We start from the raw sequence: 57,671 nt of genomic DNA on the forward strand, positions 1-57,671 counted from the left end.
CAGTGCAGAATTACCTGAAGCCGGTTCAGTAGTCGACATCGGATAACGACCCTGACGTGCCCCTCTGGCTGTTCTTACTAGGGTGGGAAATCGAGGCGCAGCTCCGAGGCAAATGCAAGTCGTACAGCATCTCACTACTGAATGCTGCCGCGAGCCCGGCGGGGCTTTCAGCTATTCGCCGCTGTGATGCCTGATTTCGACGGTAATCACGGTCCAGGCGTAGTCGCTTCATTACGAGGAGTCGTTTGGCTTGGTGCCAGTGATGACCCACACGTCGCGATACACATTCCTTGCCTTCACCAGCCGGAACCCGCAAGACTTGAGGGCGTGAACCATGTCGGCCCAGGTTGCTAAGGGGAAGGTAAATCCGACGAACTGTGCGATCAGGCGAGCCAAGGGCCGAGTTCCGTCCTTGCTGAGATACCGATCCACGAGGACGAGGAGCCCATTTTCCGGAAGACGGTCGTACGAGTTCTCTAACAGCCGCTTCGAGACCGCGCCGATATCACAGAACATGATGACGTCGAAGCCGGCAGGCAGCTGTTGGCGAATGTCTCCTACTCGCGTACTGATGCGCCTGGACAGTCTCGCACGCCGGATATTTGCGGCAGCAATCTGGCAGACCGGAGCGATATCAAGAACACAGGCACGCAAATGCGGGTTTTTCTCAGCGAGTGCGATCGACATAACCCCCGAGCCTCCGCCTACGTCGAGCACTGCCCGGCGCCTCGACAGATCCAAGTAGCCTGCCAGGGCCTCTGCGTCATAGCGGTGATAATGAAACAACATCTGCGTGAAGTCTTCGGCCTGTCGCCGGTCCTCTTTCATGACTTCGATGTAGCTGGGCTCGTCCAGCCCCTTTATTGACTTGCAACTTCTGCCGGAAGTGAGCGCCTTTTCCAGCACGGCCAGCGCCTCATAGGCCTCTACGCATTCCCTGGAGTACTGGCGGGTCCAGTAAATCGAACGCTCCTCAATGAAGTACTTCTTTGCGAAAGACGTGTTCCAGTACACATCGTTGGTCTTGTGCAAAAGGCCGAGAGCTACCATTGAATTCAAGAAGGCGCGGTGGTAGACGTTGTGCAGGTTAAGAGCACGCGCGATGGCGCTGGCTTTCATGTGCTTCCTTCCGAGCAGTCGAAACAGTTGCAATCTCTCTGCAGCGACGACCAGGCGGGAAATAATGAACGCCGTTTCTATGCCAATACCCGCGAGGACTTTCTTAGGGAATTTGTCCAGTGTTGGCTCATCCATCTGAGAGCCTCCGTTTCGGCTCCAGCAAGGATGAGCGCGGCGTCCCGAATGTGCTGTGAGGAGGGTCACGATAATGGTTTGATGATTGTCCGACCCTGAAGTCGACCCGTAGATGTTCTAATCAGAATGTTGTTGAAGGTTCATTTCCGGGCCGCTGAATGTTGAACCGCGAGTGCTGAAGGCGTGCGCCGGGCTCCAAAGCACTTTCCCCTTTTGGGCTCCTTCCGTCCGCCGAACGCACGGGCAATTTTCACAATCGAATATAAGCTTCACTTCCGATTCAAGCTGTTATTGTCAATGTCGATGTTGAATTAGGAAGTGCGCATGGCTACCCAGAGCAGTAGCTCAGGTATTGGAGCATCATCTAAGGCGCGCGCCAAGATTCTGATGATGCCTCACCTGGAGCCCTATTGCACTTCGCCCAAGCCGCCTGCCGGTCTCTGGATTTCGCGCTGGCGCAGAAACTCGCGCCGGCCATTTGCATGCATAGCAACTCGCCGGCTCAAGCAGCGAGCTCGCGCGCTCTGGAAGACGGCGCTGATCACCATGATTTTCTGGCTAGCGCTCTCCTGGCTGGCGGTACGAGTACTGTTGGGCGGTTTGTAACAGGGCAGGGCTCGCAATCGAGTGTAACCTCCTGATGATGTCCTGACTTCCGGCGGTGGACTCACCCACCGCCGCTTTTTGTTTGAGCTCACTTTGCCGCTGCCTCGCCCCCAACGGGATCCCTCTAGTAGCCGCAATCCTGTTGAAACTCTCATCATCTGAGCTCCAAACTGCTGCCTTATCTTGTCAAGAACTTCATCAGTCCCCATGTCCTAGATCACCGAGCTGATGAACAATTCATCACCCTGAAAAGTGAGCATTATCACAGCCCTGCCTCTCCATCTCATAGAAACTCCTACTCGAGAGCGCACTGTGCACCGGTCCGAACTCCAGGCCCCATCAGCATGAGTCAGGCGCCGGCGGCCCAGGCCATCTTGATTTGGCCCGTCATACCAGAAGGAGAGCATTCCTATGAAATTCGCAAAGCTCACGATCGCGATTCTGGCGATCGCGTTGGCCCTGTTCCTCATCTTGCCCAACCTGTCTTGGGCGGAAGATGGCGCCGCCGTATACAAGGCGAAATGTGCTGCCTGCCATGGCCCAGCCGGGGAAGGTAAAGTCGGACCGGCAATAAAAGGCACTAAACTCACCGACCAACAAATCGTGGACCTGCTCACAAAGGGGGAAGCAGGCAAGAAGGCCCCCCATGCCAAAGCAGTTAATGGCCTTACCGAAGATCAGGCGAAAGCGGCTGCCAGCTTCGTTAAGGACCTGAAGTAACCACCGCAACCGGCCCTCGGCCGGCTGCGGTTGGAACCGGGGTATGCAGTGATGATCACCGCCGATTTGCGCGCGGTTCATCCAGCTAGCCTGGCAGTCTCGCCGACCTTCGACGGTCTCCGGGCTCTGGTTCTTGGGACAAAAGTATTTATCGCCGGGCCTCGACCCTTCCCCCGGAGGCCCGGGGATTTTCCTTACTGCACTTTGGTTCTCCCACTGAGTGGTTTTACCTCTTCCACGATTGCGGCTTTCGAATCCGCTTCTACGCGCGCCGTGCGTCGCGTTCCCGTTTTTTTGGAGAGATCTGTATGAGCAAGGCACTTCTTTATGACGCCACCCTGTGTATCGGGTGCAAACAGTGCGAGGCCGCCTGCGCTGAGCACAACAAGCTGCGCTACGACGACGGTGTCGCCTCAGAAGCCCGCCAGTCCGAGCACAAATTCACAGTGGTGCTCACAAAGAATGACAAATTTATGCGCCGCCTGTGCATGAATTGTCAGGATCCGGCTTGCGCCTCCGTTTGTCCCGTTGGCGCTTTGCGCAAGACCTCCGGTGGTCCAGTGACCTACGAAGCCAGCCGCTGCATGGGATGCCGCTATTGCATGGTCGCCTGCCCCTTCGGCGTTCCTAAGTACGAGTGGAATTCCATCAATCCCAAGGTTCAGAAGTGCACCATGTGCAGTGATCGCGTCCTGGCTGGACTGCAGACCAGCTGCGCCGAAGCCTGTCCGACGGGGGCCACCAAATTCGGCGACCGCGAACAACTCATCGCCGAGGCCCGCAAACGGATCCAGGACAACCCCGGCAATTACCTCAACCACATCTATGGGCTGGACGAAGTCGGCGGTACCTCGGTTCTTCTACTTTCCAGTGTGCCTTTCGAGGAATTCGGCTATCGGACCGATTTCCCGCGTGATCCGCTGCCACTTCGCACTTACCAGGTGCTCTCCCGCATTCCCGACTTCGTACCGTTGGGCGGCATTTTGCTTGGTGGCGTCTGGTGGATCACGCATCGTCGCGAAGAAGTAGCCGCCGCCGAAAGGCAAGACCGTGAGAAGCCATCATCCGCTCGAAAGGAGAGCGCTCAGTGAAGTTCAAGATTACCTTTTGGAAAATCGTATTCGTTGCGCTCATGCTGGCGGGCGCCTATGCCACTCTCATCCGCTTCACTCGCGGACTAGGCCCGTCAACCAATCTCAGTGACCAGTTTCCCTGGGGCATATGGATTGGCTTCGACGTCCTCTGTGGCGTGATGCTGGCCGCCGGCGGTTTCACCTTAACCGCCGCCGTGCATATCCTTCACATCAAGCGTCTTCATCCCATCGTCCGGCCCACAATTCTTACCGCATTCCTCGGATATGTTCTCGTCTGCGTAGCGCTGCTGTTTGATCTGGGCCGCCCCTACAACATCTGGCATCCGCTCATCATGCGCAACCCCCACTCCGTGATGTTCGAGGTCGCCTACTGCGTCATGCTGTACACCACGGTTCTCACACTCGAATTCTCACCCATCGTCCTCGAGCGCCTGGGGTGGCAGAAGCCGCTCAAGATTATTCGCACAGCCCTGATCCCACTGGTGATCTTTGGCGTCATCCTCTCGACGTTGCACCAGTCATCACTCGGCACCCTCTACCTCATCATGCCCACTAAGCTTCATCTTTTCTGGTACAGCCCGCTGCTGCCCGTCTTCTTCTTCCTCTCCGCGATCGCGGTCGGGCTAGCCATGACCATCTTCGAATCCTCCATGAGCTCGAAACATTTCGGTCGTGAGCTGGAACTGCCCATCCTGCAGGAATTGGGACGCGTGCTCCTGGTGGTGCTAACTGTATACGGCATCCTGCGCTTCGAGGATCTGCTCCATCGCGGCGTTCTCAAACTGCTTTTGACCTCCGGTTATGAACGCAATCTCTTCCTGCTGGAAATCGGCCTCAGCGTGGTCGTTCCTGTCATCCTGCTTGTCTTTAAGAACATCCGCAACTCCGCAGGTGGGCTTTACTTGACCGCCGTTCTTGTTGTCCTCGGATTCATTACCAACCGCCTCAATGTCAGCATCACCGGCATGGAAACTGCCGCCGGCTTGCATTACATCCCCAAGTGGACGGAGGTGGCTATCACTGGCGCCATCATTGCCGCAGGATTTTTTCTGTTTGCGATGGCCGTGAAGTACTTACCCATCTTCTCCGAGCACCAGACTGCGGAAAGGCCGTCCGAAGTGCCGGTGCTGGTGAAAGCAACGGTCTTGAGCCATGCCGGAGACTGATCAACTCGATGCTGCCGAATCATATGCTGCGCCATCGCACCTCTGGCGTTTCCGTCGCCTGAGCCGCAGCCTCAGCACTAAGCTGATTGTCCTGTTGCTCGCGGCCATGATCGTCACCTTCGCTCTCCTCGGCTACGTCAACATCCGCCTCCACCGCCGTCATCTGGAAAGCGCTACTCTCGCCGCTGCTGAACGCATGAGCGACACAATGAAGCGCAGCGCCTCCTATCACATGATGCGCAACGACCGCCAGGCATTGTACGAGCTCATCAATACGATCGCGCGCGAGCCTGGAATCCTTCGCATTCGCATCATCAATGAAACCGGCAACATCAGTTTTTCCAGCGATACCAGCGAAGTTGGGAACCGGGTCAATACCCAGGCCGAAGCCTGCACCGGTTGCCATGCCCAGGCGCAGCCACTCACACGTCTGAATCGGCCTGATCGTTTTCGCATCTACCGCGCCGATGGTTCCAGGATTCTTGGAATCATCACCCCGATTGAAAACGCTCCCGCGTGTAGCAACGCCCAATGCCACGCCCATCCCGAGAGCCAGAAGATTCTGGGAGTGCTCGACACCAACCTGTCGCTCGCGCGCGCGGACTCTGCTCTCGCCGAAAGCACACGCCAGATGCTCGCTTACACGGCATTCGCCGTGCTATTCATCGCAGCCCTTACCGCTTTATTCGTGTGGCGCGTACTTGCTCGGCCAGTAAAAGCCCTGACCTCCGGTACGGAGAAGCTGGCCGAGGGTGAACTGGGATACCAAATCGCTATCGATTCCTCTGACGAACTGGGGGATCTGGCCCGCTCGTTCAACGACATGAGCCTACAACTGCGTTCCGCCCACGAAGAGATTACCTCCTGGGCACGCACTCTGGAAGAGCGTGTCGCTGACAAAACCCGCGAGCTCAAGAATGCCCACGAGCAGATCCTGCACGCGGAGAAAATGGCGTCTCTCGGCAAGATGGCTGCCGTTCTGGCGCACGAGATCAACAATCCCCTCTCCGGCATTCTCACCTACGCCAAGCTGCTCCGGCGCTGGATCGACCGCGTCCAAATTGAAGAGAGCCGCCACAAAGAAATCCAAGAATGCCTTAGCCTGATCGAGAGCGAAAGTCGCCGCTGCGGAGACTTGGTGAAGAATCTGCTTACCTTTTCCCGCACCGCGCCGCTTAACATCGCGCAGGGCAATCTGAATTCCGTTGTCGAGCGCGCCCTGAAACTGGTTCAGCATCAGCTCGACATGGCGGGCATTCAACTTCAGACCGATCTGGCTGAAGATCTTCCTACAATCGCTTGCGATCAGGCGCAGATCGAGCAGGTCCTCCTGGCTTTGATCATGAACGCGCACGACGCCATGCCGCGGGGCGGCAATCTGTGGGTGCGCACCCGCTACTTGCCGCAAAGCCAGCAGGTGGAGATTCAGGTGCGTGACGATGGCGTTGGAATTCCCAAGGATTTGCTTCCGCAACTCTTCGAACCGTTTTTCACCACTAAGGAAACTGGTAAGAGCGTAGGTCTCGGGCTCGCTATCAGTCACAGCATTATCGAGCGCCATCATGGTGTGATCGAAGTGGAGTCCGAACCCGGGAAAGGAACTACTTTCTACATTTTCATGCCGGCAGATGCCAAAGCTGCATCGCCTAGCTCTGCCCTGGCAGCCACATCGAGGTAACTGCAATGGAAGGCAAAGGGAAAATTCTGATCGTTGACGACGAACTCAGCGTACGTGACTCGCTTAACAAATGGTTCCGCGAAGAAGGCTACGAAGTCGGAACCGCCGAGAACGCCAGCGAAGCTCTCTCCCGCATGGCGGAACAATCCTGGGACGTATCGCTGGTGGACATCAAAATGCGCGGCACCGACGGCATCGAGCTGCAGCGCCGCATGCACGAAATCGATCCCGAACTGATCTGCATCATCATGACCGGCTACGCTTCCGTCGAAACTGCGGTCGCCGCTCTTAAGAATGGCGCTTATGATTACGTCACTAAACCGCTCGATCCGGACGAGATCGCTCACACCGTAGCCAAAGCTCTCTCCCACCGTCGCACCCAGGAGGAGAATGTTCGCTTGCGGGAGGTAGTCGCTGAAACCGCCATTCCTTCTGACCTGGTTGGACAGAGCGCGGCCATGAAGCGCGTATTCGAGGCCATTGAGACTGTGGCGCCCACCGACGTCACCGTGCTCATTAACGGCGAAAGCGGCACGGGCAAGGAACTGGTTGCTCGAGCCATCCATGCTGCCAGCCCGCGCCGCTTTCACCCGCTCGTCGTGCTCCACTGCGGTGCGCTGACAGAAACTCTGCTGGAAAGCGAGCTGTTTGGGCATGAGAAAGGAGCCTTCACCGGCGCCCAGTATCGCAAGAAAGGCAAGTTTGAGATCGCCGAGGGCGGTACGATTTTTCTCGACGAAATCGGCGACATCAGCTTAAAAACCCAAACTGATCTCCTGCGCGTACTGCAGGAACGCGAGATCGTACGGGTGGGGGGGAATCAGCCCATCCATGTCGATTTCCGCTGTGTTGCCGCAACTAACAAGAAGCTTGAAGACCTGATCGACGAAGGAAAATTCCGGCCCGACCTCTTCTATCGCTTGAACGTGTTTCGCATCGAGCTGCCTCCGCTTCGTGATCGTAAGGAAGATATTCCGCTGCTGGTAAATCACTTCACCAAGAAGTTCTCATTACAGATGAACAAACGAATCAACCGCGTAGCACCCCCGGCGATGGATCTGCTGCAGCAATACGAATGGCCCGGCAACGTCCGTGAACTCGAAAATGCGGTTGAACGCGCTATGGTCGTTGCGCAGGAGCCCGAACTACGCGAGCAGGACTTCATCCTCCATTCCAAAACCGCACCCGAGCCCCCGGAGGCGAAGACGTTGGAGGCTATGGAGCGGATCCACATATTGCGTGTTTTGGAAGAGTGCGGCTGGAACCAGACGCGCACTGCCGAAGTGCTCAACATCGACCGCGTTACCTTGCACAACAAACTCAAGAAGTATGGATGGAGCCGCGGTGCTCTCGTTGAAAAATAAATGAAGCGCTTGCAACTGCTCGCGGTAGGCGAACTCGAGGGGCGCGTGCTGGAAGGCTTAGCTGTCCAGCTCGCCCACCATTTCGCCACTCCTTGTCAGGTGCTGACCACTACCTTGGATCCGAAATTTGCCTTTCATTCCGAGCGCGGCCAGTATCACTCCAGCGAGATTCTCGCTTGCGTTCAGCATCACGTGAACAGCAACACTTGGCGTTTGCTCGCCGTTACCGACGTTGACCTCTACATCCCCATCCTCACCTTCGTTTTCGGTGAGGCACAGATGGGCGGCTTTTGTGCTCTCATTTCCACTCACCGGCTGCGCCAGGAGTTCTACGGCCTTCCTCCCGACCTCGATCTTCTGCATACCCGCATGCTGAAGGAGGCGGTCCACGAATTGGGCCACACCTTGGAATTGACCCATTGCGACGATTACCGCTGCGCGATGGCCGGTTCACATGCGGTGGAATGGATCGATTTGAAAGAGAACTCGTTTTGCCGATCCTGCGCCAACCGCGTGCTGGAACTCGTGGGGCACGGTCCCCGATAGCTCAACGCCGAAATGCGATCCCGACGATGGTAGGCATAATGCAAGAATTCTTACTGCCTTCGTTCCCCAGTAAAGAGGCCGAAAATGAAAATGTTCTTCAGATTTCAACTATTTTTGATTTTGCTCTGGGCAGTTCAGTTTTTGCCAGCTCAAGAACGTCCTTTCATTCAGCCAAACACCATATACGTAGGTGCAGACGGTAAGTATGAGACGCCGCCGGATACTATCGTGTTGCAGTTCAATATTTCCGCTCAGGAAAAGTCTTCACGTGATGCCTATGACAGGGCTGCGAAGGCGGCTGAACAAGTTCGCGAAATCCTGCGCTCCAACGGAATCGATCCCCGGCAAGCCGAGGTTGGCTATTTCTCCCTGATGCCTGTGTACGACTATCAGTCACCCAAGCGCAAGCTCGAAGGTTATCGCGCCAGTTCCAATGTAACGCTCAAACTTCGCGACTTCAGTAAGCTTCCCGCAATCGAAGACAAGCTGGCGGATATGGATGTAACTGGAAATCAATCCATCAATTACACCCTGGAAGACATGGAAGCAGCGAAGGCAAAAGCCTCCGAGGATGCCTTCCATAAAGCGCGTGCGCAGGCCGCAGCCATCGCACAGGCTAGCAACCGATCTCTGGGTGAATTGGTTTTTGCCTCCGTCAACATCGCGGAGCCCATTCGGCCTATGCCTATAATGGCGCGGGCGGAAGCCATGGCTCCGGCGCCTCCTCCAACAGCAGAATTTTCTCCTCAAAAGATCACGATCACGGCACACGTGAATGCGCTGTTTGCACTGAAGTAGGAGGATCGAATAGTCGCGGAGCCAAATCTTAAGCTTTCAGGTTAGCTGTGGCCCTTTCGCGGCGAGTCTGGCGCGTTAGCCCTCTAAGCCTTCGCAAAGATTCGTCCCAGGAAGCCCTTCTTTTTCACAGGCGCAAAGTGCAACGCCTGCAGCAATGATTCGATTTCCTGCTCGGAGAGCGGCGGCGTGTCCTTCCGCAGTCGAATCATCTCCTGAAAAGAAGTGAAGCGGTCGATGCAATAGAAGCAGTCGCGGATGTGCTCCTCCGCCAACTCCCGTTCCCGCCAGGAGACCTGGCCATTGATGAGGTTGTTGAACGTTTTGAGTGGAAGGCAATGTTCAGTTCGGGTCTTTTCCGCCGCCTCAATAAGCACGCGTGCAGACACGTTAAACGCCTGCGCCGTGGCGCCAGGGAGCACTTGCCCCAGTTTTTGCTGCGCCATTTCCTTCACCGCATTCGCGGTAGCCTCTGCGTTCATCATGATCGGTGCGATCTGCGGGGCTGTGTACCCTTTTACGAAGAGCCATAGGATTTCCTGCTCGACCACGTTGAGCTTGCGCATGATCTCGCGCATCTGATCGAGCGAAATCTCCGGAGCCGGAATCCGCGAATTGGCGCGGCCATAGGCGAAAACCAACTGGCGGAACTCCATCATGAACTCGCGTTCATTCTGAAATTTAAAGCTCCGGAACCAGGCATTTCCGTCCTTCTGTGCGCTCTCGAAGACGCCTTGGATATGGCTACCGATCTCGGGAGAGAGCGAAGGAAAGTAGTGGCTTAGCAGCAAGCGCGAAATTGGCGCATAGTCTCGGACGAACTCATGCCAACCCGTACGCTGCCCGTCGGCGCACTCCTCCACCATCAGAAAAATTGTTCGGATTGCCATACCGGATGCGTCGTGGCGACTGCCGTTCCAGTCTAGCAGAAGGAATACCTGCGCAGGGTAAGTTGCGACCTACTTACTCATGACGCTTCTATCTGCTTGCAGATCGTTCGCATCGCAGACGCAGCGAAGATCATCTTTCAGCGGTGTAGCTTGGCCTCGTCCAGCGTCAGGGCCCGCTGCAACACCATCTGCACGCTGGTTCCTTCTGGCAACAGGATATCGTTGCCTCTGGTCAACATTGCGATTGCCAATCCGGTTGCTGCCCCGGCAGCCCCGCCAATCCCCACGCCCTTTCCCGTGCCGCCGCTCGCGAGACCACCGATGACCGCGCCAGTCGCTGCGGTCTGGGCAACCTGCGCGGCGTCCTTCCCCTTTGAGGAATTCTGCTGAATGGTGCCCTCTTCTCCCTTTACGTGTTGGTTTTCCGCTCCCGGCACATTTTCCACTGCTCCCGGCAACATCGTGGTATAGCCGCTGGGAAATACCAGGCTGGTGAAATGCATCAATACTTCTGCGCGTCCTTTAACGCGGCCCGGCCTCTTCACCTCCGTGATCCGACCCTGAACGTAAGTCCCGGCAGGAATGATCACGCGGTCATTCCCCGTAATAGGGAAAGTTGTCTCAGCATAAACCGCATCGCCCACCTTGACGCTCTTTGTGGAGATTCCCTGCTTCAAATGCAGGGGGATTTGCGTGCCTGCAGGAAGGGTGACCTTGCCCTCGCTGAAAATCGGCGAAAGATTGGTTCCGTGCGCGAATGGGTCTGTGTTGGACAGCGGCTCTTGCGCCATAGCCGCGCACACCAGAACGGAAAGTAGTGACACCAACTTTAGAGCACGCATAGCGCTGGTCTCCTCCAGGCTAACTGGTGGCCAAGTATAGCTCCGAATCTACGCGTTTCTTGCTTTAGGTAACTAGATTCCGCGTCTGTTGCAAAGGGTTGTCCCGAAACGATCAACCAGCTAGGCAACATCGCTGATTTTGTCATCACGAGCAGGCTTCAGCCTGCCAGAGATCTGCAGTTCCGCTGAATGCATTGGGGTGCCCCAAGTTCGCGCCGTGATCTTCGGCGCTAATCTGGGATGACCAAATGTTGATTGCCGACTGCTAATTGCGGCTTAGTAAATCAGATACTTCTTCTTCAATTTCACAAACTCATCCAGTTCATCTCGCCAGCCTTCCGTGATAATCCGTGGATCCTCATTCGCCAGCAGCGCGTTAAATGCCGACTGATTGCCCAACAGCTCGATCATCCGATCCAGTTGGAACTGAGACGGATAAAGCTTGCGCAAGGCCGACGCTAGCTCAATCCCCAATTCCGTCGGATCAAAGAAATTCCGATCCACCACTACAATGTTCACCCCGCCGCACAATTGGTTGGCGTAATTGCTGGATATCGGCGTAAAGCTCACCGGCACGAAACGCACCCCCTGGATCATGCGGCCATTGAGATACGCAGCCAGTTCGGTTGGCTTGATCCAGGGTGCTCCAACCACCTCAAAGGGAGTGCCCGTCCCTCGGCCGACGGATATGTTGGTCCCCTCAACCAAACCCACCCCAGGATAGAGCGTGGCTTCAGTCAGGCTGCGCATATTCGGCGAGAGATTCACCCAAGACAAGCCTGTGGAATCGAACCAGTCTCCCCGCATCCATCCGTTCATGGGAACGATCCTCAGCCGAGCTCCGATGCTTCGTTCCGAATTGAAAAGCTTGGCCAGTTCCCCGACCGTCATCCCATGGCGCACAGGCAAAGGGTGATAGTCCACAAAGGCGCCGCGCTGCAGAGTGGAGATCGGCCCTTGTACAAATGCCCCAGTGATTGGATTGGGACGATCGAGCACGATCAGATCAATTCCCGCTTTGGCCACACCCTCCAGGAAATAACCCAGCGTGGTCTCATAGGTATAAAAGCGCACGCCGACATCCTGAATATCGTAGATAACCGCATCCAGATTCTTCAGTACCGCAGGATCGGGGCGTCGTTTAGCGTCGCTGTCCCCATAAACGCTATACACCGTAATCCCGGTAGCACTGTCGCGTGTATTGCCGATTTGCGCGGTATCCAATCCTCCTGTGACGCCGTGTTCAGGGCTGAAAATCGCGACCAGTTCCACTCCCGGAGCATGCGCGAGCACATCGATCGTTCGCCGCCCGCTGGAATCGACGCCGGTCTGGTTCGTGACGAGACCGATCCGGGTTTTGTGGCTGTCTTTCGATTGCAGCTCTTGGAAGTTGTGCGATTCCAGAACATCAATGCCGGTCTTGACCATTCCATTGCGAAACATCACGCGGTGGGCTGCGCTCAAGGTCTCGTTGTATCCAGTAATCTGCCGCAGCCGCACTTGTTCGCTTTCTGACGGTGTCAGTTTCAGCGCCGTCGCCACCGCAGTCGCCACCCGCGACCGTAAGGAGACGATGGAGTTTTGTCCCCGTGGGTGCACCGAGTTCGCCAGAATGATGATGTAGGTGTTGGTTGATGGGTCAATCCAGAGCGAAGTTCCGGTGAATCCGGTATGACCAAATGATCCTACTGGCAAAAACTCACCACGGGTGGTGGAAAAAGGCGAATCGATGTCCCAACCCAATCCTCGCAACGAGCTCGCTGTCGGCGGTTGCTGAGGTGTGCTCATCTTTTCGACGCTGAGAGCGGAAAGGATGGGAGCTCCGCCGTCCAGAAGCGCCTGCGCATAGCGCGCGACGTCATCGGCCGTCGAAAACAATCCAGCATGTCCGGCTACTCCGCCCATCCTGCGCGCGGTAGGGTCGTGCACCACCCCACGCAGCATGACTCCGCGTTCATCATATTCCGTGGCTGCAATTATCGGCCGCCATGCCGCAGGTGGTGTGAAATCGGTGTGCTCCAGACCCAGCGGTTTAAAGATGTTCGTGGTCGCATAGGCATCCAGGGAAAAGCCCGACACCCGGCGAACTATCTCTCCCAACACGATGTAGTTGATGTCGCTGTAAAGGAACCGCGAGCCCGGCGGATAGACTGGGGTCTCTTCCATCGCCATGCGGACGGCAGTGTCATATCCCTCCCAGTGCTGCTTCAGGTCAAGATCTTCGGCCAGCCCGGAGAAATGCGTCAGCAATTGGCGCACCGTGATGTCCTGTTTCCCGTTCATCCCAAACTCAGGAATGTATCGCGTGACCGGATCATTCAGTCGAATCTGCCCCTTCTCCAGCAGTTGCATGCTGGCAGTGGCAGTGACCATGCATTTGGTGAGGGAGGCAACGTCAAAGATCGTGTCGGCGGTCATGGGCTCGCGCGTGGGTTCCAGACTGCGAAACCCGAACGCCTTCCGGTAAATCACGCTGTGATCATGGCCAATCAGGACCACTGCGCCGGGAGGCTTTTGTTCTGCAATCGCCTTCTCCAAGATTTCGTCAACTGCGGCAAGACTTGGCTGCTGCGCAAGGAGTGGACAACTCAGGACCAGCAGGATCTGCGAGAGGAGCAGTCTGATGGAGAAAGAACGAAACTTCGACAACTTCCGGAATGGGCGCATTCTGGACTCGGATGGCAAGTGCAACGCGAATGTACAAGAGGCAGAGGGCACCCGCAAGACGCGAAGGTTTAGCCCCTGTTGTCATGCTGATGACCCAGGATGGGCGGAAGAACGCGCGAGCTAACAAAAAAGGCAGGTGCTTTCACACCTGCCTCCTCAAATCGAACTCAGAATCCCGCTTCTAGAACTCGAAACGGATTCCAAATTGCGAGCGGAACGGCGCGCTGAAGCCAGGTCCAAAAGAGCCGCCTCCCGTGCCGTACACCCCACCGTTCAGAGCGCAATACGGTCCGCTGATCGGTCCACTGAGCGGTTGCAGGAAGTTGGGTTGGCTGGCATCGTTAGCCACCGAATTACACTTGTTGAAACGGTTAAACAGGTTGTGGAACTCCCAGAAGGGGCGAATTGCCAGCCAGTCCGTGGGATGGAACCGCTTGGCAATGCTGAGGTCCATTTGCACGAAGGCGTCCCCGCGCAGGGAGTTGGGTTTGACCTGCGTACATCCCGGAGCGGAGGTAATGGGTGCATTGTTGGGGTTGGACCCTACACAAACCCGATCTACGTACGGCCGCCCATCGCCATCGATGTCAACACCAGGGTAAAAGTCGATCGGACGCGCCGATGACGCTTGGAACAGTGGCGCCAGTTCGATCCCCCACTTCGGCATGAAGATGCCGCTGATCACAAACCGATGCCGCTCGTCGAAGTCCGTGGGTCCCCAATTGTTGGAGCGGAACTGGAAGGCTCGATCCGACGTCAGGTAGGAACCTCCATACGACGACACTGGAATTCCGCCCCAGGAACGCGACCAGGACAGAACGTAGCTGGCCTGAAACCCGATATTGTGCGACATGCGCTTCTTGAATACGAAGTTGATGCCGTCATAGAGCGAGCGGTTATTGCTGGCAGCAGTACGCAAATCGGCAAGCCGGCCTGCGCCAATTCCCGCCGCCGCAAACGCCGCATCCAGCAAGCGAGTACCAGCTCCATTGACGCAGCGCGGATCTGACGTGGAACCCCCGAAGGCTGGGTTGCATATCGACCCGATCCGGGGATTGTCGTCCAACATGCGGAATTCATGCGTTCCTAGCACGTGGGTGTAATCGACGGACAAAGCGTACTCGGGATTCAGTTCGATCGCGCTGCCGATCGACATCTGCTGCGACCAGGGATCGGTCAGTTTAGGATCGTCCAAGCGGCCGCGCGCGCCGAAAGCCAGATCGGTGGCAGCAGCAGCAGGCGCCGGCAGTGGGTCGATGCCATAGCGGAAAGTTGCCAGATCACCGGCGGGAGACGGAGGACCGCTGCTATTCGACAAGTCGATCAGACCGCTCTGGTATAGCGTAGTGTTCGACTGCTGAATGGACCACAACGTCAGGTTTTGGAACACCTGATCGCGTGCGATGCCATAACCGCCGCGGATCACGATTTTACCCGCCCCCGTAGGATCCCAGGCAAAACCGATTCGTGGTTGGAATTCCTTATAGGAAGCGGTGGTTCGCGTCAAATCATCGGTGCTGCCGGCGAGATACTTCGCTCGCGCCAAGCCCTCGGCAGCGGCGGGGCTGGTCGGATTGGCGGCAATTAGTTGCCGCAGAATCGTAACTACACGGTTCGTCTGCAAGGGGTCAGTGCGCAACTGGGGTGGAAGAACGAACAAATTCGCATCCCAACGCAGGCCGAGGTTTAATGTTAAGTGGGAAGTAACCTTGAAATCGTCCTGAAAATACAGCCCCAGGGCGTGAGGATTTTGAGGATTGTCAGTACGGCCGTTGCCGGCGCTATATATCAGTTCTTGCACTGCACCTGGCGTTGACAATCCTTGAGGATAGTCCGCGGCTTTAGCGCCAAAAATAGTCGTCGGATCATCAAAGAAGATAAGTTGGTATCCAAGACCGGAGAAGAAATAGCCACCCATCTTGGCAATGTAAATCCAGTTCGCGCCCACTTTCAGGTTGTGACGTCCTTTCACCCAGCTGAAGTCGTCGCGGAACTGGTATTTGCGGATCAGGGTTTGTTGCGGAACGTTTATATTATTGCCCAACTCCGCACTTGGGAACGTCAGCAACGGGTTAACCGCGGTTCCGCCCCCGGCTACCGGCAATGTGAAGGTGCGGCCGGGAGTGGCATTGATCTCATTCACGAAATCCTGGAACTGAAAGGCAGCGACGTTCACCTTGTTATTCGAGAGCGCATAGCTGTCCTGCAGCACCATGGAATGGAACTGGTTGGTATTGGCAGTCGCTTCTGAAAGATCTGCAATTGGAGTCCCCGCCGTTGTCGGTTGGTCATTCAGCGTGTTCCACCGCTCGCGGCCGTAGCGCGCAAAAATGCTATGGCGCTCATTGAATCGATAGTCGAGCTTGATCGTCGCAAGCTGATCAAAAAATGGCGTGTCGATCTTGGTGGCGGGAGATGCCTGGGGCAGAAGCTCCAGGTTGGCCACCGCCGTGGGGTCGGGATTGATGGCCGCCAGCTCGCGCTTGTACTCGTAAGCTCCAAAGAAGAAAAACTTGTCCTTAATAATCGGTCCGCCCACCGATCCGCCGAAGTGATAGCGATGGTAAACAGGCTTGGACAGTTCCACATCGTCGGGTGTGAACAGCTTGCCGTCGGGGCCGGCCGTGCGGTCGAATTCTGACTTTGCGTTAAAGGTGCTAAGTTGAAACTCGCCAAAAGCTGTCCCGTGCAGTTTGTTGGTGCCCGACTTGGTCACCACGTTCACGACACCCGCCACCGCGCGTCCGGATTCAGCGGTGTACCGGTTAGTGACGACGTTGAACTCCTGGATGCCTTCTAAGGTGTAATTCTGTACGATGCCGCCGATAACCGTATCTTTGTTGTCTCCCCCATCAACGTTGTAATCAAAAGCGCGACCGTCGCTTCCGCCAGCGCTCACCGTGCCTGAGCGGCTCTTCGTGGGATCAAAATTGGGTGCGGGTTTCACCCCAGGGACCAGGGCCATCAGGGAAGCGAAATTGCGATCTCGCACCGGAAGATCTCTGACTTCCTGCGGGGAAACCGAGCCCCCGATGTCAGATCTACTAGTCTCAATCAGAGGGGCTTCGCCGCTGACCTCCACCACCTCGGTAGAGGTACCGGTGCGCAACGTAAAGTTCAGGGTTAGCGCTTGACCTACAATGATTTCAATATTCTTCTGCTCGAGCGTGGCAAATCCCTTGGCTTCGGTCTTAAGGTTGTAATGTCCGGGAGGCAACGCCACCAAGCCATAGTTCCCGGTGGAATTAGTTTGCGTGGAGCGCGTAAAGCCGGTTTCGACCTCTGTCGCACTGACTGTAGCCCCGGTCACCACCGCTCCGGAGGGGTCGACCAAAGTTCCATTGATCTGACCGGTAGTCACTTGCGCAAAGGCACTCGATGCAATGAGCAGCGCTGGAAGGAAAAGCAGGCGGATATACTTTTTCATGCCACGACCTCCTGTTGGGGAAAACCTGTCCAGATGAAGCAGCGCCGGGAGGCAACGGGCGAACACCTATTATTTCGGGAGCAAGGGCTCAATTTCTCCGCAGGACTCGTCCCACCACCCGAAACTGCGAGTTATTTACTTTGTTACTGCCCGTTTATCCCCGATTATCGGCAATTCACAATCCAAAAATGCACACTCGTAACGGATTGAAAACAATCACGCTACCCAAAGTGGAACAGTGGATATCCAGCAAATGGAATTGTTCGGAACCCTCGGTTACGGGTTTTCATATGATCGTTGAATCCGAATCCAAGGCGAGAGAGTGACTCTTAAGTGATTGCCTTTCGCACGTGGGTGCTGTCTGCTATAGAGAGTTCTGGAGGAAAGCGAGGCTCAACGCCCCTGACCACGTCAAACACCACGACTGCGTTTCAACGCTCACTGAAATCGCAGCGCTCCAATTTCTCGCCAGCCTTCGAAGTGCTCGAGCAAGCCATCGCCGACGGTGCCTTTCCCGGCGCCTCGTTTGCCGTGACGCACCGCGCTCAATTCGTGGCGATGGATGGCGTAGGACGATTCACCTATCAGCCGGAATCTCCGCCGGTGAAGCCGGAAACCATATGGGACTTGGCCTCCGTCACCAAAGCGGTCGCAACTACCAGCGCCGCCATGCTTTTTTTCCAGCGAAGTCTTTTGGATCTTGATCTTCCACTTGTGGAGATCGCTCGCAACTTCGATACCGGCGACCCTCGCCGACGGCAGGTCACGATACGAATGCTGCTTACTCATAACTCCGGTCTTCCCGCTTACGAGCGCCTCTTTAAGACGGCCCACAGACGCGAGGAGCTGATCAAGGCCGCCTTCACTCTTCCCCTGGTCACGGATCCTGGAACCCGCACCGAGTACAGCGACATCGGGTTCATCATTCTTGGTGTGTTGCTGGAACAGATAACGGGCGAACCGCTGGATCGATTCTGTCGCCGCGAGATATTCGATCTGCTGGGAATGAAGCAGACGACGTTCAATCCGCCCACGGAGTGGCGGACCCAGATTCCCCCCACTTACGACGATCGTGAGTTTCGCCATGGCATCGTGCAAGGCGAGGTGCAAGACGAAAATGCCTGGGTCATGGGAGGAGTCGCTGGGCATGCCGGTTTATTCTCTAGTGCTGGTGATCTCGCCCTTTTTGCGAACTGCATCCTGCAGGGAGGGGCACCGATCCTCGAGCGGCACACCGTGGATCTGTTCTGCCAACGGCAACTGGGGAGTGCCCGAGCTCTCGGCTGGGACACGCCCACCCCACCTTCCCAGGCCGGCCGATACTTCTCTCCCAACTCAATCGGCCATCTTGGCTATGCTGGCAGCTCGTTGTGGATCGATCGCGACCGCCAGCTGGCCGTGGTTCTTCTCACCAACCGTACTTGGCCGGACCGTAGCTTACAAAAGATCAAATACGTCCGGCCCATATTCCACGATGCCATTGTGCGCTCGCTGGGAATTGACGTGCCAACCGATCACAGTTGAGTATAAAGACTATCTCCTCCGAAACGTAAATGAAGCCAAAGCGCATTTCCTCAGCTGTAGATCTGGCCCGGCTCGAGACCGAACGCCCCAATAAGGCATCCTCGGACCTCGACACCAGGTCGGCACTCGAAATCGCTGGGATCATCAATGCCGAAGACAAGAAGGTGGCGGTCGCCGTGGGCAGCGCCCTGCCGCAAATTGCCCGAGCAATCGAAACGGTCCGCGACGCGCTGCGCAGCGGGGGCCGGCTGATTTACGTTGGGGCAGGCACCAGTGGCCGCATCGCCGCCCTGGATGCGGTGGAGTGTCCGCCTACCTTCAACGTTAGCCCGAAGGTAGTGCAATACGTAATCGCAGGAGGAGTCCGCGCCTTAGGCTCTGAAGCTGAGGCGAGTGAAGACTCTCGGGAGGCGGGACGGCGGGACTTAGGGAGGTTAAGCCCGACTTCGAAGGATGTTGTGATCGGCATTGCCGCTAGCGGCCGCACACCGTACACTCTGGCCGCCATCGAATACGCTCGCCGGAAGGACGCGAAAACGGCGGCAATTGTCTGTAACCCCGGCACGCCCCTCGAAGCCGCTGCCGAGGTCCCCATTGTTATCGAAGTGGGCCCTGAAGTGGTTTCCGGCTCCACCCGCATGAAGGCGGGCACCGCTCAAAAGCTGGTGTGCAACATGATCACCACCGGTGCCATGGTCGGTCTGGGCTATGTCTACGGCAATTTGATGGTCAATGTGCGGCTGAAGAACAAGAAGCTGCTCGAGCGCGGCATCTCCATCCTTCAGCAAGCCGCCGGCATCCAACGCGATATCGCCATTCGCACCTTACGTGCTTCTGGACGAAGCCTTCCGGTTGCTCTGGTGATGCTGAAGGCAGGGATTTCGAAACAGCAAGCTCAGCAGCGGCTGAAAGCTACACGCGGCAACGTCCGCCAGGCGATTGATGCGGTGTAGAAAGCAGGCAGCAGATGTCAGAAGCACGCGCCCAGCGTCGCCGAGCAGCACCGCAATCTAGTCTTACACACCTTCGTGATCATCCATCCAGCCCGGCGGCTCGACTTACAATCTCGGTTCCGTACAATAACTCAGAGGTTGGAATGGACAAGTTTGTCATCCGGGGTGGCAACCCTCTCCTGGGAACGATTCGCATCAGTGGCGCCAAAAACGCAGCTCTGCCTGCTATGGCAGCCGCCATTCTGACCGAAGAACCGGTGATCCTGGAAAACATTCCCCAGGTCCGCGATATCGAAACCGAACGCAACCTTCTCACCAGCATGGGCGCGGAGGTGGAACTCGGTTACGGACGCGCTTACCACCGTACCACCATTTGTTGCAAGAATCTGAGCTCCCCGGAAGTCAGATACGAACTGGTGAAGACCATGCGGGCCTCTACCCTGGTCTTGGGTCCTCTGGTAGCTCGCATGGGAATTGCACGAGTCTCGATGCCCGGCGGCTGCGCCATTGGTGCGCGACCGATTGATCTGCACATCAAAGGCCTCGAGCGACTGGGAGCCTCCATTACCCAGGAGCACGGCTACGTTGAAGCTCGCGCTGACCGTCTCCGCGGTGGCCACATCGTCTTCGACCGGATTACCGTCACCGGCACCGAGGACTTGCTGATGGCAGCCAGCCTGGCCGAGGGTCCCACTCTGTTAGAGAACTGCGCCCGCGAACCCGAAGTCAAAGACCTTGCTGATCTTCTCATCAAAATGGGGGCTCAGATAGAAGGCGCAGGTACTTCGACCATTCATGTGCAAGGAGTCGAAAGGTTACACGGCGCGCGTCACCGTATCATTCCTGACCGCATTGAAGCCGGAACCTTTGTGGTTGCCGGCGCGCTGACCGGGGGTGATCTGAACATCGCCAACTGCGATCCCGCTCACCTTACGGCTCTGCTGAACAAGCTGGAAGAAGTTGGAGTGAAGGTCTGGCGGGGGGCGGAATCGGTACGCGTAATGGGAAACGGCGAATTGAAGGCTGCGGATATGAGTACCGAAGAATACCCGGGCTTCCCTACTGACATGCAGGCGCAATATATGACTCTGGCGACCCAGGCGAATGGCACGTCAATCATCACCGAAAATATTTTCGAGAACCGCTTCATGCATGCGCAGGAATTGACCCGCATGGGAGCGAACATCAAGATCGAGGGCAGACGCGCCATCGTGCGGGGCAAAACTCCCTTGAGCGCTGCCGCGGTGCTGGCATCGGACCTGCGTGCATCGGCCTCCCTGGTATTGGCAGCGCTGTTGGCCGATGGTGAGACCATCATCGACCGCGTCTATCACATCGATCGCGGCTATGAGCGCATTGAAGAAAAACTGCGCGGGGTTGGGGCCGAAATAAAGCGCATCAAAGAGTTATTTCCCAAGAGACCGGCGATGCCAGTCGAGCAACTGACTTAATCACCTAACTGGTTGGAATCATTTCCCCGCCCCTGCCAGCGTGATCGCCAACCCCGTAGTCAGCAGAAAATCGTTACCCTTTGTACCTGGTAGCGGGTTACTCACATAGCGGTCGCTGGCCGTGATCTGCCAGGCAAAGATGCGGCTGATCTTAGTCGTGAATCCGGCATCGAAGGCAAACCGATAATCACCTGTCGATCCGCTCAAGTACGGAAGGATGTAAGCCTTCTCGTTAAAGCTGGTGCGCTCGGAAAGCTTCTGCGTCCACTCCTGGCCGATGCTCGCGGTAGCGTAGTTATTGGAAACCCCCGTCCCGTACTTCTCATGCGTCCACGCCATTCCGCCCAGGATGTCAAAGGTCGTCTTCGGCTTGGCAATCAGATGGTAGCCGAGACCGCCGCCGATAATCGATCGAATGTCCAGCTTCTGCAGATCGTTGGACTCGAAGTCTCCACTGACATAACCGAACACTTTCTTGGTGACATTCCGTTCGTAGCGGATCCCCCCGCGGATCGTGTTGGCGCTGACCGTGTCCGTAATGTCATCCTTGTTATAAACCGATGCCTCATACAGGCTGATTTTGTCATTGCCAGTCTTACGATCCATATTGGCGCCGATGGCGAGGTTGGTGGTGGCGCTGTTGCCACGCGCCAGCGCCAGCCCAAAATTGGCTCCGCCTACCCACCCTTCCATCAACCCCGGATGCAGCGATTTTTCGTAAGCCTGCTGCTCGGATTCCGATCGCAGCGCCTTCAAGTTAACAGCAGGAACCCGAAGCTCACGATTGTCGCTGGTGTTTACTACGATCTCCGAATCCTGCCGGCTTAGGCTCGATACACTTAGCTTCTGCTGATCTGAAGTCTGGACATAAACCGGCTTTTCTGCCGTTACCTTGCTGATCGCGTCCCACTTGATCGTCACGGCGTCGGCAAAATCCGTCTTGAGCGTAAGCTTGTTGTCGTCCAGCTTGACGATGCTCCCTGTTAGCCGGTCTCCATTCTTCAGGACCACCTGGTCTGCACCAGCCTTACAGGACAGCAGCACGAGTGCGAAGAGCAGCAAAGACTTGCGGTTCATAGAGATTCTCCGTTGTCCGGGTTGAACAGCCCGGAAATACTAAGGCACCAGTAAACACATCAGAAGAGAAAGATCGAAATCACGCCTGGATTTCCCCAGGATCACAAAGTCAAATCATTTTTGAAGCGCGAGAAATTTTCTGGGACGAGCCGTTCGCTCATCGGTATGCTCTCATAGAAAGAGGGTCTGGAAATCCACTCAGCGGGCATGGTTTTCCCGCCTCCAATGCGCCGGCCAGAAGCCCTTGCCTATAATCAGGGAACTAACTTCCATCTGGATTTCGTTTCAAGGAGCCTGCTCATGTCGATGTTTCGTGGTTTGCCGTGCGTCATTCTGCTGTCGATCTCATGCACCATGCTGGGCCAAAGCGCCGCTTCGGGTTTTCCCCCTCCGCCTGCGCTGAACCATTTCGACGCTGGGGTTGTCGATCGGGCACTCGATCCGTGCAACGACTTTTACAAATTTGCCTGCTCGAAATGGCTGGCAGCGAATCCGATTCCACCAGACCAGGCGGTCTGGGGAACAGGCTCCAATCTGCAACTGTGGAACGAAACCATGCTGCGAGAAACGATGATTCAGGCGTCTGATCCAAAAGCCTCGCGCGATGCCACCCAGCAGAAGATTGGTGACTATTGGGCAGCCTGCATGGATGAGAGCGGGATTGAAAGCAAGGGTCTGAAAGCGATTCAGCCCGACCTGGATCGCATCAAGGCTCTAAAGAGCAAGGCAGAGCTGCCCGAACTTATTGCCCGAATTCACCAGAGCGTTCCCGCGGCTTGGAATGGCGACGAAAATCAGACCGCGGTAGCCGCTTTCGGCGTCGGCCCGCAGCAGGACTTCAAGAATGCCGCGTTGGTCGTGACCAGCATGGACCAAGGCGGCATGGGCATGCCAGGCCGCGATTTCTATCTCGACAACAATCCCAAGCTCAAGGAGACCCGGGGGAAATATAAGGAACATGTGCGCAAGATGTTCCTTCTCACAGGCGAGAGCGAGGCCCAGGCCACCGCAGATGCCGCTGTGGTGCTCAAGATGGAAACCGCCTTCGCACAGGCAGCCATGGACCCGGTCAAGCGCCGTGATCCTGAGAACATTTATAACGTGATGACGCTTACACAAGTGCAGGCCCTGACTCCTTCCTTTGACTGGAACCGCTACCTTAAAACCGTCGCTGCGCCCACTCCCCAGCACTACATCGTGACTGAGCCGAAGTTCTTTCAAGCCTTGGAGCAAGCAATCAAGGATGAGCCGCTCGAGCACTGGAAAACCTACCTCCTGTGGTGGACTCTTCACGGCAATGCTCCTTACCTGAATAAAGCCTTCGTGCAGGAGAATTTCGATTTTTATGGCCGCACCCTCACCGGGGCGCAGCAGCAACGCCCACGCTGGCGCCGCTGCGTTGCTTTCGCCGATCGTGATCTCGGCGAGGCGCTGGGCAAAGCCTATGTGGCCGAGGCTTTCCCGCCGGAAAGCAAGGAGCGCGTCGATGAAATGGTAAGCAGCATCGAACAGGCACTGGCTCGCGACATTGACTCTCTCAACTGGATGAGCCCCGAGACCAGGAAGCAGGCGCATATCAAGTTGGCTGCCATCGAGAACAAGATCGGATATCCCAAGGTATGGCGTGATTACTCCAGCGTGACGATTGTGCGCGACAACTTCCCCGAAAATATTCACCAGGCAACGGCGTTCGAGTTCCGGCGCCAGCTGAACAAGATCGGCAAGCCGGTGGATCGCGGCGAATGGGGTATGACGCCACCCACCATCAACGCTTACTATGATCCCCAGTTGAACACGATCAACTTCCCTGCTGGCATACTTCAGCCGCCCTACTTCGACCCCAAGGCAGATGACGCGGCCAATTACGGTGCCATTGGCGTGATCATCGGCCACGAAATTACTCACGGCTTCGACGACCAAGGCCGCAAATTTGACGCCAAAGGTGATTTACGCGACTGGTGGACGCCGGAAGATGCAAAGAAATACGACGAGCGCGGGAAATGCATCTCGGACGAGTACACGGGAGAAATTCCCGGCCTGGGCGTCAAGCAAAATGGACTGCTTACACAAGGAGAGGACACCGCCGACAATGGCGGAATTCGTATTGCTCTGATGGCTCTGGAAGAGAAATACAGAAAAGCCGGCAAATCGTTGGACGAGCCCGGTCCTGACGGATGGACAGCGCGCCAGCGCTTTTTCCTGGGTCATGCTTACTCGTGGTGTGATGCCTGGCGTCCGGAGGTCGCCCGCACCATTGTGACCACGAATCCGCACTCGATGCCTGAATTGCGGGTGAACAATGTGGAATCGAACATGCCAGAATTCTCCCAGGCCTTTAGCTGCAAGCAGGGCGTGAAAATGGTGCGCGCCAACGCGTGCCGTGTGTGGTAGCACTAACCATCGGCAGAAGTTGCGTTCTGCTCGTGAGATTGGGTGCTCCAGACCGCCCAGCACGGCAAAAACTAGACGGGATGCCCCACCCTTCCGCTCCCTTTTGGCGGAGGGTGGGATCCCAAAATGTCCTTACCGCCTTCCGCCTCGATTGCCACCGCGTCCACCGCGGCCGTCGCCGCGGCCATGACCGCCACCGCCATGACGGCGACCACCACGATCACCGCCACGATCACCACCACGCTCGCCACCGCGATCATGATGGCGCTCTCCCCGCTCTGTATACCCGGCGCGCACCGGCTCGTCAGCCTCGTTCCCAGGCTCGACACTGCCGCCTTCGAAGGTCATAGGCGTTGCAGCCTCGCCGCCCTCCATCTTGGCACGCTGCTCACGCAAGATGGCCTTGCGCGAGAGCCGGATTCGGTTTCCCTCAATAGAGAGCACCTTCACCAGGATTTGATCGCCTTCCTTTAGCTCGTCGCGAATGTCCTTAATGCGGTGCTCAGCCACTTCGCTGATGTGCAGCAAGCCATCGGTTCCCGGAAGAATTTCCACGAAGGCGCCAAAGTCAGCCAGTCGCTGCACCGTCCCCAGATAAGTTTTGCCAATCTCCGCCGTCGCAGTGATGTCGCCGATCATCTGCAAGGCTTTCTTGGCTGACTCCTGGTCGTTGGAGGCGATGTTGACTCGACCAGAATCTTCCACATCAATCTTTACGCCCGTCTCTTCGATGATGCCGCGAATCACCTTGCCTCCCGGCCCGATCAGGTCTTTGATCTTGTCGGTCGGGATCTGCAGGCTGTAGAAGCGTGGCGCGAATTCCGAAATCGTCGAGCGCGGTTCGCTGAGCACCTCATTCATCTTGCCGAGGATGAACATGCGCCCTTGCTTGGCCTGAGCCATAGCCTCTCTCATGATCCCGGCTGTAATGCCCGTAACCTTGATGTCCATCTGCAGAGCCGTTATACCGGTATCCGTCCCTGCGACCTTGAAATCCATGTCGCCATAGTGATCCTCAGCTCCGGCGATATCGGTCAGGATCGCGTACTTCTCGTCTTCCTTCACCAGGCCCATGGCAACCCCAGCGATTGGCGATTTCAGCGGAACTCCCGCATCCATCATCGCCAGCGATGCTCCGCATACCGTGGCCATCGACGATGATCCGTTGGATTCCAGGATGTCCGATACCACGCGCATGGCGTAGGGCCAGTCCGCTTCCGGCGGCAGCACGCCGCTGATGGCGCGCTCCGCCAATGCACCGTGGCCGACCTCCCGGCGTCCCGGGCCGCGCAGAAATGCAACTTCTCCTACTGAGAAGGGCGGGAAGTTGTAATGCAGCATGAATCGTTTCTTGGCTTCGCCTTCGAACTGCTCCACCCGCTGCATGTCTTCACCCGTTCCCAGCGTGGTGGTCACCAGCGCCTGCGTCTCGCCACGCGTGAAGATGGCCGAGCCGTGGGCCCGCGGCAGAACTCCCACTTCAATCCAGATCGGCCGGATCTGATCAAACTCCCTGCCGTCAGGACGGCGCCGTTGGCCGATCACCTGGTCACGGAAAATCCGCTCCCGCAACAATTCGAAATAATGCGAAAGCTTGACCAGCTCTTCTTCGTTTTCCTCAGGGATCTCAGCCTTCAGTTCGTTCTTGATTTCCTTGACTTTGGTGTAGCTTTCCAGCTTGGGATACTTCTCCGTGTTCAGAGCATCCGTAAGACGATCACCCACCTTCGCCTTCAGGCGGTTGTAGTAGGTTTCATCGAACTCGACCGGTTCCACCTGGCGTTTCTTCTTGCCGCCTTTTTCCGCCAGCTCCGTAATCGCAGAACAGATTTTTTTGATCTCGGCATGTGCGAACTCAATCGCATCCACGATCGTGTCTTCCTGTATTTCACTTGCCCCGGCCTCAATCATGACGATGCCGTCCTTGGTGCCGGCGACCGCCAGACGCAACAATCCATCGCGCTGCTCGTCATAACTGGGATTCACGACAAACTTGCCGTCGATCAAACCTACCCGCACTGCCCCGATCGGCCCGAGGAACGGAATGTCGGATAGCGCCAGCGCGCAGGAAGCGCCATTGATAGCCAGCATGTCGGGATCATTTTGTGTGTCTGCAGACAACACCAGGGCTATGACCTGGGTCTCGCATCGGAAGCCCTCAGGAAATAGCGGTCGGATGGGCCGGTCGATGAGACGGCTAGTGAGAATCTCGCGCTCGCTGGGACGTCCTTCGCGCTTAATGAATCCCCCGGGAATGCGTCCTCCGGCGTAGGTGTATTCACGGTAATCCACCGTTAGGGGGAAAAAGTCGATGCCTTCGCGAGGTTCAAGATTGGCTACCGCGGTGGCGAGGACGACATTGTCGCCAGTGCGGGCTACTACCGATCCACCGGCCTGTTTTGCTAATTTCCCGGTTTCAAAATTGAGAGTTTTTCCGCCAGAGAGTTCTACGCTTACTTCTTGCTTCATCTGTATCCTTCTTCTCAGTTGTGCACGTGAGGAAACCCCGTCCAGCAGCCTGAATTCGTGTGGAAAGGGGATCCGAAGACAAGGGGAACGTGTTCAGCCGGGGACGGCAGAAGAGGCTCTCCGATCTTCCGCTAACTATGGCGGAAGATCGGCAAACGCACCTATTCCGAGCGCAGCCCTGCGGACGCAATCTGGCTTGGCAGCTATTTGCGGATGCCGAGTTTCTGAATAACGTCTTTGTACCGCTCGGAGTCGTACTGCTTGAGGTAGTCGAGCAAACGGCGACGCTTGCTAACCAACATCAACAGACCCCGCCGCGAGGCGTGGTCCTTGGCGTGTGTCTTGAAGTGGTCGGTAAGCTCGCTGATCCTCTCGCTGAGGATGGCGATTTGAACTTCAGGACTCCCCGTGTCGGTCGCGTGGGTGCGGTACTGCTCGATGATGCCCTTTTTCTGCTCTCTGGCTAACACTGAACTTCGTGCACTCCTGCTTTTCTTCAGTCTCCTTGTTACTTTGGCAGAGTAACATGCGCCTGTCTGCTGTGTAAAGCCAAGCGGAACAAGGGCTTTCGTTGCTGATCTCACCGTCGAACCAACCTTGCCCGATGCATTAGAATCTCAGTGTTCGGGGGGAATTGAATTCCGCGAGGGCGGACCTCCGCGCAGCCGCCGGCGGGGACAAAGGATGCGAACTTGAGGTGCGAGCACTGCGGCACAGATAATGCCAAGCGTAACAAGTATTGCAGAAACTGTGGGGGCCGGATCAGGCCTTTAGAGGTTTCATCGAGTGAACCACTTGATTGTTGGCAACCCTCGCCAGATGAGACCCCCGGGGTACGGATCGAAGAAGCTCATGAGCCGCCTTCTGATTCCCCCCTTGTACCAGCTGCGGTCACGAGTGGGTCCTTAGATGCCCTTGTGGGTGGGCCAATTGAGGACTTTGCCGCCGCTGTGCGTCAGTGGGAGACAAGCGCCCATCAATTCCGCGCGGAAGATGACAAGCCTACTAACGGAAACCGCCTCGAACACCTGGAAACACGAGAACTAACCGAAGAAACTCCACCCTCACCGGTTCTGACCTCCGCGAGTTTGGCAGATGCGAAGATTCCCCAAACGTCCGAGACTTCATCTCCGGGCCGGCAATCTGAAAATCGCTTCTCCCGAGAGCAACAATCTCCTGCGACCGTCGTACGAGCCAGCTCTGCGCAGGTTAACTACAGCCTTAACGGCCTTTCTGCAGTCCCAGCATCTCAGGAACGACCCACAATGCGCAGTTCCAGCGCGACGGGCGGAGCAGTCCCCCCAATCAGCGGTCCCTCATTCCTGGGTTTGAGCGAAGAGCAAGAGGATCCTGACCGCTACGATTACCTGCTTGAAGACGATGGTGATCGCCATATCGGCCGTTGGCTGCTGCTCCTGCTATTGGTTGCCGGACTCGCCGCTGGTTACTGGAAGCGCGACGAAATTCGGGACATCGCCAATTCACCCGATGTCGCACCCATCGTGGCAAAGATCCGCGCCGCGGTTTCTCTGGATAGCTGGATCGCGAGTTCCAAGACATCGAGTGCCCAGCAGCAGACATCCTCTTCGGAGCAACGGCCAGTCAACCTGCCAGCTTCCACACAGGACACTGCAGCTCGCACGCCTGACAATCCCACAACCGAGCATGCTGCATCGGACGAAGCTTCACTCCATAAAAGGGAAACAAGCGAGCCCTCGCGTGCGGTTTCAACTGCGGCGCCTGCCTCAACAGACGCCGGGCAAGCCGAAAATCCGAAGGCGGTTCCTGGCACGGAGAAACACGCCCTGGCAGCTAAGGAAGGCAACCGCGCCGGTGCAACTCCTGCAGCAGAGCTGGCCCCAGCAGAAAAGCCAACACCTCAAAGTCCGGCTTCCCAGAAGGCCGAGGAGACATCTGGCAAGCGAGCTTCTGCCGTCATTGATACTCCTCCGGATAGCGTGCAACCACGAAATGCCGCACGTCAGGATCCTTTACTTGTTGCGGGCGAAGAGTATCTTTACGGTCGAGGCGGGCGGCATAACTGCCAGAAGGCTCTCTCCTCATTCCGTGCCTCCGCGGAACAGGGAAACCCCGAAGCCATGAGCCACCTAGGCGCCATGTACGCTACGGGCCATTGCGTGACACGCGATCGTGTTCTGGCTTATCAGTATTTCGCCAGGGCCGAAGAGGCAGGCAGCACCAATCCCTGGATTAGCCGCAACCTGATAATGCTCTGGCGGGAAATGGGCAGCGACGAGCGCCACCTGATCACCAGCGCCAGAGGACGCTAACTCCCGGTGTAAATCATCCGGAAGGAAACCCTCTGAGCAGGGCTTAGTGAATTCGAGTGTCATGCTGAGCGACGCGCCGTTGTTGCTTTTCGACCCGCGTTTTTCGCGGGTCGGAGGCGCGGAGTCGAAGGATCTTGCCTTTTTGCTCACCTCACCAGGGCGCTGCATGAGCTCAACCCAGCATCTCTGAGCCGAGCGCTGACCAAAGGCAGCGACACCCTTATCACCAGTTTTGTTCCCATATCTTTTTCTCGCGCGCTGAAAAAATTCCCCGCGCCGCTGTGTGCCAGATCACAACCCCCGGTGTCTATTCGGGCAGCGCATGCGCCAAACCTGATCGCGGGTCCTCGGTGGCCTGAGAAGGAGGGCGTGTGTTCGAAGATTCCCTGTTCGCCTCAAAACCTGTCCGCAGCTGGCAACGCCGCTGGGCGGCGCTGGCTTCCTTTGTGATGCAGAGCCTCTGTGTTGGCATTCTGCTTTGCATCCCGCTGTTCTTTACCGACGCGCTGCCGGTTCGGCGCTGGATTTATGGCCCGCTTCCCGCTCCTCCGGCTCCGGCGGCCGAAGCGCCACCCACAACCCAGCGTTCCACTCGGGCTGCCGCCAGCGAAGTCGTCGGCGTCCACTTGATCCAACCCCCGGCAATTCCTCGCGGCGTAAAGAAGATTGAGGATGACGGGGCACCTCCCGCCATCTGGAGCAGTGCAGGTCCTGGCGTTGCCGGCAGTACGGGAACTGGCAATGATGATTTCATGAGCACCCTACTGGATCAGGTCCGGCCAACTGCGCCCTTGCCCAAGGCAACTCTCCCAAGGGGTCCGGCGAAAATCTCCACCGGGGTTGCCGAAGGACTCCTGATCTCCAAGGTGATTCCTGTCTATCCGGCCCTGGCGCGCTTAGCCGGCATTCAAGGGCAGGTCGTACTGCAGGCGGTGATCGGCAAGGATGGAACCATTCAAAACCTTCACGTGCTGCGTGGACATCCGCTACTGGTCGAATCGGCCATGGACGCGGTAAAGAAGTGGCGCTACCGGCCATATTTGCTGAACAGCGGGCCGGTAGAGGTGGAAACCCAGATTACGGTCAATTTCTCGCTCACCGGTAGAGCCATCGATGGCCAATGACGGCTAGGCTGGGAACCCGCCCGATCCTTGCGGACGACACTCCTTCCTGTGACGCAACTCACAGACTGCCCGTACATCCCCGGCCAGAATCCGACAGCGTGCAGGATTGAGGCCGGAGCTTATTCCCGGCCGTTTCCGCTGCGCATTCATATTCTGGTAGCGGCATTAAGTCGTCCTCCGGCCTTATAAATTTCTCCGGTTTCAGCGGCCTGGACCGGCTGAACCGCGCTCAGGGAGTAGCTATGGATTCAGAAAGCATCACCCTAACTGACAATCGTAACGGGAAGTCCTACACCTTTCCGCTGTTCAACGGCAATCTCCGCGCCACTGACCTTCGCCAGATCAAGCTGCAGCCCGACGACTTCGGCATGATGACCTACGATCCTGCCTACATGAACACCGCCGCCTGCCAGAGCCGTATCACCTTTTTGGATGGCGACCGGGGCATCCTCCTATATCGTGGCTACCCGATTGAAGAGCTGGCGGAAAACTGTTCCTTCCTGGAGGTCGCCTACCTGTTGCTAAACGGCGACCTGCCCAACGAGGCCGAACTGAAGGAATGGACCACTGAGATCAATCACCACATGCTCATTCACGAGAACGTGAAAAAGTTCATGGATGGCTTCCATCACGACGCCCATCCCATGGGCATGCTGATTTCCACCGTGGCTGCGCTCTCGACCTTCTACCCGGCGTCACGCAACATACGTGACCCGCTGGTTCGCAAGCTTCAGATCACGCGCCTGATTGCCAAAATGCCCACCATCGCTGCGTACGCCTATCGTCACCGCAACGGGCTGCCGTATGTTTATCCCGAGGTTGGCCTGACGTACGCCGAGAACTTCATGAACATGCTGTGGAAACGCACTGAGCCTCGCTATCTTTCCAACCCCGTAATGGCGCGGGCTATGGAGGTCCTATTCATCCTGCATGCCGACCACGAGCAGAACTGCTCCACCAGCACGATGCGCGCCGTCGGCAGCTCGCAAGCCGATCCCTATGTATCCCTCGCAGCTGCAGCCGCAGCCCTTTCCGGACCCCTCCACGGCGGCGCCAATGAGGAAGTGCTCACGATGCTGGCGCAGATCGGTTCCGTCGATCGCGTCCCCGATTACATCAAGCAGATCAAGGAAGGCCGTGGCAAACTCATGGGGTTCGGACATCGCGTCTACAAGAATTACGATCCCCGTGCCCGCATTATCAAGCGAACCGCGGAAGAAGTGTTCAAGGTCACCGGCCGCAATCCCAAGCTCGACATCGCACTCGAGCTGGAGCGGATTGCACTTGAAGACGAATACTTCATCAAACGCAAACTCTATCCCAACGTGGACTTCTACTCGGGCATCATCTACCAGGCGATGGGATTCAGCCCCGAGATGTTCACCGTGCTGTTCGCCCTGCCGCGCACCGTGGGTTGGCTGGCACAATGGCAGGAGATGCTGGAGGATCCGGAACAGAAGATCGCGCGTCCGCGCCAGGTGTACACAGGACATGCGCTGCGCCACCTGGAGACCCACGATGAGAAAAGCGCACTGGTAGCGGATTAGCTGCTCTCAGCACATTGCCTGTTCTCAGGAAGTGAATAAAGCAGACTGCCCCATTCTCGGCCAGCATTGACCGCGAATGGGGCCTGCTTTTTTCCAGTGTAAGTTAGTCTGCTATCCGGCAGCTTTTCTTTAGGTAGGCAGCGAGGTGGATCGTCATCACGAGCGGGCCCTAATGAGCCTGCTTTTGGCTCATTGGGGTAGAGGTGCGGCCGCCAGGGATCTGCAGTTCCCCAGAGTCGACGTCGGAGGGGAGCCATCGCCCGTTCAGACTCAATGCCGAATGCTGTTTGCTGTTCTACGCGACCCCGTCGAACTCCGGTGTGAGGATGCCATTTTCAGTCCGGCCTGGTTCTGCCTTGGATCGAGTCAACCCGTACTCCAGGCCGCGATCAAACGCTTTGTCGTTGAGCTCTTTGAATGATGACGGAACCGAATCCGCGATAGCACTGCGCAGGGAGTCGGGGGAGAGCAATCCGGTAACTGCCGCGAAAAAGCCTACCATCACCGAATTCAGTACCATCTTCTTGCCCAGTTCTTCCGCCAGGCGAGTTGCAGGACAACCAAACACCTTGGTTCCAGCTGGAAGATCTGCCACTCGCACCAGATCCTGTTCGATGATGAGCGTGCCGTTGGGCTTTAGCTCAGGCACAAATTTCGAGTAGGCCTCCTGCGACATCACTATCAGTATGTCCGGCCGCGTGACATATGGATACAGCACCGGAGAATCGGACAAGATCACCTGCGCGCTGCAGGCGCCACCGCGGGCCTCGGGACCAAAGCTCTGAGTCATGGTCGCGAATCCGCCTGCATAGATGGAAGCTGCCCGGCCAATGACAATGGCGGTAAGAATCACCCCCTGCCCTCCAAACCCGGCTACGCGAACCTCGGTCAAATGCTGCATGCCGCCTCCGTGCCTTGCTCGACGTAACGCTCGCCCAAAGACTCGCTCATCCGGTCGTGCATTAAGACCCGGTAATCGGGACGAGTGCGATCGACAAATTTGCCCACAATGATCTCGCCCTGCTTGCTGATGCCAACTTCGCTGGTCGGCGCTCCATTGCGAATCTTGCTTTTCTCTTTGTAGAACTTCATGGTGTCAAGGCCGTCGCCCATCTTGTTGCGCCGCTGATACAGAGTGGGGCACGGCGAGAGGATCTCGATAAAACAAAAACCCGGTTTCTGGAAGATTTCTGCGATCGCTCGCGACAACTGGCGCACGTGATAGGTGGTCCAGCGTGCAACATAGACCGCCCCCGCTGCCTCTACCAAATGCGGCAAATTGAAAGAAGGATCAAATGTGCCATATGGGTTGGTCGAGGTGATGACATCATCGGGAGTCGTGGGCGCGGTTTGGCCTCCTGTCATCGCATAGATCAGGTTGTTCACACAGATAATCTTGAGATCCACATTGCGGCGGGCGGCGTGAATCAGATGATTCCCTCCGATGGCCGTAAGATCGCCGTCGCCGGAATAGACCACCACATTGAGTTTTGGGTTCGCCAGCTTCAGTCCTGTGGCAAATGGAATGGCGCGTCCGTGAGTGGTATGGAACGAATCCAACCGGACATACCCGGCAACGCGCCCTGAACAACCTATACCGCTCACGATCGCCAGATTATCCAGGTCCACCTTGGCATCGAGCAGCGCCCGGGTAAAACAATTGACAGTCGTCCCGATTCCGCAGCCGGGACACCATATGTGCGGCATGCGGTCGGAACGCAGAAACGGCTCAACAGGATTGATAATCGCCATCAGGCTCATTTCACTGCCTCCACGATCGCTTGCAGGATGGCCTCAGGGTTGTGCACGCTGCCGCCGGCATGGCTCACTGCAATTGTTTTGGCAGCGCCGCCTACAGCGCGCTCGACCTCTTGAACAATCTGGCCCAGATTGATCTCCGGCACTACAAACGCCTTCACTCGGCTGGCCAATTCGCGAATGCGCGCCGCCGGAAATGGCCAGACGGTAATCAGCCGCAGTTTTCCTACTCGAATTCCCTTTTTCCGGGCCAGGTCGACCGCACGTTGTGCCACCCGTGAGGTGATCCCATAAGAGACCACCACCACATCGGCCTCACCGAGGTTGGCTTCTTCAGTCAGGGTGATCCGGTCCACCGCATTTTCTATTTTTTGCTTCAGGCGGCGTACTAGCCGGTCTTGCACCTGCGGCGTCATCGCCGGATATCCGCGCTCGTCGTGCGTGAGTCCGGTGACGTGAAACCGATATCCCTCGCCGGCGTGCACAATCTCCGGAACGCCATCCTCGTCCGGTTGATACGGCTGATATTGATTAGGCGGTTTGCTAGTATGCCGCCGCGGCTCGACTTCGATTTCACCGGCCTGCGGGATCACCACCTTTTCAGTCATGTGGCCCACGACTTCATCCATCATGATCATGACCGGCACGCGGTATTTCTCCGCTAGATTGAAGGCCTTTATGGTGAGATCAAAGCATTCCTGGGGCGAATTAGGGCAGACCGCAATCATTCCGTAGTCGCCGTGCGAGCCCCAGCGTGCCTGCATCATGTCAGCCTGCGCCGGAAGGGTCGGCAACCCGGTGGACGGCCCTCCCCGTTGCACATTCACAAACACGCAGGGCGTCTCGGTCATGGCGGCATAGCCGATGTGCTCCATCATCAGCGAGAAGCCTGGGCCTGAGGTCACCGTAAAGGCCTTGGCGCCGCCCCAAACTGCCCCCTGGATGGCAATCGATGCCGCAAGCTCATCTTCCATCTGGATGAAAGTTCCGCCTACGGTGGGAATGCGCGAGGCAAAGCGTTCCACAACCTCCGTGGAAGGTGTAATGGGATAGCCCGCGGCAAAACGAGCCCCTGCTGCCAGCGCGCCCTCGCAGCAGGCGTGATCTCCATCGATAAAGTGGACTCCAGTGAGGACTCCACGCGGATCAGCGTTCATGAACCTGCCTCCGAGTTGTCCGGGGATTTAATCCGGTATCCGAAAATCGCGAAATCAGGGCAGTACATGCCACACAAATCGCAGCCGCTGCATTTCTCTGGAGTAGCAAGATAAGGGGGGTGGTATCCCTTGGAATTAAAAGCTGTAGAGAGCGCCAGCACTTTCGTCGGACAGAACTCCACACAGAAACCGCAGGCCTTGCAACGCTCGACGTGAATTTCAACGCTACCTTTAGCCATTTCGTCCTCAAAGCGGTGGACTCGGCAAAGGCCGCTATCCGCTCGCCATCTGAACCTGCTTCCACTGCGCCCCCCAGAATCGGCTCCCTCATCGCAGGAACAAACCATCGTTCTTTGCGTGAGCCCCCCGGCGAAAGACGCTTTCGTTAGAGAAAACGTGCGAGATACGGGACAAACCCGTCGCCACCACACTGTGGCATTGTGCCGGGCGATGTCCTAGCCGGGTATGACACGCGTCACAAATAGTTGTGAGGAGCGGGCGGCGTACAACCACCGTGATGCCGGTTTAGAGTCCCATCACATTCTTCTGCAGCTTCTGGTAACCGTGCTCTTCCGCCCACAAAGAAAGCGGGATGGCAGCCAATTCGTCCACCTGAGGAATCGCCAGCCCATTCTTGGTGAGATCAATGGTGTTGAGATAGGTGTGGCAGGTGTCACAGGAGTCCACCCGGATGTAGTTGAACTGCTCAGCCTGATAAACAGGCAGAGACTGATGGTTCTCCTCACCGCAAGCCGGACACTTCGTCCGCAAATAATGCCACTCGCTGGCGCAAAGCGAACACAGCAACGAGCGGCGGCCTCCATCCCCTTCCGGACGGAGCACAGCTAGCGACGGATTCCCTCCGCAAGCCGGACAGGACGACCTGCCATCCGACTCGGGAATGCTTGCGTCCTTCAGAACGTATTCTGCGTAGGGCTGCGCCAGGACGAGAACGAAAAACGAGTCCGCACTGACCTCCATTTCTCCTGCCTGGAACGCCACAATTAGCGCTTTCCAGCGCTGTTCACCACCCTGAGTGAGATCGCGGGCTCGTGAAGCAAGGGCCGCCGGACCCGATTTTTCGATCAGCTTCAGCAAACCGGGAAAGTGTGGCAAAAGGAGGGCGGGCTTCAGGTCCTGCAGAGAGAATCTCTGAGCGCCATCCCGTAACGCGGAATTAGCACAGAGCTTCTCATACACAGTCTTCTGGAAACGGGCGACACCGGCGTAGAAGCGCAACACCTCGGCGGCGAAAGGATACTTGGCCGCCAGCTCCTCCGCGCGGCGTGCGCGCGCTTCCCAAGAAGCTCGCTTAGCTTGCACCACCATAAGATCCTGCTATAACTCCAGTGTGCTCCCGGGGTTCAGTTCTTCCGGTTCCCAGGTGCGGCGAAAAAGGCGCGCCCCATTCGAACCATTCAGCGTAACGGCGCCAGCGGACACCAGCAACATCGCACCTTCGCGGAGTCCGACCACCGGAGTTTCATTTTCCTCCAGATACTGCCGCAGGCGCTCCTCCCGGGTCTCGCCCATGTGCCTGGAATTGGGCTCTGGATCAAGATAATGCGGATTGATCTGGAATGGTACGAGACCTAACGCGTTTAAGCTGGGCGGCTGCACAATCGGCATATCGTTCGTGGTCTTGATAGTTGGACAGGCAACGTTTGAACCAGCACTCGATCCCATGTAGAGCATGCCGTTCTGGACACGTTCGCGAATCCTCCCTAGCAAATCGAAATCGTAAAGACATTTCAGCAGCCGAAAGGTGTTGCCCCCACCGACGAATATCGCCTCTCCTCCCTGAATTGCCTGCTTCGGATCCGTCGTGTGGATGGAATCCAGGGCATATCCCATCGCTTCGAATCTGTGCCGTGCCGTGGCTGCATACCCATCCCGGTCATGGAGCGCGTAGGGCACAAACAATACCCGTCCCACGCTGCCCAGGAAGCTGCGGATCTCCGCCTCCGCGTAGTCTAGATACCCTCCGCCGTACAGGGTTGAGGTGCTGAGCAGCAACGCCCTCTTGGCCAGAGTCTGCATGGCTCACTTTCACCTCGACACCATAGTTCTACCAGCACCCAGGCTTAGGGCCAAGCAAATGTCACGCCAGATCGAATAGCAAAACCTCTGCCGGGTCGCCTTGGATTCTTCCCACGATCTCGATTTTTGATTCGTCAGAGACTGAGGCGCCATCGCCCTGCTCGAGGGCCAGGCCATTCAATTCCACGCTGCCACGGGCCACCTGGATCCAGGCCCCCCGCCCCGGTGCCAGGCTCTGACTCACAGTTGCTCCGTTGTTGAGCAGTGTCGCGTACACTCGAGCATCCTGATGGATCGCCACCGACCCATCCTTCCCGTCGGGAGAAGCAATCAGCCGCAGCTTGCCCGCCTTCTCGTCAGCGGAGAAATTCTTCTGCTCATAGCTCGGCTCGACGCCCTCCCTATTCGGCAAAATCCATATCTGTAGCAGGTGAACCGGTTTAGACGTCAAATGGTTGTACTCGCTGTGCATCACCCCGGTGCCCGCGCTCATGCGCTGCACTTCCCCTGGAACGATGCTAGAGCCGTTCCCCATGCTGTCCTTATGCGCCAGAGCACCTTGCAGGACATAGGTGATGATTTCCATGTCGCGGTGTGGGTGCATGCCGAAGCCCGACCCCGGCTGTACCCAGTCTTCGTTGATGACTCGCAACGACCGGAAATGTACGAATTTGGGATCGAAGTAATCGGCAAAAGAAAAGCTGAAACGACTGTCCAACCAGCCGTGATTGGCGTGCCCCCGATCCTGACTCTTGCGAATGCTAATCATCGACTGCCTCCCGCCGCATTCTTCTCTAGTTCGGACAGTATATGTGATGACAAATATCGTTAAAACGATTCATTTTCATGGAGTACGGGAGTATCGGGAAGTTTAAGACAGTCCATTTTCCCATCGCCTATTTTGCTGCTGGTACGAAGGCGTCCGCCAGAGACACGGCCTCAATCGCGGACTGAAGCTCTGCCAGAGACGACTGACTCGTGACTTCAATTTCCCTGGCTTCCCCGGGCAGTAGATCAAAATAGTTATCGCTCAGAACAACATCAAAATTGCCAAACGACACATAGACATCCTTAGCCAGCACCGAAGAGGTGACGCGAAGTTTGTATTTGCCCGCAGTGCCCGAAAGGCTTGCCTCAACCCTCGTAGCTGGCAAATTGATGTTCTTCATGGAATCGAAGAAGTAGGTGTTCTGCGAAACCACTTTTCCGTCTACCGCAAGGTCCACCAACAGCACAATTTGATCTGCATTGGCGCCCTTCAGCAACTCGTCGCGTGGAACCTCCAACTTCACTGCGCTCGATAGTGGCGCAACGCGCACATCAAGATCTTTCTCCCACAGCGACCTCCCGGAGAAATCCAGCAGTCGGGCCCTCAGCTTCGCAGGAATCACGGAAGTGCGGTCAGAGACCACATAAAAATTTACGCTCCCCTTCTCTTCCAGTGCAGAAACCAATAGATCCTTGTAAAAACGGCGAGCGTAATAATGCAACGCTTTCCAGCGCCCGTAGTAGTCGATGCTGGACCAGGACGCGACCGGCCAGCAATCGTTCAGTTGCCAATACAACGACCCCATGGTCCGAGGACGTTGCCGTCGTAAGTGTTCCGCCCCAATGCGAATGGCCTCCGCCTGCAACACCTGGCTGACATAAAGGAACGACCCGAAATCCTTCGGTTCGCGATAGTAGCGCAGCATGTAGTCGCGAATGCGAGCATTCCCGCCGACATTCTTCTGGTGTGCAAGCATTACCGGCGAGCTGATGTCCAGGTCTTCCGGCTTGGCAAAGGCGAGAATGGTGCGCAACTCGGGAAATGACTGGAAGCCATACTCTGTCATGAAGCGGGGATGCTGATCGCGATATTCCTCGAGCGGCGCTAGCGCGTGCCACACTTCCCAATAATGCATGTCGCCGTAATTCTGCGACCCGGGAAGGTCCTGGTAGTTTGCACTGGGAGAACTCGGCCAATAAGGCGTGCCTCCTCCGTACTCAGCAACTACTGTGGGAAGAATTCCGCTAAAGAGCACCAGGTAGTCCTGCCAGACACGCTCTCGCACCGCAGGCGGCAGACTCTCTTTCCATACTTTGCGGTCTTTCCAGAAGTACCATGCGGCTTCCACTTCGTTGTTGCCGCACCAGATCACGAGGCTGGGATGATTCCGCAACCGTTTGACCTGATAGATTGCCTCCTGGCGAACATTGTCCTGAAAGGCGGCGCCGCCCGGAACCATGGCTCCGCCAAACATAAAGTCCTGCCAGACCATGAGCCCGAGCTCGTCACAAAGATTGTAGAACTCCTCCGACTCATAGTAGCCGCCTCCCCACGAACGAATCATGTTCATGTGAGCATCGCGCGCCGATTCAAGTATGTGTCGGTATATTTCCGGCGTAACGCGGTTGGGAAAAGAATCGAACGGAATCACATCGGCACCTTTTCCGAACACGGGAATCCCATTAACCACAAATTCAAAGCTCGCTCCCGTAGGATCGGGCTCGCGGCGCAATTGCAGAGATCGCAAGCCAGTGCGGACTGCTACCTGGTCCACGGACGTGCCGTCTTGAACCAGCGAAGCTTTGAACTGATACAGGCTCTGCAATCCGTATCCATTCGGATACCAAAGTGCAGGGTTCGTGATCTCGAGGGGTACCACGATTCGATTCTGTCCGCGCACGACCTTCACATTGCGCGCGACCCGCACCGCCGCGTGGGTACCGCTTCGCCCAGTGATGATCACAGTGGCAGAACCGTCCACGGTGGCCTCGACTTCCACGATCGCCGACAGATTCGCCAATGAGGAAGTGATTTCGTTCTGCTGTATGTGCAGGTCGCGAATCGTAACCGCATCCCAGGCTTCCAGAGTCACTGGCTTCCATATGCCAATGGTTATGTATCGCGGCCCCCAATCCCATCCATAGTTGTACGGTGCTTTACGCGTGTACGGATCAGTAGCTATTCCCTTCTCCGCCACCTGTGCCACCTGTTGCACCGTTGCGAGATGATAGGGGGCATTCTCAATCTGCTTGAGAACATAGGTGATAGGTGAGTGAAACACTACTCTCAGCGAATTTTGTCCGCTCTTCAGGTATGACTTGATATCAACTCGCCACTCCCGAAACATGTTGTCTGCTGTGAGCACCGGTTGATCGTTGAGAAACACTTCCGCGTAGGTATCGAGTCCGGCAAACACCAGCTCCACGTGAGCCCGCCCGAGCAGTGCAGCGCTGGCTTCAAAGCTGGTGCCGTATTCCCAATCGCTCAGGCCGATCCACTGCAACCTGGACTCGTTGTCGCGATAGAACGGATCCGGAATCAGTTTGTTCGCGAGCAGATCGGTCTGCACGACTCCCGGCACCGTTGCCGGCAGCCATTCACGCGTCAACTCCTGATTCTCAGTGGCGAGAACGCGAAATCTCCATCCGCCATTCAAATTCACCACTTGTTTCGGACTGGCCAAGGCCGGCGTGACAGACATTAGAAATAGCACCGAAAAGTCGATCAGGACCGCTTTCCAGCAAGAAGGCATCCGTATCTCCAAGGACCCATGTGGCAAAATATACTGCTGCGAATAGGAATGTCTGTGCCATACGCAAAACGGGGGTTTTAGCTTACGAAGATGCCGGCTGTCCACAGCTTTTGTTGGGCGTGTTTCTGGGAGCAGGTTCGAGTGGCAAACTCACGGGATACGTATGTCTGCGCATCACAGACTCGGCTCGGACTCTGGACCGCTATTCGACTGACAATTCTTCACGCAAGGCCTCGCGCAATGAATGAACTTCTCCTTCGCGCAACTTGAATCCTTCAGCGGTCAGATAAAAAACATCGATAGCCATCTGCCCTTCGGTGTCGATGAGCGCAACTTCGATATTGCAGCCACTGCGCGAGAGCGTGGATGCTATGGCGTACAGCAGTCCCGGACGGTCCTGCGCAATCAGTTCCAAAAGGGTGCTGTGGGAAGACGAATCATTGTCGAACGCAATGCGCGTCTCGACGGTCACTTTGACCACTCCATTGCCGTCCGCTCCGGCTCGCCGCTCCAGCAACTTCTCCAGATCGGCCTTTCCTGAGAGGACGTCGACAGCGCTGCGTTTGAAGCGCTCTCGCTCAGGCGGGTTAAGCTCCAGGGTGCGAAAGCGATCCTTGAAGTAGAGTGTGTCCACCACCACCCCAGCCGCATTGGAAAATGCGTTGGCTTTGATGATGTTCATTCCCCATGCGGACAGCACGCCGGCGATAGTAGCGAACAAGCGCGGACGGTCAACCGTGACCACCGTCAGTTCGTACAAGTCACGACTCAGCTTCAGAGCCAGTTGCACGGGCTCACGGCGTAGTTGCGAAGCCATCTCGAAGTGAATCGTGACTTGTTCGGCCGCATGAGTGCGCAAATAGCGTTGCGGCAGACCTTCGAGAAATTCCCGCACCTGCTTTTCGCGCTTGGGTACAAGGGCACTTACTCGAGAAATCAAATCGCTTTCCAGTTCGGCATGGAAACGCTGATCATCAACCACTCGGTTCATGTAGTTGGCGGTGGTGATGTAAAGTCGCCACAGGTTCTCCGACTTCCACGGCGTTAAGGCTTCCGGATTCACCGCCTTGATGTCGCCATAGGTCATCAGGCAAAGCATCTTCAACCGCTCCGGTGTGCCGATCCTCTCTGCGAACATGGCGATGGTTTCGGGATCGAAAATGTCCCGTCGCAGCGTTGCCGACATTTCCAGATGACTGGCGATCAGGAAACGCACGGTTTCCACTTCTTGCGGCTCAAGTCCCAGTCCTGACAGCGTACCCACCGTGAGTTGAACGCTGGCTTGCAAATGGGATTCTGTCTGCTTTCCTTTTCCAAGGTCGTGCAGCAGCAACGCCAGATAGAGCAATTCCGGACGTTCGATCTCGGCCAGCAACTCCCCATATCGCCTTTCCCACTCCGACTGTGGCTGGCTGAGCCGGTGCAGATTGTCGATGGTGAGAAACGTGTGCTCATCCACCGTATAGCGATGATAAAAGTCCCGCACCACTAGGGAATCAATCAGCTTGAATTCTGGAATCAATCGGCCCAGCACACCCAAGGAATGCATGCTACGGAGCGCCAATGCTGCATTTGCCGCCAGCAAGATTGCGCGCAGGTGTGACCACAGTTCGCCGCCACACGGGAACCGCGCCGTCCCCGATCGCAAAATCTGCTCAATGCGATGTTCGGTATCGCTGGCCAGCTTCAGCCCATGGTGGGCCATGAACTCGAAGGTGCGCAGCACGAGATCCCCGTCTTGCGCTGCGCTGGAATGAAAAAAAATCCTGCCCTCCACAACCGAAAAATCTGCGTTGGAGACCCGCGAGCGCCAGCGCTGAAACTGTTGGTAAAGGGATGAACGAGCGGAAGGAACTTCCTCCAACAACTGTGCAAGCATGCGAAAGATGCAGCGCGCATGCCGAAAATAGGTCCGCATCCATTCTGCGGAGCTGCTTGCCTCACCTCCTCGCAAACCGATTCCCCGGAGGGCTGCTTCGTCCTGCGCCTCCCAGGTCAGGGTGTTGTCATCACGGCCGTGTTGATAGTGGAGGAAGCAGCGTACCGCCAGAAGAAAATCCAAGGCCTGCTGCGCCTCTTCGCGCATGGGGGCGGGCAACAGCGTCGCAAGGTCTGGCCAGTCGCCATCCTTTTCGAACATCTTCAGCAATGACATCCAATGGGCGACGTTGTAATCCCGCACTCCTCCGGGGCTCTCTTTGATGTTAGGTTCGAGATGAAAAATCGTGTTGCCAAGCCGCGCGTGGCGGGTACGAGTCACCTCCGAAAGGGCTTGCACCACCCCCTGCCATTCCCGGTTGATCAATTGGGGAACTATCTTGTCATGCAGTCGCGAATAGAGCCGCCGATCCCCAACCAGGTAGCGGCAGTCAAACAGAGAAATTGTGAATTCGATGTTGTCCCGATCCACCCGTTCGCATTCCGCTAGCGTGCGAGAAAATGGGCTGACGCGGAAGCGGAGGTCCCACATTTCCTGACAGACTCGCCGCACTCTGTCCCTGAGTTGCTGCTCCAGGGAGTTGCCCTCGGACAAAAAGAGCATGTCCACATCGGAGTAGGGAAGGAGCAGTCCGCGCCCGAAACCGCCGAGCGCCACCAGGCAGAACCTCTGGGGACCCTCCGGACTGGAGGAGATCAATTCCTCCCACAGGCGGGCAGCTATGGCATTGACCAGATCCGAGCGTCGCTTGGCAGCTTCGTGGCCATCGCCGGTCTCCTCAAACCCGTGGCGAATGCGAGCCGATTCGCTGAGGTAAAGTTCGCGGAGTGAAGTGCCCACCGGCGGTGCTGGCATGATGCAGTCTAGCCTCGATTGCGCAGGTCACGAATTCGTGAGCGCGATTTGCTGCTCGCATAAATTGCAAAAGACGCTTTCTTGCCTACAGGGCGGCCACGCCGCGCTCATCGTTGCGGATGCGAATGGCTTCATCCACCTTTGACAGGAAGATTTTTCCATCGCCGATCTTTCCCGTGCGGGCGGCATTCATAATCGCCTGCACCGCCTTTTCCACCATTTCATCGGAGAGCACAATCTCCAGCTTGACTTTCGGCAGCAAGTCCACCGTGTACTCCCGTCCACGGTAGAATTCTGTGTGACCCTTCTGCCGGCCGTGTCCCCGGACTTCGATCACCGTCATCCCATCAATGCCTATTTCAATCAACGCATCTTTCACAGCTTCCAGCTTGGAGGGTTGGATCACCGCTTCGACCTTTGTCATAAGCATGTCTCGCGTGCCTTAGCGTCGCGGCACTACAGCGTCGAGGCCTCCCAGTAATAGCCCTCCTCCCCGTGTTGCGAGAGATCCAGGCCTTGAATTTCGTGCTCGGGAGAAACGCGCAGCCCGATCACGCTGTCCACTATCTTCAGAATGAGTAAGGTGCCCACGATCGCCAACGCCCAGGCAATCCCGACACCTACCAACTGATTCAACAACTGATGCGCATTTCCCTCCAGCAGACCTGAGGGCAAAACATTGCCCTGGGCATCCTTCAAAATCGGATTGATAGCCTTGGCTGCAAAGATCCCCGTCAGCAGCGCGCCCAGAGTCCCGCCTGCGCCGTGCACCCCAAACGCGTCAAGTGAATCGTCGTAGCCAAAAATCGCTTTCACCTTCGCCACCATCAGGTAACAGACGATGCCCGCTGCGAGACCGATAAATAACGCTGACATCGGTGACACGAAACCCGCTGCCGGAGTGATCGCCACCAATCCAGCCACTGCACCCGAGATCGCTCCCAGCGCGCTCGGTTTGCCGTTGCGAATCCACTCCGCACCCGCCCAGCCGATGACTGCCGCAGCAGCCCCAAAATGAGTTGCGACAAACGCGCTGGTAGCCAACCCGCCCGACGCAAGTGCGCTGCCGGCGTTGAACCCGAACCAGCCCACCCACAGCAGGCATGCCCCGATGAAGCTCAGAACTACGCTATGCGGCGGCATCGCCTCCTTGGGATACCCCAGCCGCTTTCCCAGATAGGTGGCACAAACCAGTGCGGAAACGCCCGAAGTCACGTGCACCACCGTTCCCCCCGCGAAATCCAGCGTCGGGAATCGGCCGCCGAGCGAAGCGTTCAGCAATCCACCCTTCCCCCACACCATGTGTGCCATTGGGTCATAAACAAATATCGACCACAGGATCAGAAACAGCGCCATGGCACTGAATTTCATACGCTCGGCGAAGGCTCCCGTGATCAGTGCCGGGGTGATGATGGCGAACATCAGCTGATAGACCATGAAGGTCTGCTGTGGAATCGTAGCCGAGTAGTCAGGATCCGGTTGCACACCGATGCCGCGAAGAAAGACGTTGTGCAGCCCACCAATAAAGCTATTTCCCGCTCCGAATGCGAGGCTATAGCTGAACAGGCCCCACAGAACTGTAATGATGGCCATCATGGCAAAGCTCTGCATCATGGTGGCCAGCACATTTTTCTTTCGTACCAGGCCGCAGTAAAACAGCGCCAGGCCAGGACCTGTCATCATCAGCACAAGGGCCGAACTAGTTAACATCCAGGAGTTGTCGGCCGAACTCTTCGCGTCGGCAACCTGCGCTTCCAGCCTCGTGAGCCGTTCGGTCTGGCTTTCCGTGGTCACACTTTGGCTTGCGCTTCCCCCCGAAGATGGTTGGCCGCTCGGCACCTGGGCCTGAGTCAGCAGCTGCAGACAGCACAAAACGAGAAATTGCAGAACAATCGTTCTCAATGCAGGTATTCCTGGCAACCTGAAGAATTTAGGCATAAAGACTTCCCCGCTCTCTAATGACGCGCATCTTTTGTGGGGGCGATTGGAACGAGTCTCTGGCACGTGGGACAGTTCGAGTAAGAACCAGACCTTCCCGTGGGATACACTTCGACCTGCAGTGTCTTACTACTTGTAACTGGCTCAGAGCGCGTTGGGGAAATTGAAATTTTTTATGAGCCCGATTAACGCCAGTTATTCAGCCACCACCTGGCATCGGAAACGTTACTAATCGGGCGTCAGGCTGCGCTCTTCATTTTCCTCGCGTGACCACGGCCAGCGAATCGAGCGGCGAAGCCCGGGCAACCAACCATCCCAAACTGACCGCATGGGCAACTCCGTCCCTGCCTGCCGGCGCTCATAACGGGCCAGCGTCTCGGCCCAGGTATGGGCAATGGATGTCGGAAGCTTCACCGGTTGCACCCTCGCCAGCGGAAGCGGCAGGCGAGCCCGCAGCAACTGCTCCCCTATAGCACTGCCAGTCAACCGCAAATGTTCTCTGAGAACGCGACGCAGCCAAAGCTCCTCCTGTTCATCCAGATGAGCATGCATCACGAATTCCCGGTTGTATGGCATGCGGGCCACTGCATCCTTCAAGCAATAGGCCAGGCCGCCGGTCATCCCAGAACCAAAATTTGTTCCCACGGGTCCCAGCGCAAGCACGACTCCCGCCGTCATGTATTCACATCCGTGCTGTCCGATGCCCTCTACCACCGCCAGGGCTCCGCTGTTGCGTACCGCAAAGCGCTCGCCCGCGCGGCCAGCAACGTAAAGCTCTCCGCTGGTCGCACCGTAAAGAACCGTGTTCCCAACCAACACATCGCCTCGCCGGGATGCATCGTATCCCGCCGAGACCGCCACCACTCCGCCGCTCAGCCCTTTGCCGACACAATCGTTGGCTTCGCCCTTAAGACGGAACGTTACCCCCGACGTAAGGAAAGCTCCGAAACTCTGACCGGCGCTGCCGTGGAATTCGCAGTCTACCGACTTATCTTCCAGGCCAGCGTTGCCGAAGCGTCGCAACAATTCTCCGCTCAAGGTTGCGCCAGTACTCCGGTCAGAATTGCTGATAGAAAATGTCCGCGAGCGGTGAGGTGTGACCTCCAACTCGGCGGCTATACGCGTGACCTGGCGATGCACTCCAGCAGGTTCGGTGGTCAGATTAGGCAATTGGATTCGGGTCTCACGAGGCGACTCCAGCAGTCCAGAAATCGCCTTGGACGATGCATTCTTCCGCGCTACGAGCAGCTCCACCCGGCCGCGAATTTCTTCCAGCGATCTTGCTCCGAGGTTGGCCAGCAACTCTCGCACTTCGTCAGCGACGCCCGCAAAATAGCTCACCACCATCTCCGGCTTGCCGGCAAATCGTGTTCTCAGCTTTTCGTCCTGCGTCGCGATTCCCACCGGACAAGTATTGAGGTGACATTGACGAGCCATCACACAACCGATGGCGAGCAGAGCGGCTGTGCCGAATCCGAATTCATCGGCTCCTAACATTGCGGCGACAACCACGTCGCGTCCAAATTTCAAGCCACCGTCTACCCGCAAACGCACTCGCGACCGCAATCCTGCCTGCAACAGCTCGCAATGCGCTTCACGGATTCCGACTTCCCAAGGCAGTCCGGTGTTTTTGATGGAGGTCAGGGGAGAAGCCCCGGTGCCGCCGTCATGCCCGCTAATCGTGATGACATCTGCGCCGGCTTTCGCCACCCCTGCCGCGATGATGCCCACACCGGCGCCGGCCACTAGCTTCACTCCGATCCGGGCCCGCGGGTTGATCGCCCGCAGGTCATAAATCAACTGCGCCAGGTCCTCGATACTGTAGATGTCATGATGCGGTGGCGGCGAGATTAGCGACATGCCAGTCACCGCGTGCCGCATGCGTGCGATGTAGGGAGTGACCTTGAACCCAGGCAACTGCCCGCCCTCTCCCGGCTTCGAGCCTTGTGCCATCTTGATCTCAAGTTCGTCGGCGTGCACCAGGTAGTCGGCGGTGACCCCGAAGCGGCCGGATGCTACTTGCTTCACTCGGTTCGCGGCTTCCGGCGAATTCATATAAATCTCAGGATCTTCTCCACCCTCACCCGTGTTGCTTCGCGCCCCAATCTGGTTCATTGCGACTGCTAGCGCCCTGTGAGCCTCCGGGCTGATTGCGCCCAGCGACATTGCCTGCGAGCTGAAACGCGTAAAGATCTTCTCCCGCGGTTCGACCTCATCGAGCGCAATGGGCGCGGATTCGGCGAACTCTAGGTTGTCCCGGACCGCTACCGATTCGCGTGTTCCCGCAATCTGCCGAAAACGTTCGTAATTTTCAGGTGTGGGGGTCTTGATGTACGCATGCAGGTTGCGCACCAGTTCCGGCGAGGTGGCGTGCAGTTCGCCATTCTTGCGGAAACGGTAGTAGCCCAGATCGCGCAACTCCTGCGCATCGTTCGCATACGCTGCTGCATGACGCGCCAGCGCATCTTCTAGAATCTCGTTCAGGCTCTTGCCCGCCAGGATGTGGGCTGCATCTTCGAAGAACTCCCGATGAACTTCGGCATCGAGTCCCACTGTCTCAAACAAGTGACTGTTCCGATAGCTGGCCAGAGTCGAAATTCCCATACGCGCCAGGACCTTGCGCAGGCCGCCCTCTATCGCCGTGCGCAATTTTGTCGCGCCACCCGGGGTGATCTCGTTGGCCAACTCAGCCGCCAGATGAGGAAAGACTCCGGACGCACCGCATGCCACTAGCAGCGCCACATGGTGCGTGTCGAAAACCTGGCCGCTCTCCACCACCATAGGGACATCGACCGCGCCGGTCGAAACCAGCGCTTTCCATGCTGCGGCCACCGCAAGCAAAATTGGCAAGGCCGCCCGATCTTTCCCAACTCCCCGATCGCTGAGCACAACCAGACGCGGAGCCAGGAACGATCCGGCCATTACACGTCCGCGCAGCGATGCCAAAGCCGCCAGTGCGCCTCTCACCCCCAGAGCCGCGTCGAAAGTGATGTCAATACGGGATTCCGGATTCAGATGGTTCGCCACTTTTTCCATCTGTTCGGCATCGAGGACGGGCGATCGCAGCCCCAGCTCAGGCGTCAGCAGCAAATCCAGCGACATAACATGGGCTTCGCGCAAAGGGTCGATGGGCGGATTCGTAACCTGCGCAAAGCGCTGCTTGCAGTAATCCCAAAGCGGGCGCTGCATCTCCGACAGAAATGCTGGTGGAGCATCGTCGCCCATGCTCCAGACCGCCTCCTTTCCGTCGGCACAGAGCGGCTGAAACAGAATGCGAAATTGGTCTTCTGTCCAACCCAGCGCCGCGGCCGTGCGGCGAGGATGGGGTGTGTCGCAGCGAACGGACGCGGAATCCGCTGATGAACCTGACTCCGACGGCAACAAGTAGGATACTGACGGTCTCGCCAGTGCACCGCTAGCTGTGGTCAGCAGGCCGGAGAGCTCGTGGTTACGGTGCAGAGTGCGATTGAGCAGGTCCACCAGCAGCATCTCGCCAGGACCCAGCCGCCCACGTCGCTCGATCCGCCGCTCGCTGAAATCTGCGATTCCTACCTCTGAACCCGCCACCACTAGGCCATTGCTGCCTACGGTGTAACGCATAGGACGCAAGCCGTTGCGATCCAGCTTGGCGCCCACGTACTGCCCATCACTGAACACCAATGCTGCTGGCCCATCCCAAGGTTCCTGCTCGCAGGCTTGCGACTGCAGAAAAGCCCTGAGTTCCGGACTCATTCTGGCATCGTTCTCCCACGCCGGAGGCACCATCCGCATCATCGCCGCCGCAGGATTCAAATTTTGCCGAATCAGGATTTCGAAACTATTGTCGAAACTCGCTGAATCGCTGACGTGCTCCTGTAGACAGTGAAACCACCCGCCAGCTCCGAAAGCCTCCCGCACGAAGCTTTCGCGCGCCCGCATCCAGCGGCGATTGGCGCTGATGGTGTTGATCTCGCCGTTGTGCGCCACCATGCGGAACGGCTGCGCCAGCGCCCACACCGGACGGGTGTTGGTCGAGTATCGCTGATGAAACACCGCAAACGGGCTCTTGTAATCCGGGTGCGCAATGTCCGGATAAAACGCTGCCAACTGATGCGGCGCCAATAGTCCCTTGTAAACCAGCGTCCGCGACGAAAGCGAACAGAAATAGGTCCCCTCTGGCGCTATTGCTTCCACACGTTTGCGGAACAGGAACAACTCCATCTCAAAATCCGCGAGTGGATTCGCAGGTGCGAAAAAGAATTGCCGGATAACTGGAAGAGTGGACTCGGCGCGATGGCCCAGAACGCCAGGATCGGTGGGAACCTTTCGAAAACCAAGGTACTTCAAACCCGCGGCATCGACCGACTCAGTAATACATCGAAAAACCTCTTCTTGTTTCTCTTTGCCAGAGGGAAGAAAAGCCATCCCGACGGCATACGTAGCCGGAAGTTGAATCCCCAGCTGCCGCGCCTGATCGCGGAAAAACTTGCGCGGAATAGCCGTCAGCAGACCAGCGCCATCGCCGCTGGCGCCATCGGCATCCACACCCCCACGGTGCGAGAGACGTTCGAGCGCGACCAGCGCGCGCTCGATGACCTCGCGAGACTCGCTGCCGCCCAGTTGCGCGATAAACCCCACGCCGCAAGCGTCATGGTCCCTTGCCGGGCTCGGATTCTGCCACTCCATCTATTATTGTGTAACGTGGAGTGGAAGCCGTTGTACAACGCAGTTTTTCGATACGGATGATTGAAATTCCGCCGTCGTATTTTTAACAGGGCTTTAACTCGAGAGCCTGCCGAAGAACCGCCTAACCGCGGCACGCTTGTGGGAATTGAGCATAGCTGTCTTCTGCCTCGACGCGCGGAATCTTACAACCGGTTCAATCCGTCCAGCGCAGCGACTTTGTAGGCCTCTCCCAGAGTCGGATAATTGAAAACGGTATCGCGGAAATACTCGATCGTCCCGCCGAAGCTGAGCACCGCCTGGCCGATGTGCACGATCTCGGCTGCGCGGTCTCCTATGACGTGCACGCCCAATAGCTTCAGCGTTTCGCGATGGAAAAGCAGTTTCAGAATTCCCTGTGTATCTCCCAGCATCTGACCTTTGGCCAATTCCTCGTACCGCGCGATTCCCACTTCGTAGGGAACCTTATCGCGCGTGAGTTGTTCCTCGTTGTAGCCGACCATGGAAATCTCGGGGATGGTATATATCCCGTACGGAATCAGATTTTGGGGAATGATGCTGGGTTTACCAAACATGTGGCAACTGGCAAGTCGCCCCTGCTCCATGGCGGTGCTTGCTAGCGCCGGAAATCCGATGACATCCCCCGCGGCATAAATGTGCGCTACCGCGGTCTGAAAATTTTCGTTAACGTGCAGCTTGCCGCGCCCGTCCGCGCTCAGGCCCGCCGCTTCCAGGTTCAGCTGATCGCTGTTGGCCTGCCGGCCAACCGTGAATAGCAACCCTTGACCATGCGCCTCTTTCCCGCTCTCCAGTTTGGCAAAAACCCGATCCCGGTCCGCATCGAAGCCCACCGCCAACACTTTCTCGCCCAGCCGGAAATAAGCTCCTTGGTGCCGAAGATGGAAGCAAAGATTGTCGATCACTTCACGATCGACGAAGTCCAGTAACGTGGGACGCTGATCGATTAAAGTCACCTTCACCCCTAGTGCCGCCAGCATGGATGCGTATTCCAAGCCGATTACTCCGGCACCCACCACCAGCATGTCGCGGGGAATGTCCTCGAGCGTGTGAATCTGGTCGGAGTCAAAAATGCGTTTGCCATCGATCGGAATGCTGGCATCGTGCGCGGGCCGCGTGCCGCACGCAATCATGACTTTGTCAGCGCGCAACAACGTGGAACCGTCATCCCGCACCACTAAAACCCCATGCGGATCAATGAACTGCGCATCCCCTTCGACCACCGTAATGCCGTTGCGATGAAGCTGGGACTTGATCACCTCAATTTCCCTCGCCATTACTGCCTGTGCGCGGAAATTGAGATCCTGCATCGAAATCCTGTCCTTCAGGGTGTAGCTTCGGCCGTAAAAAGTGCGCTGGCGAAATCCGGTAAGATAGAGCACCGCTTCGCGAAACGTCTTGCTGGGAATGGTTCCGGTATGCACGCAAACCCCGCCGATCGTGCGCTTGCGCTCGACCACGGCAACGTTTTTGCGAAGCTTGGCGGCACAGATAGCGGCCTTCTGCCCGGCTGGTCCGCTGCCAATTACTACCAAGTCATAATGTGGTGTTTCCATACTCCTGGCCTCTCCGCGAAGCCGGTAATTATCTCTAAAGCCCGTTCCAGGCGGGAGTCTGCTGCAATGATTTCACCAAAAATTTACCTGTGAGCTGATGAAGAGCCCATCTCGACTAAGCTCTCGATGCCTACTGCCGGAATCGTCGGCCATGTCAACCGCCGTCACGCTGACGATGCTCTCGCTGGCTCGCGTCTGAACTCGCCACCGAGAACCGGGCTGAACAGAAAATATTCAGATTCATAACTTCTGACCTCTGCTGCTGGCTGGTAGCTTCGCGCTCGGCAATGTTACAGTCATCGGCGGTCTTGCGCTCCGAGGCTGCGGCACGAAATCCGGGTTTAGTCTATTCCTGTTTAACTTGAGGCTTATGAAACACGTCTTTTTGCTTGCGCTCGTCTCGCTGATGCTTTTGGGATTTGTCAGTTGCGGAGGAGGCTCCTCCCTTGCTCGCGTGTATATCACCGATTTCGGAAGCAATACCGTAGGTGCCTTCAACCTAAAGTCCAGCGGTTCTCTTTCCGGCATTGGAACCGGTTTTACGACCCAGCAGTTCGGCGCTCTCTTCTCCCTGGTCGATCCCGCTAACAAGTTCCTCTATGTAATCAATTCTCAAAGCAACAACTTGTCCGTGTTCTCGATACTTTCGGATGGCAGCCTCGATGTGTTGCCGGGCAATACCACGACAGGGCTCTCACCCGCGGCCATGGTGAGCGACTCTGCCGGCAAATTCCTCTATATCAGCAACTCCTCTTCCAACAACATCTCGGTTTACGCCATGGGCAGCGATGGTTCGCTGACCCAGATCTCCGGCTCCCCGTTTCCCGCCGGTGTGGGCGCCAGTTCTCTGGCAATGACACCGAACGGCAGTTTCCTCTACGCCACGAACAAAGCAGCGGGAACCGTCTCTGGATTTGCAGTGAATTCTTCCACCGGCGCAGTCACCCCGCTTGCAGCTTCGCCTTTCGCTGCCGGAGTTGCCCCTGCTTCCATTGCCATCGATTCTGGCGGCCACTTCGCCTATGTTGCCAACAGCGGCGCTGATTCCATTTCGCAGTACTCCATCGACTCCAGCGGAAATCTCGTTCCCACCGCCAACTCGCCTTTTCAAACCGGCGGCAGCGCCCCGGTCTCGGTGGCAGTCGATCCCGGCGGCACCTCGCTCTATGTTGCCAATCAGAATTCCAACAATGTGTCTATTTTTGCAATCGACTCTTCGGGAAAACCAACTGCTTCGCAGCCCTCGCCAGTAGCGGCTGACATTTCGCCCTCCTTCGTGGCTGTCGATCCCACCGGAAAATTCGTTCTGGTTGCCAACCGTGACGCCAACGACATTTTTATCTTCGAGCGTGGCTCAGCGGGAGCGCTAAGCAGTAGCCCGAAAAAGGCGGATACGGGGACGACGCCAACATCCATCTCCTTCACTAAGAAGTAGGGATTTGGGTCACGATCGGCACTGCGCAATTTTCCCAAAGAACGCGTGGGAACGGACGTGCCCGTCCATTCAGGTCGAGGCGCAGCCTCGACAGCAGTATTGAACGGGCGGCCCGCTTAAGGTGATAAAAAGTAGATGGGGGTGGCCCACCCTTCCGCCGTTTTTTGGCGGAGGGTGGGAGGTCGTGGCGCAGCCTCGACGACGTAAGCGAGGCGTTATTCGACGGAGCCGCACTTGGCTGCGAGGAATCTGCAGTTCGACCTCTGTTGTTCATCTATCCCCTTATCAGCCCGCGTTTCAACTCTGCCAGTGAATACTTCGTGTCCCGCCACACGATCCCGCCATGCCACAGAACATGACCCATCGATCGCAACATGGTGTAAACCAGTAGCAGCGTGCTGATCGGATGAAAGAAAAAAAACCAAGGCGAGATGGGCGCCCGAATGTGCATGCCCAGATACATGCAGAAGATTCCCAACAAAGCGCCGGCAAATCCTAGCCTCGACCATCCCGGCGCGAGCAGCACTCCCACGAACGGCAGCAGATTCAAGAACAGCAGCAACGCGCAAGCCCCCAGCGCGCGCCCCACCTTGAAGTGCACCAGCGCAAAGAAGTTTTTCGTAAGATTCTCAATAATCCCCAGCGCGCCATCGCCCCACTGCAGCGTGATCATGTCGGTCCCGTAGGCGCACCGCTGAGCTGCGCCTGAATCCTTCACCATTTTCCCTAGGCGCATGTCCTCGATTACTTCCATGCGCAGCGCCTGGAAGGTGCCGGCTGCCTCATACGCCTCACGTCGCACCAGATTGAAGGCCCCCACTCCCAGGTGATCGCGTGACTTGGGATCAGCCACCTTCCACGGCCGATGCCCGAAAACGAACAGGATATTGAATCCCGCCAGCAGAATCTTCTTGCCCAGGCTCCATCCCGTCATCGACGGAAAAATCACCAGGTGATCCGCACTCGATTTCCCCACATACGCCATGGCGCGCCGCAACACATCGGAACGAAAGGTGATATCAGCATCAGTGAACAGCAACCAATCTGCTTTCGCCTGCTCTGCTGCCAGCCACATCGCATGTGGCTTACCCAGCCAACCCGCGGGAAGATGGGATACATGAATCACCTTGAGTTCCGGTTGGCGGGTATGCTCGGCGGCAATTTGATCCAGGATCTGCCCTGTGGCATCGGATGAGCGGTCATCCACCACCATCACTTCGTAATTCGGGTAGTTGAGCTGGAGCAAGGAGGAGAGCGCCGGCCGCACATGAGCTTCCTCATTCCGCGCAGGAACAATGATGCTCACCTTGGGCGCGAATTGCGGTTGGTGATCAAACTCCGGATCGGCCAGATCTGGCACCGTGCGCATGCCGATGGCGGCATCCGCTACCCGCCACAGCCAGATCACTGCCAGCAGAATTCCCGAGCTCCACCAGAACCAGATCATCCGGCGTGAACCTCAGCAGCTTTCTTTGCGGGAATTTCCGGCGCAAACCTCATCCCCCAGATGAGGACACCTACGCCCACCGCAATGGCGACGAAGGTAGCAATGAAGCCCTTCTGCAGTGTGCTGCGATCCGAGATGTAGCCGATGAGTGTCGGCGAAAAGGCATCGCCCAGCAGGTGGATGGTGAACAGGTTGACCGCAATCGCGCTCGCCCGGATGGCCGCGCTGACCGAGTTCACCACGGCAGCGTTCAAAGGCGCATTGTTGAGGAACAACAGAAATTCGGCAGCGAACATCGCCGGATACATGAGCGGACCGGCGGTATAGACAGCCAGCACCATGGCCGGGATTCCAATCAGCATGGATACGCCCGATACCAGGTAATAACCGCCTGCCGTCTTCTCCAGCGCGCGGTCGCCCAGCCATCCTCCGAACAGCGTTGCCACTACCGCATTGAAGGCTGTGATTCCGCCGAAAATCAAATTGGCCTCTGACAAAGGAACATTGCGTACGCGCGACAGAAACGTCGGCATCCAGACCGAGAGCCCGCCGAGCGCAAAAGTCACCATCGCCATCCCCAGGGTAGCCGTCCAGAACGCCCCGTTGCGGGTCAGACCCAACAGCGTACCTCGCTCTTGCGTTCTCTGGAGATGATCACTGGCTCCACGCTGCGGCTCGGGAATGAACCAGAGCGCTAGCGCGAGAAGAAGCCCTGGGACTGCGCCGATATAGAACGGCATACGCCATCCGAACCAGTGTCCCAGATATCCGCCCAGCATGTAGCCGGCAGCCGTCCCCAGGCCGATGTTCAAATAAAAAATCCCAAAAATCCGCCCGCGTTGATGCTCCGGAAACATGTCCGCGAGGAAGGAAGGCGCAATAGTCACAAACGTCGCTTCCCCGATTCCCACGATCGTGTGCCGCAGCAGCAGCTCGTCGAAGTTAAAGGTGACCGCGGTGAGCAGCGTCGCGATGCTCCACACCACCGCGCCCCCTACCATGATCAGCTTTCGCGGGTAGCGGTCGGCAAACCATCCCACGATGGGAGCCGACACCATGTAGCAGATGAAAAATGCGGTGGTCAGAAATCCGAATTCGGCATCGCTGCGCTTGAACTCCGCCTGTACCAGCGGCTGCACCGCGAACAGCACCGAGCGATCCACATAGTTGAAGAAATTAAGCAGCGACAGGACCACAAGCGCTGTTCTGGCGTAGTTTTTCTGAGCCATTCGCTTGCGCGCCAGTCTACCAGCCGCTCCGTTCGGCAGGAAACCAGCTCATGGAGTGCGGCCAGCTTTTCTCACTTCTTGCCCGCCGCTCTGGGCCACTTCGCCTCAATCACCGTCCCCATCCCGCCGCGGGGACGAAAATCGCCCTTGACCACCGCCCATTTCGGCTTGGCAAATCGCACCACGTCCTCCAGAATCCGATTCACGGCGTTCTCCTGGAAGATGCCCAAATTGCGATACGCTACCATGTACTCCTTCAACGATTTCAATTCCAGGCAGTGTTGGTCGGGCATGTAGGTGATGACGATGGTGCCGAAGTCTGGCAGTCCAGTCTTGGGACAGACCGAAGTGAACTCGGGATTGTCGATCACGATCTCGTATGCCGGAAACTGATTGGGAAAGGTCTCAATATCCGGTAACGCCGTGTTGAGGCCAGCCTGCGCGTGTTCTGCCGTATAGCTGGGGCGTTTGCCAACCATCCCGATCATTGTAACTGGCCCTACAGTGTGGCCCGAAACGGCAATGACAGGATCAGATTCGGTGCAATTCCTGCTGCTCAGCTGGGCGCCAGCGCATCAAAATAGTGTATCGACTATCGCCTCGGCGAAGTCCGGACTGGTTTCAGCTTACCAATCTGAATACTGAGCGGACGAGATATCCCAGTCAGATAGTTTTCTGTGTTCTATACTTGGATTTGCGTTCAATGGCTGTAGAAAGTCCAGAGCGACAACAAGTTATCGGAAGCGGTCGCTTGGGGTTAGTGGTGATCGCCCTCTTGGCGGCAGTCGTCATTCTGGCTGCTTTCCAGAGCATGCGTCGGGGCGCGATACCGGTGCGGGCGGCCGAAGCCATGCGCGGAACCATCAGCACTGGCATCGCTACCAATGGCAAGATCGAAGCGGTAGATAACTTCGAAGCTCATGCGCCTTCCCCCACCACGGTCAAGCGCGTTCTCGTGCATGAGGGCGACCAAGTTAAGCGTGGCCAGCTCTTGTTGCAGCTCGATGATTCCGACGCACGTTCGCAAGCAGCACGGGCTCTCGCTCAACTGCGCGCTGCCGAAGCGGATCTGAATGCCATCCAGGTCGGTGGCACTCACGAGGAACTCCTGACCAATCAGACCGAGCTCACTCGCGCGCAAACCGAGTTGCAGGCGGCGCAACACAACCTCGAAGCTCTGCGCAAATTGCAGGAGACAGGCGCGGCTTCCACCGGCGAAGTACAGAATGCCGAAGTTCGGGTCAAAAACGCGGAGAACCAGGTGAAATTGCTGCAACAGAAAACTACTGGCAGCCGCTATTCGGTTCCTGAGCGTGAACGCGTCGATGCCCTAGTCGCCCAGGCTCGCGCGGCTTACGAAGCAGCCCAGGACCTGGTTACCAAATCCAACGTGACCGCCCCTCGTGATGGAACGGTGTATTCGCTACCGGTGAAGCAAGGCGCATTTGTGAATACTGGCGACCTGCTGGTGCAGGCGGCGGACCTCTCACAAGTCATGGTACGCGCCTTTATCGATGAACCCGACATTGGCCGGCTGACGCAAAACCAAACCGTTACCGTTACCTGGGACGCCTTGCCTGGTCGCTCCTGGAACGGGACCGTAACGCAAGTGCCCACCACAGTTACGGTCCGCGGTGCCCGTACCGTGGGCGAAGTTACCTGCGTAGTGGACAACGCAGATCGAAAGCTCCTGCCCAACGTCAACGTGAGCGTCGCCATTACGACCGCCCGCGATGACAATGCGCTCACCGTTCCGCGCGAAGCGGTCCATCAGGATGATGGTCGGCGTTATGTGTATCAGGTAGTCGGCAACGAGCTTCAGAAGAAGGAAGTTGTTACTCGCATCGCAAATCTTACCCGCATCGAAATCGTGAATGGCATCCCGGACAATGCGCTCATCGCACTGGGCTCTGTGAACGGCCAGCCACTGCGCGAGGGCACCCAGGTGCGGATCCAGAAGTAGAGCGCGAATCACAAACAAGCGTCATTCGTCGCTATTCCAGAGAGAGTGAAAAAAGAGTGAAGAAGGCTTTGCAATTTTTATTGGTTATCCTGGGCTTGCTTCTTTCCGTGCCCCTGTTCGCCGCCGGCTCTCCGGCAGACGTGATTGTTGGCGGACGGGTTGACGATGCTATCGTTGTGCTTAAGCAGCGGGTCCAAAGCTCGCCTAATGATGCGGAAGCCTATCACCTCCTCTCCAAGGCCTACTATCATTTGAAAAAGTGGGATCAGGCGATCGC

Annotated in this window: 42 protein-coding genes (1 of these 42 running past the window's edge); 18 read left to right on the top strand and 24 right to left on the bottom strand. The window is 57.1% G+C overall.

Annotation, left to right across the window (positions count from 1 at the left end):
* Positions 1-231: 231 nt before the first annotated feature.
* Positions 232-1,254, bottom strand: a complete 1,023-nt coding sequence (locus VEG30_19220; protein ID HXZ82069.1) for a methyltransferase — start codon at positions 1,252-1,254, stop codon at positions 232-234.
* A 324-nt stretch (positions 1,255-1,578) separates the two neighbouring features.
* Here VEG30_19220 and VEG30_19225 point away from each other — a divergent pair, with 324 nt between their 5' ends.
* The 8 genes from VEG30_19225 (at position 1,579) to VEG30_19260 (ending at position 9,226) form a co-directional block, all read left to right on the top strand.
* The gene (locus VEG30_19225; GenBank protein HXZ82070.1) at positions 1,579-1,860 is read left to right on the top strand and encodes a hypothetical protein; all 282 of its coding nucleotides are present in this window, start codon (positions 1,579-1,581) and stop codon (positions 1,858-1,860) included.
* A 411-nt stretch (positions 1,861-2,271) separates the two neighbouring features.
* Entirely contained in the window at positions 2,272-2,580 is a 309-nt protein-coding gene (locus VEG30_19230; protein HXZ82071.1) for a cytochrome c, read from the top strand.
* Positions 2,581-2,888: 308 nt separating this feature from the next.
* Positions 2,889-3,671, top strand: coding sequence for a 4Fe-4S dicluster domain-containing protein (locus VEG30_19235; GenBank protein ID HXZ82072.1), 783 nt, complete (start codon positions 2,889-2,891; stop codon positions 3,669-3,671).
* Positions 3,668-4,840 (top strand): Ni/Fe-hydrogenase cytochrome b subunit, encoded by a 1,173-nt coding sequence (gene hybB, locus VEG30_19240; GenBank protein ID HXZ82073.1) that lies wholly within the window; start codon positions 3,668-3,670, stop codon positions 4,838-4,840. Before VEG30_19235 ends, hybB begins: the two co-directional genes overlap by 4 nt.
* Positions 4,827-6,518, top strand: coding sequence for an ATP-binding protein (locus tag VEG30_19245; GenBank protein ID HXZ82074.1), 1,692 nt, complete (start codon positions 4,827-4,829; stop codon positions 6,516-6,518). The genes hybB and VEG30_19245 overlap by 14 nt, the downstream gene beginning before the upstream one ends.
* A 5-nt stretch (positions 6,519-6,523) precedes the next feature.
* The gene (locus VEG30_19250; protein HXZ82075.1) at positions 6,524-7,882 is read left to right on the top strand and encodes a sigma-54 dependent transcriptional regulator; all 1,359 of its coding nucleotides are present in this window, start codon (positions 6,524-6,526) and stop codon (positions 7,880-7,882) included.
* Positions 7,883-8,428 (top strand): archaemetzincin family Zn-dependent metalloprotease, encoded by a 546-nt coding sequence (locus tag VEG30_19255; protein HXZ82076.1) that lies wholly within the window; start codon positions 7,883-7,885, stop codon positions 8,426-8,428. It begins immediately after the preceding gene.
* Positions 8,429-8,569: 141 nt separating this feature from the next.
* Complete coding sequence (locus VEG30_19260; GenBank protein HXZ82077.1) at positions 8,570-9,226, top strand: SIMPL domain-containing protein; 657 nt, start codon at positions 8,570-8,572, stop codon at positions 9,224-9,226.
* 83 nt (positions 9,227-9,309) lie between these two features.
* Here VEG30_19260 and VEG30_19265 read toward each other — a convergent pair whose 3' ends face one another.
* The 4 genes from VEG30_19265 to VEG30_19280 all read right to left on the bottom strand — a co-directional run bounded on the left by VEG30_19265 (position 9,310) and on the right by VEG30_19280 (position 17,049).
* Positions 9,310-10,113, bottom strand: coding sequence for a hypothetical protein (locus VEG30_19265; GenBank protein ID HXZ82078.1), 804 nt, complete (start codon positions 10,111-10,113; stop codon positions 9,310-9,312).
* A gap of 137 nt (positions 10,114-10,250) precedes the next feature.
* Positions 10,251-10,955, bottom strand: coding sequence for a hypothetical protein (locus VEG30_19270; protein HXZ82079.1), 705 nt, complete (start codon positions 10,953-10,955; stop codon positions 10,251-10,253).
* 276 nt (positions 10,956-11,231) lie between these two features.
* The gene (locus VEG30_19275; GenBank protein HXZ82080.1) at positions 11,232-13,622 is read right to left on the bottom strand and encodes a serine hydrolase; all 2,391 of its coding nucleotides are present in this window, start codon (positions 13,620-13,622) and stop codon (positions 11,232-11,234) included.
* Between the two features lie 181 nt (positions 13,623-13,803).
* A complete protein-coding gene (locus VEG30_19280; protein HXZ82081.1) occupies positions 13,804-17,049 on the bottom strand; it encodes a TonB-dependent receptor in 3,246 nt (1,081 codons plus the stop codon).
* Between the two features lie 333 nt (positions 17,050-17,382).
* Here VEG30_19280 and VEG30_19285 point away from each other — a divergent pair, with 333 nt between their 5' ends.
* From VEG30_19285 to murA, 3 genes are all read left to right on the top strand, one after another.
* Positions 17,383-18,573 carry a serine hydrolase domain-containing protein gene (locus VEG30_19285; GenBank protein ID HXZ82082.1) on the top strand — a complete coding sequence of 397 codons (1,191 nt, stop codon included), beginning with the start codon at positions 17,383-17,385 and terminating at the stop codon, positions 18,571-18,573.
* A gap of 29 nt (positions 18,574-18,602) precedes the next feature.
* A complete protein-coding gene (gene murQ / locus VEG30_19290; protein HXZ82083.1) occupies positions 18,603-19,526 on the top strand; it encodes an N-acetylmuramic acid 6-phosphate etherase in 924 nt (307 codons plus the stop codon).
* Positions 19,527-19,669: 143 nt separating this feature from the next.
* On the top strand, positions 19,670-20,977 hold the full coding sequence (gene murA, locus VEG30_19295; GenBank protein HXZ82084.1) for a UDP-N-acetylglucosamine 1-carboxyvinyltransferase: 1,308 nt from the start codon (positions 19,670-19,672) through the stop codon (positions 20,975-20,977).
* An 18-nt stretch (positions 20,978-20,995) separates the two neighbouring features.
* Here the strand turns inward: murA and VEG30_19300 are convergent, their stop codons facing one another.
* Positions 20,996-22,054: a DUF481 domain-containing protein gene (locus VEG30_19300; protein HXZ82085.1), complete on the bottom strand. Its 1,059-nt coding sequence runs from the start codon at positions 22,052-22,054 to the stop codon at positions 20,996-20,998.
* Positions 22,055-22,354: 300 nt separating this feature from the next.
* Between VEG30_19300 and VEG30_19305 the strand changes: the two genes are divergently transcribed.
* The gene (locus VEG30_19305) at positions 22,355-24,445 is read left to right on the top strand and encodes a M13 family metallopeptidase (protein ID HXZ82086.1); all 2,091 of its coding nucleotides are present in this window, start codon (positions 22,355-22,357) and stop codon (positions 24,443-24,445) included.
* A gap of 132 nt (positions 24,446-24,577) precedes the next feature.
* Here VEG30_19305 and pnp read toward each other — a convergent pair whose 3' ends face one another.
* Positions 24,578-26,914 carry a polyribonucleotide nucleotidyltransferase gene (pnp, locus tag VEG30_19310; protein HXZ82087.1) on the bottom strand — a complete coding sequence of 779 codons (2,337 nt, stop codon included), beginning with the start codon at positions 26,912-26,914 and terminating at the stop codon, positions 24,578-24,580.
* Positions 26,915-27,117: 203 nt separating this feature from the next.
* A complete protein-coding gene (gene rpsO / locus VEG30_19315; GenBank protein ID HXZ82088.1) occupies positions 27,118-27,384 on the bottom strand; it encodes a 30S ribosomal protein S15 in 267 nt (88 codons plus the stop codon).
* A 795-nt stretch (positions 27,385-28,179) separates the two neighbouring features.
* Between rpsO and VEG30_19320 the strand changes: the two genes are divergently transcribed.
* From VEG30_19320 to VEG30_19330, 3 genes are all read left to right on the top strand, one after another.
* Entirely contained in the window at positions 28,180-29,205 is a 1,026-nt protein-coding gene (locus VEG30_19320) for a hypothetical protein (protein ID HXZ82089.1), read from the top strand.
* A 371-nt stretch (positions 29,206-29,576) separates the two neighbouring features.
* Entirely contained in the window at positions 29,577-30,329 is a 753-nt protein-coding gene (locus VEG30_19325; protein ID HXZ82090.1) for an energy transducer TonB, read from the top strand.
* Between the two features lie 242 nt (positions 30,330-30,571).
* Positions 30,572-31,876, top strand: a complete 1,305-nt coding sequence (locus tag VEG30_19330) for a citrate synthase (GenBank protein HXZ82091.1) — start codon at positions 30,572-30,574, stop codon at positions 31,874-31,876.
* A 295-nt stretch (positions 31,877-32,171) separates the two neighbouring features.
* On the opposite strand, the gene VEG30_19335 is transcribed toward VEG30_19330, so the two are convergent.
* From VEG30_19335 to sthA, 13 genes are all read right to left on the bottom strand, one after another.
* Positions 32,172-32,777, bottom strand: a complete 606-nt coding sequence (locus tag VEG30_19335) for a 2-oxoacid:acceptor oxidoreductase family protein (protein HXZ82092.1) — start codon at positions 32,775-32,777, stop codon at positions 32,172-32,174.
* Positions 32,765-33,637 carry a 2-oxoacid:ferredoxin oxidoreductase subunit beta gene (locus VEG30_19340; GenBank protein ID HXZ82093.1) on the bottom strand — a complete coding sequence of 291 codons (873 nt, stop codon included), beginning with the start codon at positions 33,635-33,637 and terminating at the stop codon, positions 32,765-32,767. The genes VEG30_19335 and VEG30_19340 overlap by 13 nt, the downstream gene beginning before the upstream one ends.
* A complete protein-coding gene (locus VEG30_19345) occupies positions 33,634-34,791 on the bottom strand; it encodes a 2-oxoacid:acceptor oxidoreductase subunit alpha (GenBank protein ID HXZ82094.1) in 1,158 nt (385 codons plus the stop codon). Before VEG30_19345 ends, VEG30_19340 begins: the two co-directional genes overlap by 4 nt.
* Positions 34,788-35,138, bottom strand: a complete 351-nt coding sequence (locus VEG30_19350) for a 4Fe-4S binding protein (protein HXZ82095.1) — start codon at positions 35,136-35,138, stop codon at positions 34,788-34,790. Before VEG30_19350 ends, VEG30_19345 begins: the two co-directional genes overlap by 4 nt.
* Before the next feature lie 178 nt (positions 35,139-35,316).
* A complete protein-coding gene (locus VEG30_19355) occupies positions 35,317-36,120 on the bottom strand; it encodes a formate dehydrogenase accessory protein FdhE (GenBank protein ID HXZ82096.1) in 804 nt (267 codons plus the stop codon).
* A gap of 9 nt (positions 36,121-36,129) precedes the next feature.
* Positions 36,130-36,831: a dipeptidase PepE gene (gene pepE / locus VEG30_19360; protein ID HXZ82097.1), complete on the bottom strand. Its 702-nt coding sequence runs from the start codon at positions 36,829-36,831 to the stop codon at positions 36,130-36,132.
* Positions 36,832-36,892: 61 nt separating this feature from the next.
* Positions 36,893-37,600 (bottom strand): pirin family protein, encoded by a 708-nt coding sequence (locus tag VEG30_19365; GenBank protein ID HXZ82098.1) that lies wholly within the window; start codon positions 37,598-37,600, stop codon positions 36,893-36,895.
* 127 nt (positions 37,601-37,727) lie between these two features.
* Positions 37,728-40,352 carry a glycoside hydrolase family 2 protein gene (locus VEG30_19370; protein HXZ82099.1) on the bottom strand — a complete coding sequence of 875 codons (2,625 nt, stop codon included), beginning with the start codon at positions 40,350-40,352 and terminating at the stop codon, positions 37,728-37,730.
* Between the two features lie 202 nt (positions 40,353-40,554).
* Positions 40,555-43,146 (bottom strand): [protein-PII] uridylyltransferase, encoded by a 2,592-nt coding sequence (gene glnD, locus VEG30_19375; GenBank protein HXZ82100.1) that lies wholly within the window; start codon positions 43,144-43,146, stop codon positions 40,555-40,557.
* Positions 43,147-43,231: 85 nt separating this feature from the next.
* A complete protein-coding gene (locus VEG30_19380) occupies positions 43,232-43,570 on the bottom strand; it encodes a P-II family nitrogen regulator (protein HXZ82101.1) in 339 nt (112 codons plus the stop codon).
* A gap of 32 nt (positions 43,571-43,602) precedes the next feature.
* Positions 43,603-44,940 carry an ammonium transporter gene (locus VEG30_19385; protein ID HXZ82102.1) on the bottom strand — a complete coding sequence of 446 codons (1,338 nt, stop codon included), beginning with the start codon at positions 44,938-44,940 and terminating at the stop codon, positions 43,603-43,605.
* A 372-nt stretch (positions 44,941-45,312) separates the two neighbouring features.
* A complete protein-coding gene (gene gltB / locus VEG30_19390; GenBank protein HXZ82103.1) occupies positions 45,313-49,749 on the bottom strand; it encodes a glutamate synthase large subunit in 4,437 nt (1,478 codons plus the stop codon).
* Positions 49,750-49,931: 182 nt separating this feature from the next.
* On the bottom strand, positions 49,932-51,320 hold the full coding sequence (sthA, locus tag VEG30_19395; protein HXZ82104.1) for a Si-specific NAD(P)(+) transhydrogenase: 1,389 nt from the start codon (positions 51,318-51,320) through the stop codon (positions 49,932-49,934).
* Positions 51,321-51,690: 370 nt separating this feature from the next.
* On the opposite strand from sthA, the gene VEG30_19400 reads away from it, so the two are divergent.
* Positions 51,691-52,755: a beta-propeller fold lactonase family protein gene (locus VEG30_19400; GenBank protein ID HXZ82105.1), complete on the top strand. Its 1,065-nt coding sequence runs from the start codon at positions 51,691-51,693 to the stop codon at positions 52,753-52,755.
* A 274-nt stretch (positions 52,756-53,029) separates the two neighbouring features.
* On the opposite strand, the gene VEG30_19405 is transcribed toward VEG30_19400, so the two are convergent.
* The 3 genes from VEG30_19405 to queF all read right to left on the bottom strand — a co-directional run bounded on the left by VEG30_19405 (position 53,030) and on the right by queF (position 55,910).
* Complete coding sequence (locus tag VEG30_19405; protein ID HXZ82106.1) at positions 53,030-54,202, bottom strand: glycosyltransferase family 2 protein; 1,173 nt, start codon at positions 54,200-54,202, stop codon at positions 53,030-53,032.
* A complete protein-coding gene (locus tag VEG30_19410; GenBank protein ID HXZ82107.1) occupies positions 54,199-55,431 on the bottom strand; it encodes an MFS transporter in 1,233 nt (410 codons plus the stop codon). Before VEG30_19410 ends, VEG30_19405 begins: the two co-directional genes overlap by 4 nt.
* Positions 55,432-55,502: 71 nt before the next feature.
* Positions 55,503-55,910, bottom strand: a complete 408-nt coding sequence (queF, locus tag VEG30_19415) for a preQ(1) synthase (GenBank protein ID HXZ82108.1) — start codon at positions 55,908-55,910, stop codon at positions 55,503-55,505.
* Positions 55,911-56,134: 224 nt separating this feature from the next.
* On the opposite strand from queF, the gene VEG30_19420 reads away from it, so the two are divergent.
* Positions 56,135-57,394, top strand: a complete 1,260-nt coding sequence (locus tag VEG30_19420; protein ID HXZ82109.1) for an efflux RND transporter periplasmic adaptor subunit — start codon at positions 56,135-56,137, stop codon at positions 57,392-57,394.
* 56 nt (positions 57,395-57,450) lie between these two features.
* Positions 57,451-57,671, top strand: partial view of a tetratricopeptide repeat protein gene (locus tag VEG30_19425; GenBank protein ID HXZ82110.1) — the start only. 778 nt of this gene lie beyond the right edge of the window; only the first 221 of its 999 coding nucleotides appear in the window; the start codon lies at positions 57,451-57,453; its stop codon lies beyond the right edge, outside the window.

This window comes from Terriglobales bacterium (assembly GCA_035624455.1).
Taxonomy (GTDB): Bacteria; Acidobacteriota; Terriglobia; order Terriglobales; family Acidobacteriaceae; genus DASPRM01.

Excerpts from the sequence above, each read along its gene's own strand:
- VEG30_19220 (HXZ82069.1), bottom strand. The coding sequence starts at position 1,254 with ATGGATGAGCCAACACTGGACAAATTCCCTAAGAAAGTCCTCGCGGGT.
- VEG30_19225 (HXZ82070.1), top strand. The coding sequence starts at position 1,579 with ATGGCTACCCAGAGCAGTAGCTCAGGTATTGGAGCATCATCTAAGGCG.
- VEG30_19230 (HXZ82071.1), top strand. The coding sequence starts at position 2,272 with ATGAAATTCGCAAAGCTCACGATCGCGATTCTGGCGATCGCGTTGGCC.
- VEG30_19235 (HXZ82072.1), top strand. The coding sequence starts at position 2,889 with ATGAGCAAGGCACTTCTTTATGACGCCACCCTGTGTATCGGGTGCAAA.
- VEG30_19245 (HXZ82074.1), top strand. The coding sequence starts at position 4,827 with ATGCCGGAGACTGATCAACTCGATGCTGCCGAATCATATGCTGCGCCA.
- VEG30_19250 (HXZ82075.1), top strand. The coding sequence starts at position 6,524 with ATGGAAGGCAAAGGGAAAATTCTGATCGTTGACGACGAACTCAGCGTA.
- VEG30_19255 (HXZ82076.1), top strand. The coding sequence starts at position 7,883 with ATGAAGCGCTTGCAACTGCTCGCGGTAGGCGAACTCGAGGGGCGCGTG.
- VEG30_19265 (HXZ82078.1), bottom strand. The coding sequence starts at position 10,113 with ATGGCAATCCGAACAATTTTTCTGATGGTGGAGGAGTGCGCCGACGGG.
- VEG30_19270 (HXZ82079.1), bottom strand. The coding sequence starts at position 10,955 with ATGCGTGCTCTAAAGTTGGTGTCACTACTTTCCGTTCTGGTGTGCGCG.
- VEG30_19275 (HXZ82080.1), bottom strand. The coding sequence starts at position 13,622 with ATGCGCCCATTCCGGAAGTTGTCGAAGTTTCGTTCTTTCTCCATCAGA.
- VEG30_19280 (HXZ82081.1), bottom strand. The coding sequence starts at position 17,049 with ATGAAAAAGTATATCCGCCTGCTTTTCCTTCCAGCGCTGCTCATTGCA.
- murQ (HXZ82083.1), top strand. The coding sequence starts at position 18,603 with ATGAAGCCAAAGCGCATTTCCTCAGCTGTAGATCTGGCCCGGCTCGAG.
- murA (HXZ82084.1), top strand. The coding sequence starts at position 19,670 with ATGGACAAGTTTGTCATCCGGGGTGGCAACCCTCTCCTGGGAACGATT.
- VEG30_19300 (HXZ82085.1), bottom strand. The coding sequence starts at position 22,054 with ATGAACCGCAAGTCTTTGCTGCTCTTCGCACTCGTGCTGCTGTCCTGT.
- VEG30_19305 (HXZ82086.1), top strand. The coding sequence starts at position 22,355 with ATGTCGATGTTTCGTGGTTTGCCGTGCGTCATTCTGCTGTCGATCTCA.
- pnp (HXZ82087.1), bottom strand. The coding sequence starts at position 26,914 with ATGAAGCAAGAAGTAAGCGTAGAACTCTCTGGCGGAAAAACTCTCAAT.
- VEG30_19320 (HXZ82089.1), top strand. The coding sequence starts at position 28,180 with ATGCGCAGTTCCAGCGCGACGGGCGGAGCAGTCCCCCCAATCAGCGGT.
- VEG30_19330 (HXZ82091.1), top strand. The coding sequence starts at position 30,572 with ATGGATTCAGAAAGCATCACCCTAACTGACAATCGTAACGGGAAGTCC.
- VEG30_19335 (HXZ82092.1), bottom strand. The coding sequence starts at position 32,777 with ATGCAGCATTTGACCGAGGTTCGCGTAGCCGGGTTTGGAGGGCAGGGG.
- VEG30_19340 (HXZ82093.1), bottom strand. The coding sequence starts at position 33,637 with ATGAGCCTGATGGCGATTATCAATCCTGTTGAGCCGTTTCTGCGTTCC.
- VEG30_19345 (HXZ82094.1), bottom strand. The coding sequence starts at position 34,791 with ATGAACGCTGATCCGCGTGGAGTCCTCACTGGAGTCCACTTTATCGAT.
- VEG30_19350 (HXZ82095.1), bottom strand. The coding sequence starts at position 35,138 with ATGGTTTGTTCCTGCGATGAGGGAGCCGATTCTGGGGGGCGCAGTGGA.
- VEG30_19355 (HXZ82096.1), bottom strand. The coding sequence starts at position 36,120 with ATGGTGGTGCAAGCTAAGCGAGCTTCTTGGGAAGCGCGCGCACGCCGC.
- pepE (HXZ82097.1), bottom strand. The coding sequence starts at position 36,831 with ATGCAGACTCTGGCCAAGAGGGCGTTGCTGCTCAGCACCTCAACCCTG.
- VEG30_19365 (HXZ82098.1), bottom strand. The coding sequence starts at position 37,600 with ATGATTAGCATTCGCAAGAGTCAGGATCGGGGGCACGCCAATCACGGC.
- VEG30_19370 (HXZ82099.1), bottom strand. The coding sequence starts at position 40,352 with ATGCCTTCTTGCTGGAAAGCGGTCCTGATCGACTTTTCGGTGCTATTT.
- glnD (HXZ82100.1), bottom strand. The coding sequence starts at position 43,146 with ATGCCAGCACCGCCGGTGGGCACTTCACTCCGCGAACTTTACCTCAGC.
- VEG30_19380 (HXZ82101.1), bottom strand. The coding sequence starts at position 43,570 with ATGACAAAGGTCGAAGCGGTGATCCAACCCTCCAAGCTGGAAGCTGTG.
- gltB (HXZ82103.1), bottom strand. The coding sequence starts at position 49,749 with ATGGAGTGGCAGAATCCGAGCCCGGCAAGGGACCATGACGCTTGCGGC.
- sthA (HXZ82104.1), bottom strand. The coding sequence starts at position 51,320 with ATGGAAACACCACATTATGACTTGGTAGTAATTGGCAGCGGACCAGCC.
- VEG30_19400 (HXZ82105.1), top strand. The coding sequence starts at position 51,691 with ATGAAACACGTCTTTTTGCTTGCGCTCGTCTCGCTGATGCTTTTGGGA.
- VEG30_19405 (HXZ82106.1), bottom strand. The coding sequence starts at position 54,202 with ATGATCTGGTTCTGGTGGAGCTCGGGAATTCTGCTGGCAGTGATCTGG.
- VEG30_19410 (HXZ82107.1), bottom strand. The coding sequence starts at position 55,431 with ATGGCTCAGAAAAACTACGCCAGAACAGCGCTTGTGGTCCTGTCGCTG.
- queF (HXZ82108.1), bottom strand. The coding sequence starts at position 55,910 with ATGGTTGGCAAACGCCCCAGCTATACGGCAGAACACGCGCAGGCTGGC.
- VEG30_19420 (HXZ82109.1), top strand. The coding sequence starts at position 56,135 with ATGGCTGTAGAAAGTCCAGAGCGACAACAAGTTATCGGAAGCGGTCGC.